Here is a 56,982-nt window from a genome sequence, read left to right on the forward strand (position 1 = left end):
CGGCGAAGCCGGCAACCGGGAAGCTGCGGTCGAGGTCCCACAGCGTGAGGCCGTGTTCGAGCACGTCCAGGTCCGGATGCTTGCGCATCGCGAACTCCAGCGGGTCGGTGTCCGCCATGAGGTGTCCACGCACGCGGTACGCGTGGATGAGCTCGTGTACGCGGGCGGTCTTGTTGATCTGACCCTCGGAGCTGACCGCGACGTCGCGCACCCAGCGCACGGGCTCGTAGGGGATCCGCAGCGACGTGAAGATCTCGTCGTAGAAGCCGTGCTCGCCGAGCAGCAGCTCGTGCACGATCTTGAGGAACTCGCCGGACTGCGCGCCCTGGATGATCCGGTGGTCGTAGGTGCTGGTCAGCGTGGTGATCTTGCTGACGGCCAGGTCGGCGAGGGTCTCCTCGGACATGCCCGAGTACGGCGCCGGGTACTCCATCGCGCCCACGCCGATGATCGCGCCCTGCCCGGTCATCAGCCGCGGCATCGAGTGCACGGTGCCGATGCCACCCGGGTTGGTCAGCGAGATCGTGGTGCCGGAGTAGTCGTCCATGGTCAGCTCGTTGCGGCGGGCGCGCCGGACCACGTCCTCGTACGCCTGCCAGAACTGCCGGAAGTCCATCTCCTCGGTGCCCTTGATGCTCGGCACCACGAGCGTGCGGGAGCCGTCGGACTTCGCGAGGTCGATCGCGATGCCGAGGTTGACGTGCTCCGGCTGGACCATCGTCGGCTTGCCGTCGACCTCGGCGTACGAGTTGTTCATCTCCGGGTGCACCCGGAGCGCCTTGATCAGGGCGTAGCCGATCAGGTGCGTGAAGCTGACCTTGCCGCCTCGGCCCCGGGCGAGGTGGTTGTTGATCACGATGCGGTTGTCGACGAGCAGCTTCGCCGGCACGGCGCGGACGCTGGTCGCGGTCGGGACCGCCAGCGAGGCGTCCATGTTTTGCACGATGCGGGCCGCGACGCCACGCAGCGGGACGGTCTTCGCCCCGGAGGGCGCCTTCGCCGGCTCAGCCTTAGCCTTGGGCGCCGCCTTGGTCTCGGGCTTGGCTGGGGCGGCCGGCTTGGCCTTCGCATCCTGCGCGGGCGCGGGCGCGGCCTTGGTGGGGGTCGTGGGGTTGGCAGAGCTTTCCTGGGGGGAAGCCGCCGCTGGGCTCGCCGGCTGCTCGACGGCGGGCTTGTAGTCGGCGAAGAAGTCGTGCCACGCCGGGTCGACGCTAGCTGGATCGGCGAGATACTTCTGGTACATCTCCTCGACGATCCACTCGTTCGGACCGAAGCCTGCTAGCGGATTCTCCTGCGAGGTCTGTTGGGTCGACACGGCCGGTAATCGCCTCTTTCGCGCGCGGTACATGCCACACGAGGTGGGAGTCGGAAGTCGGCTTCCAGGCTACGCCGTATCGAAACGGCGTTCGTTGTCGCGGTCCTCCCGTGTCGAGTTTCACACCAACAACCCGCTCCCCACCAGCGCCGCACGCCCCGCGGGCCGCGCCCACCTCTCCCCACCGATCAAGGGCAAACGCACGTGGCTGAATCTCCGATTCACGTGCATTCGCCCTTGATCGACGCGAAAGCCCTTGATCTGTGAAAGCGGTTAGGAGATGTCGCGGGTGCGCATCAGCAAGGTGCCGACCGTGCCGGCCACGATGGCGTACCCGATCAGGACCAGGGCGCCTGCCCACTGCGGCGGGTTGCCCGGCAGGTCCGTGCCCGACACCATCAGCTGCGAGGCCAGCGACGGCACTAGCAGCTGCAGGTTGTTGAACCAGTCGCCGAACCGGTCTGCCAGTACCGTGAAGAAGATCGCGGCGCCGACGTATCCGGCGAAGTACAGCACCAACGCGGTGATCGTGGCGCCGATCTGGCTGCGGATCAGCACACCGAAGCCGACGCCGAAGATCGCCCACAGCAGGTACGCCAGGGCGTTCAGCGAGATCGCACGCCAGACCGCCCCGTCGCCCAGGTGGGCGGCCTCGTCGTTGGCCCCCATGATGAGCGCGCCGATCGGCAGGTTGGCGGCGGTGGTGACGACCCACAGCACCAGCCCGAACACGCCCGCGGCGAACAGCTTGGCCAGCACGACCCGGGTGCGGTGCGGGGTGGTCAGGAACGTGGTGGTGACCGTCTGGTGGAAGTACTCGTTCGTCACCACGATCGCGCCGAGCAGCATGACGATCGCGACGCCGAAGAACTGCCCGTTCGTGTAGAGGTTGGCGGCCACGTTCGCGGGGTCGCTTGCCGCGATGATCTGCTCGGCGTCTTCGGCCGACATGCCCTCGGTCGATCCGGGGTCGAGCAGGAAGGCCGTCTGGAGCCCGTTGATCAGCAGCGTCAGGCCCCACAGTGGGAGTGTGATCAGTAGGAAGACCCACCACGTGTTCGTGGTGCGGATCTTGAGGAGTTCCGCGCGGATGAGGTTCATCGGATGGCCGCCTTCCCCGCGGTCAGCTCCAGGAACACGCGCTCCAGGTCGGGGCGCTCCGTGGTCAGCTCGTGCAGCTCGACGCCGGCCTTCAGCGCGGCGCGTCCGACCGCCGGCGCGTCGACGCCGGTGACTAGCAGTACGCCGTCGCCGTTGGGCGTGACGGTCGCGTTGTCGGCGGACTTGAGAGCCTCCGCCAGCTCGGTGGCCTGCGGGGTGCGCACGCGCACCTGCGCGGTGTGCGCCATCGAGTCCATGACCTGGGCGACCGTGCCCTGCCGGACCAGCTTGCCGGCCGCGATGATCACCAGGTCGTCGGCCAGAATCTGCATTTCGGACAGCAGGTGGCTGGAGACCAGCACCGTGCGGCCCTGCGAGGCGAGCGACTTGAGCAGGTCGCGCATCCACCGGATGCCCTCGGGGTCGAGGCCGTTGGCCGGCTCGTCGAGGATCAGCACCTGTGGGTCGCCGAGCATCGCCGCGGCGATGCCGAGCCGCTGGCGCATGCCGAGCGAGTACCCCTTGAACTTGCGCTTCGCGGCAGGGGTCAGCCCGACCAGCGCCAGCGCCTCGTCGGCCCGCTGCCGGGGGAACCCGGCCGCCGCGCAGACGACCCGCAGGTGGTTGACGCCGGTGCGCCCCTTGTGCGCGCTGGAGGCCTCCAGCACCGCGCCGACGTGCCGGAGCGGCTCGACCAGGTCGGCGTACCGCTGGCCGCCGATCGTGGCCTGGCCGGCGGTGGGCTTGACCAGGTTGAGCATCATCCGGAGCGTGGTGGTCTTGCCGGCGCCGTTCGGCCCGAGAAAGCCGGTGACCTTGCCGGGTTCCACGTTGAACGACAAGTTGTCGACGGCCCTGACGTTTTTATAGAGCTTCGTCAGTCCGGAGACGACGATCTGCCCGTCAGCCATTGTTCTCCTCCCGTGAACGCGCCCGCGTCATCGTGCGCGCCGTCACACAGGGTGGCTGGCGGGCGCGACTACGTCAAACCGTCACCGCAATCCATGTGGCACGGGCCCGTGCCAGCTCAGCGCCGTCGGGCCCGTACAGCGCCGTGTGCACAAGGGCCTTGCGACCCTCGGCTGCCGCGAGCGCTCCGACCACCACGCACTGTTCATCGGGTACTGGCAGTGTCCGCACCTGTGCAGCGATGCGCCCGAGCACGTATGGCCTTCCCGGGCCGATGATCGCCCAGCCGCCGGGGCAGTCGAGGGCGGCCCACACGGTCGGCACGGTCACCTCGGGCGGCACCGTCCACGGCGCGGCGGTGCGGTCGCCGGGCAGCTGGCCAGGGAAGATGTGCAGCCCGTCGGGGTGCTCCGGCCCGCACACGTAGCAGCTGGGAAACGGGTGGTCGGTGAAGCCCTGGTACGTCGCCGCCGCGGTGACCGCCTCGGCGGGACTGACCGGTGGCACGGCGACGGTGATGGGGTCGGCCGGTGCCAGCGTGGCCACCACGGTGCCGTCCGGCGTCCGCACCTCGTCGTCAGCCGTGGTCAGCGGCGTGTCCAGGGGCGGCGGCCGCCGGAGGGTCACCTCCACCGGCAGGCCAGCGGCGAACACACCAGCGGAGTAGCCGCCGTTGCCCGATCCGGGTGGCCCGTTGAAGCGACCCAGGATGATCACCGGTCCGCCTTCCGGATCACGTGCTTGGGGCTCACGCCCTCCTTGCGCACCAGGGAAGTACCCGAGTAACCGGCCACGCCCTACGGTCTCACAAGCGCCACACGGCCGACATGCCGGCGCCACTCGCCGATCACCGCCGATGCTTACACAGATAGGCATGGCTGTACTGCTCACCGCCGACGCCCCCTCGGGCGTCACCGGCACCAGCGGATACTCGCTGCTGATCGCCGACGATGCCGCACAGGTGGCCGCCGCACAGCGGCTGCGTCACGCGGTCTTCGCCGGCGAACTGGGCGCCGATCTGCCCTCTGCGGTGGATGGGCGTGACGTCGACGAGTTCGACGAGCACTGTGACCACCTGATCGTGCGCGAGGAGCCGAGCGGCGCGGTGGTCGGCACGTACCGGATGCTGCCGCCGAAGAACGCGATCGCGGCCGGCCGGCGGTACGCGGACACCGAGTTCGACATGTCCGCGCTCAGCCCGCTGCGCGACCACCTGGTCGAGACCGGCCGGTCCTGCGTGCATCCCGAGCACCGTTCGGGTGCCGTCATCAACCTGATGTGGGCCGGCATCGCCCGGTACCTGCACCTGAAGAATCTGCGGTGGCTGGGCGGGTGCGCGTCGGTGCCGCTGGACGTGACACCAGGGGTGTGGCAACTGGCCCGCGCCAAGCACCTGTCGCCGCCGGCCCTGCGGGTGCGCCCGCGCCGGCCGTGGCTGGCCGCGCCGGGGGCGGCGGAGGCTGTCGCCGCGCACACCGGCCGCCCCGCGGTCCCACCGTTGCTGCGCGGGTACCTGCGGCTGGGTGCCTGGATCTGCGGCGAGCCGGCGTACGACCCGGCCTTCGGCGTCGCGGACTTCTACGTGCTGCTGTCGATGGACAGGGTCGACCCGAGATATCGCCGGCATTTCCTGGGGGCGGCCCGGTGAGCGCGCTCTGGCAGCCGCGTTCGACGTGCGGGCCGGCCTGCCTGCCAGCCACTGCGCGGCGGGCGCGCGCCTCGCGGGTGCGGCAGGCGGCCCGGCTGGTGGCCCTGCTCGGCGCGCTACTGCTGGGCGTGACGCTTCTCCCCGTACTCCCACTGCTGAACGGGCATGGGCGGCGAGTTGCCGCGCGGACCTGGGCGCGCGCGGTGCTCGGGGCTCTTGGGGTGCGGCTGGTCGCTCGCGGCCGGTCGCCCGCCGGGCGGGCGCTGCTGGTCGCGAACCACATCTCGTGGCTGGACATCGTCGCGTTGATGGCGGCGGCGCCGGTGCGGATGGTGGCCAAGCACGACGTGCGGCGGTGGCCGGTGATCGGCGCGCTCGCCGCCGCCGGCGGCACGATCTTCATCGACCGCACCCGGCCCCGGAGCCTGCCGGCCACGGTGGCGCAGGTCGCCGCGGCGCTGCGGGCGGGCGGCGTGGTCGCGGCGTTCCCGGAGGGGACGACGTGGTGCGGCGCCTCGGCGGGGCGGTTCCGTCCGGCGATGTTCCAGGCGGCGCTGGACGCGGGCGCGACCGTGGTGCCGGTCTCGATCGGGTACGGGCGGGGCGCGACCACGGCGGCGTTCCTGGGCGACGACAGCCTGTGGACGTCGTTGCGGCGGGTGCTCGCGGTGCCGAGGCTCGAGGTGACGCTGACGGCGACGCCGGCGCTGCACCCGGAGGCGGTAGCGACGCGCCGGCAGCTCGCGCGGGTGGCGGAGACGGCGGTACGCGGCGGCGTGTCGCAGTTCGGACTGGCTGCCTGAGGACGCGACACAGCGCTGGCCTATCGCGATGTATCGCGTTATGCTTCCTTCATGTCTAGATGGACAGTGGAGGAGCCCCGCCGGTTCAGCTTCGACGAGCCGGTCACCAGCCTTGTCGTGCACCTGATCGCTGGCCGTCTCAACGTGGTCGGCACCGACGGCCCCGCGCGGGTCGAGATAGCCGCGCATGGCGGCAAGCCGCTCATCATCGAGCACGAAAACGGGCAACTCGCCGTCCGCCACGAGATCAAGAAGTGGTCGTGGATAGGGTGGCCCGAATTCTCGCGGTGGTTCGGCCTCGGCAAGAAGTACCGCGCCGACGTGTCGATCGCGGTCCCGACCGGCACCCGCGCCCGGCTGCGCGTCGTCAGCGGCACGGCGATCGCGTCCGGGCTCCGGGAAGACACCGACGTCGACGTCACCTCCGGCCGGATCACGCTGATGGGCCTCGGTGGCCGCACCGTCGCCAAGCTCGTCTCCGGGCCGGTCGAGGCGCTCGGCATCGTCGGCGACCTCACGATGGAGACCGTGTCCGGCGAGCTGGTGCTGGCCGACAGCCCCGCCCAGCGGGTGCACGCCCGCGCGGTTTCCGGCTCGATCACCTGCGACCTCGACAACCCTCGGGACAGCGAGATCCGCCTCGGCACCGTCTCGGGTGGAGTCACCCTGCGGATCCGGGAGGACAGCGACCTCAGCGTCCAGCTGCACACCGACTCCGGGCGGATCACCAGCGCGTTCCCGGAGCTGCGGTCCGGCGACGGGCCGAGCTGGTCGAGGGACGTGCACGGCGTGCTCGGCAGCGGTGCTGGCAAGCTGTGGGCGAACACCTCGTCGGGCAGCATCTCCCTGCTTGCTCGCCCGGCCCCGGACCCTGAGGACGTCGAATGACCGCCGTGTTCAGCCATGGACGGCTGCGGCTGTACCTGCTCAAGCTGCTCGACGACGGCCCCAAGCACGGATATGAGCTGATCAGGCTGCTGGAGGAGCGCTTCCTGGGCCTGTACGCGCCCAGCGCCGGCACGATCTATCCGCGGCTCGCCCGGATGGAGGCCGAGGGCCTGGTCACGCACACCGCGGCGGGGGGCCGCAAGGTGTACGAGATCACCGAGGCAGGGCGCATGGAGCTGCGTGATCGCGCTGGCGAGGTGGCGACGCTGGAGTCCGACATCCGCGCGTCCGTCGAAGACCTGGCGACACTGGCCAACGAGATCCAGCACGAGGTGCGCGGCTCGGTCCGCGACCTCAAGCGGGAGCTTCAGGAGGCGACCAAAGAGACCCGCCTGAGCGGTGGGGTGCCGCCGCGTCCGGCACCGGCGTACGCTACGCCCGGCACCGCCGAGGAGCTCGACCGGCGCATCGAGGCTTTCGCCATCGAGGTGCGGGGTCTGGTGCGGGGTGCCCGGCTCACCGAGACGCAGGCCCTGGCGGCCGTACGCGCCCTCGATACGGCGCTGTCGGCGCTGCGGAGGGTGTTCCGGTAGGCCTGAGATCTCTCTCAGGTTGTTCTCAGCCAGTCCTCAGGCGGATGCCAGTCGCAAGGGCCAGTATGGTTCCATGGCCGCACCACAGACCGAGGCGAGACTGCTCGTCGTCGAGGACGATCCCAACATCCTCGAGCTGCTGTCGGCCAGCCTGCGCTTCGCGGGGTTCGACGTCTCGACCGCCACCAGCGGCAGCGCCGCCGTCACCGCGGCCAAGGACCGCCGGCCCGATCTCGTGGTGCTCGACGTGATGCTGCCAGACCTCGACGGCTTCGAGGTCATCCGGCTGATGCGAGAGTCGGGCACGCGCACGCCGGTGGTGTTCCTGACCGCCCGCGACGCGACCGACGACAAGATCCGCGGGCTCACGCTCGGCGGCGACGACTACGTGACCAAGCCGTTCAGCCTCGAAGAACTCACCGCCCGCATCCGTGCAGTACTGCGCCGCACCACCAGCGGCGACCGGTCGCCGTCCCGGCTCACCTTCGCCGACCTGGAGCTCGACGAGGAGACGCACGAGGTCTACCGGGCCGGAGAGCGGGTGCAGCTGTCGCCGACCGAGTTCAAGCTGCTGCGATACCTGATGCTGAACGCCAACCGAGTGCTGTCCAAGGCGCAGATCCTCGACCACGTCTGGAACTACGACTTCCGTGGCGACGACAACATCGTCGAGTCGTACATCTCGTACCTCCGGCGCAAGGTCGACACCCAACAGCCCCGGCTGATCCACACGCTGCGCGGCGTGGGGTATGTCCTGCGCAAGCCGGCGACCTGACCGGCGCAGGCGAGTGAAGAGGCTCCTGCGCCGCACGCCGCTGCGCGTCAAGCTGGTCACCGCGGTTCTCGCGCTCGTCACCGCGGCGCTCACGGTGATCGGCGTGACCAGCGCGTTCGCGCTCCAGTACTACCTGACGGCCCGGATCGACGGCCAGCTCGACGACACCTCCACCCTGCTGCGCGACGTCGACCCGGAAGTGCTCGCCGAAAACCTCGAGATGCTGGTGCTGCCCAGCGAAAACGTCGTCGCGTTCTCGGCGCCGGGCAAGTGGGATGTCATCAAATACATCCACCTCGACAAGAACCTGATGCCGAAGCTGCCCGACAGCAAGGACGACGCGCTCGCCAAGGCCAACAAGCACTACACGACGGCGTCGATGAACGGGAAGCTGGAGTGGCGGGTGCTTGTCACGGCCCGCCCCGACGGCCGCGCGCTCGTTGTCGCGCAGTCGATGTCCGACGTGGACTCCGCGGTCAAGCGGCTCATCTGGATCGACGCTCTGGTCGGCACCGCCGTGCTGTTGCTGCTCGCCACGCTCGGCGCGGCGATCGTCCAGAGCAGCCTGCGGCCGCTCATCGAGATCGAGCGCACCGCGGGCGCGATCGCCGGGGGTGACCTCAGTCGCCGATTGCCCGACCCCGAACCCGGTGTCGATATACCGGAGACCGAGCTGGGGCGGCTCTCCCGAGCGCTCAACGCCATGCTCGCGCAGATCGAGACCGCGTTCACCGCGCGGGCCGCCTCCGAATCCGCCGCGCGCGCCGCCGAGGCGGCCGCACGCGACGCGGCCTTCGCGGCGCAGGCGTCCGAGGCGCGCGCCCGGCGGTCGGAGGAGCGGATGCGGCAGTTCGTCGCGGACGCCTCGCACGAACTGCGGACGCCGCTCACCACGATCAGAGGCTTCGCCGAGCTGTACCGCCAGGGCGCGGCCAACTCGCCCGAGGAGACGGCCCGGCTGCTGCGCCGCATCGAAGACGAGGCGTCCCGGATGGGCCTGCTCGTCGAAGACCTGCTGCTGCTCGCCCGGCTCGACCGGGAGCGGCCGGTCGAGCTGGCGCCGGTCGAGCTGCGCGTGCTGGCCGCGGAGACGGTACAGGCGGCCCGTGCGGTGGCGCCGGAGCGCAAGATCGAGCTGGAGACCGCACCCGGCGCGGGCCGGCTGGTGGTGCTCGGCGACGACGGCAGGCTCCGGCAGGTGCTCGGCAACCTGGTGACGAACGCGCTCACGCACACACCGCCCGATACCTCGGTGACGTTGCGGCTGAACATCGAGCCGGGCGAGCGAGCCGTGATCGAGGTCGCCGACAGCGGTCCGGGGCTCTCGCCCGAGCAGGCCGACCGGGTCTTCGAGCGCTTCTACCGCGCCGACGCGGCCCGCACCCGCCGCGCGGACGGCGTCACCGGCACGGGCCTCGGCCTGGCCATCGTGGCGGCGCTGGTGGCCGCGCACAACGGCACCGTCGAGGTGGACAGCGCGCCCGGGAAGGGCTCCACGTTCCGGGTACGGCTGCCATTGGTGTCCACCGATGACGATTGATTCACAGGCAATGTTCAGCCGAGCCTCAGGACCGTTGCAGAGCGGGAGGGAAAGGTAAGAGGCATGAGCGAGAACGAGACCAACCCGCCGCGGCAGCCGGTCAATCCCGACGCCGAGCCGTCGCATCCGACCACCGAGCTGCCCCCGGCACAGCGGGAGCAGTCCGACTCGTCGGCCACCGAGGCCATCCCCACTCACACTCCTACCGCGCAGTCGGCACCCGCCTCGCTGTGGGCGGCGCCGGTGTCTGACGCGCCCGCCCCCGCCGCGCCCGAGCCCGGCGGCGTGCCGTCCGCGCCGGCGCCGGGCAACCAGTACGCGCCCAGCCCGTGGCACCCCGCCGCCCACCACCAGCCGGGCTGGCCGGGCAACGCCGGCTACACCCACCCGACCTCCGGCGCCGCCGGCCAGGCCTCCGGGCCGGCGGCGGCCGGGCACGGGCCGGTCCCGCCCGGCTACGGGCCTGCGCCCGCCCACGGTCCGCAGGGTCCACTGCCGCCTGGCCAGCCGCCCATCTGGGCCCAGCAGCCCGGCGCGCACGCCCAGCCGGCAGGCCCCGGCAAGGCCGGCAAGGCGGTGCTGCTCGGCGTCGTCGGGCTGGTACTGATGGCCGGCTCCGGCATCGCGGGTGGCGCGGTGGCGCTCGCGGTCAACGACGGCGGCACGACCACCAAGACGTACACCGCCGCTCCGGTGATCAACTCGGCCGACCTGCCGAAGATCGCTTCCCAGGTGGAAAACAGCGTCGTGTCGATCACCACCAACAACGGCGAGGGCTCCGGCGTGATCCTGAGCGCCGACGGGTACGTCCTGACCAACAACCACGTGGTCGCGAGCGCCAGTGGTGACACGGTCACCGTGGTCTTCGCCAACGGCAAGAACGCCACCGCGAAGATCATCGGCACCGACCCGCGTACCGATCTCGCGGTCGTGAAGGCCGAGGGCGTGTCTGACCTGGCCGCCGCTAAGTTCGGTGACAGCGACGCGATGCAGGTCGGCGACACGGTACTGGCGATCGGCAGCCCGCTTGGCCTGCAGGGCTCGGTGACCGCCGGCATCATCAGCGCCACCGACCGCACGATCCAGACCGGCGGCCAGCAGGAGCAGCAGCCGAACCCGTTCCAGCCGCAGCAGCAGACCACGGTCAGCTCGATCTCCGGCCTGCTCCAGACCGACGCACCGATCAACCCCGGCAACTCTGGCGGCGCGCTCGTCAACACGAACGGCGAGGTGATCGGCATCAATACCGCGATCGCCACGGCCGGCCAGAGCACGGGCAACATCGGTGTGGGCTTCGCGATCCCGAGCAACCGGGCCAAGGACGTCGCGGACGCGCTGAAGAACGGCAAGAAGGTCAGCCACCCGTCGCTCGGCGTGAGCGTGGGCACCGCCGAGAACGGCGGCGCGCTGGTCAACTTGGTCAACCCGAACACCCCCGCCGCTCAGGCCGGGTTGCAGCAGGGCGACGTGATCACCAAGTTCGGCGACAAGTCGATCAGCGACTCCGACGATCTGGTAGCCGCCGTGCAGGCCGGCAAGGTCGGTGACCGGGTGACCATCACGTACACCCGAAACGGCGAAGTGAAGACGGCAACCGTGACGCTTGCCGAAGCGTCCTAACAACGAGGACCCGCACCACGGGCGGGACGGATTCCGCAAAACGGAAGTTCCGCCTCCTCCCCAAAGCGGCGGGCGACGTAGACCTAGGGGGTTGGTCACGTCGCCCGCCGCTCTCGTCGTGATTGAACCGTTACCGCCCCCGCATCCGTGACCAACATGAAGGCGCTGCGGGGCGCACATTTAGCACATCGACGATGCAACGCGACCGGATCGGGGGTCGCGCTGGTCGATATATGAGCCCTACTCTGCATCCCGCAGCCAGGGGAGGGGCAGGTAAGCGGTGACGGTCGTCGAGACCCGCGTAAGTCTGTGGGAAGCGCTGGCCGGCCGGGCGCCGGGCCAGCCGGCAGGTCCGGTCGATCCGGGTTTGTGGGCCGCTGTTGTCGAGCGGCTCAACCCGGCACGGGCCCGGCCGGTGCTGCGCCCTGGCGTCGAATCGGTCGAGTTGGTCAACGTGCGCGACGTGCCGTACGTCATGCTCCGATCGCCCGATAGCAGGGGCGGCGCCTGCTACCTGAGGCTCTCCCCGGAAGAGTGGCGGCTCGCCAGCCTCATGGACGGCACCCGCACCGTCGCACGCCTGGTCGCCGAGTTCGCCCGCATCAGCGGCCGGCTCGCGCCCGACCAGGTGACCCGCGTCGTCGCCGACCTCGCCGGCAACCGGATGCTCGCCGAGCTGCCGGTCGACGCCTTCCGCCCACTCGAAGCGGTGACCCGCCACCCCTGGCCGATCCGCCTCGGGCGCGGCCTGCTGGCCGTTGCGCGCGGCCGGCGGATGATCCTCGCCGACATCGACCCCTTGATCGGTTTCCTCTACCGGGCCGGCGGCCGGCTGCTCTTCACCCGCCCCGCGGCGGTGCTGCTCGGCATCGTCGCCGTCCTCGGCCTCGCCCTCTTCGGCTGGACCTGGTGGCGCGGCAGCCAGGCGGTCTTCCTCACCGGCGGCTCGTACGCGGCCGGCGCCGCCGTGCTCCTCGCACTCAACGTGCTCGCCCTCGCCTGCCACGAACTGGGCCACGCGCTCGCCACGAAACACGCGGGCCGCCGCGTGCCGGCGGCCGGCTTCCTCGTGTACTTCGGCATCCCGTCGATCTTCGTCGACACCACGGACGTGTGGATGGCCGGCCGCCGCGCCCGGATGATCACCACCGCGTCCGGCCCGGCCGCCGGGCTCATCCTGGCCGGCCTCGCCCAGATCGTCGGCCTGCTCGTGCCCGAGGCCGCGCCGTGGGCGTTCAAGCTCGCCTTCGCCTGGTACCTCAACGCACTGTTCAACCTGAACCCGTTCCTCGCGCTCGACGGCTACTACCTGCTCATGGACTGGCTGGAGATCGCCAACCTGCGTGCGCGCGGCCTCGCGTACGTGGTCGCCCGGCTGCGCCGCCGCCCGCCCGCCTGGGCGCAACTCGACCGGGAAGGCCGGCTCGTCGCCCTGTACGGGATGCTCGCCGTTCTCTGGCTCGTCATCGCCGTCAACCTCGGCTGGCGGATCTGGACCGACCGGGTCGCCGGCCTGGTCACCGGCCTGTGGCGCACCGGCTGGCCGGCCCGCCTGCTGCTCGCCGCCGTCGTGGCCGGGCTGGCCGCCCCGCTGGTGTACCTCGTCTTCGGCTGGCTGGGCCGCGGCTGGCGCCGCCTGCGGAGGCGGCTCGAAGAGCAGCGTCGCGGCGCCGACCTGCCCCGCCGGCTGGACGCGCTGCGCGGCTCCATCCTCGGCAAGCTCCCCGCCGAGCGCCTGACCGAGCTCGCCACCCACGCCGCCTGGGTGCACCCGCGCACCGGCCAACACCTCGTCTTCGCGGGCTCCGCGCAAAACTCCGTCTACGTCGTGGTCGACGGCGCGATGGAGGGCCGCCGTCCCGGCGACCCAGCTGGCACGGTGCGCGAGCGCCTCGGCCCCGGCGGCGTCATCGGCCTGGCGGCAGCTGTTTCGGGTACGCCGGCAGCGCTCACCTGGCACACCGCCGGCACGACCCTGCTGTCGGTACCCTCGGCGCTGATCGCCTCGGCGGTCGGCCGGCTGCCCGGCCCGGCGCCCGCCGACCGCGCCGAGGTCGAGTCGCTCTTCGCCGACACGCCCGCCCTCGACGGACTGCCCGCCGAAGACAAGATCGGCCTGATCGCGCAGGCCCGTCCCACCGCCCTCGAACCGGACGCGCCCGTCGTCCTGCCCGCAGCGCACGCCGCCCTGATCGTCGGCACCGGCACGGTCACCCTGCCCGACGGCACCGAATTGCGCCGCGGCACCATGATCGGCCCGATGGGGTACCCGGTCGACGAGCCGGTCGCGCACGCCCGCACCCACGTGCGACTGTGGACCATCCCCGCGGTGTCCGGCCTGCCGTTGCTGCTCGGCGCCTCCCCGGCCCGCGCCGCCGCCGAGCCCGCCGCTTCCGCCGGCCCCCGCCGCGCCCCCACCGTCGGCGTACACCCGGGCGCCGACTACCCGCCGCTGGCCAGCCCGCCCGGACCGCCGCCGGAGGTCGACGACGAGGTCGACAAGCGGTTCGAGCGCCACCTCTGGTGGCTGGTGCTGCTGCTGGCCCTGCTCGCCATCACCACCGGCGTGGCCAACCTCATCCCCGGCCCCGCCTGGGCCGAGATGCCCGGCGACAAGGCGCTGCTCACCGCCGACCGGGGCCGCGTCGTGGCCACGCTCGACGGGCGCACCGTCGAGTTGACCCCCGGCGATCGGCTGTACGTCGCCGAGGGCAGCAACATCCAGGTGCGCACCAAGTCGACCGGCCGGTTGACGTTCCGCGGCGGTGGGGCCCTCATCCTGTGCGCGCAGAGCCGCCTCGCGGTGGGTACGTTGTGGAGCAACGGCACCCGGACCGCCGCGCCCAACGGGGTTCTCACCCTCGACAGTGGACGCGTCCTCGCCGACACGGCGTCGACCAGCGGCGCGTTCCGCGACCTGGCGCTGAGCGTGCGCACCGGCAACAGCACAGTCACCAACCGCGGTGCGGCGTGGTTCGCCACGAACGGTGGCGCGGCCGAGGTGTCCAACGGCGAGGTGCGGGTCGACGGCGCCCGTCAGCGCGAAACGAACACCCCGCTGACCTGCGGCGACGGCGTCGTCGTGTCGCCGCCCGCCGGCACCCCGTCCGACAGCCCGTCGCCGTCGGAGCAGCCCAGCGCCACCCCGACGCCCACACCGACGCCGACTCCGACCGCGTCACCGACCGAGGCGCCCGACGACCCGGCCGTCCCGGAGGACCCCGCCGACCCCACCACCGCCGCTCCCACCACCGCCGCTCCCACCACCCCCGGCCGAACCACGCCGGCCCCCAACCCGACACCCACGACGCGCACGCCGCCCCCGACGACACCGGCACCGACCTCCGCGTCGCCGACGCCGTCGCCGGACGACACGACGCCTCCGGACATCACCATCACGGACACCGGCTGTGGCGACGGCATCGTTTCCGTCTTCGGCGAGGTGAGCGACGACGTCACAGCGGCGGATGCAGTCACGCTGTCGCCGGCGTGGAGCGCTGGTGAGGCATCCAACGTGCCGTTTGGTGTGACGAGAAGGGCCGGGGCTTTCCAGGGCACCTTTCAGGACCCCGGCACCGCTGTCGTATTGATTACCGTGACCGCGACCGACGGAGCGAGGAACTCGGCCTCCGACCAGGTCAGGGTCGTTTGTGGTGAGGTTATTGGCTAAGGGAGATTCGGGTGCTGTGTTGGTTTTGTCCTAAGGCGGCGCGCGGGGGGTGCCGCTTCTGCGGGCGGGGCGTCTGCGAAGACCACGCGCGCTTCGGGCCGTACCTTCTTGAGGTGCACCGGTCCGAGACGCGCAACCGGGCCGAGGGCCTGGTGGTCGAAGACGCCCTCCAGTGCGGCACGTGCCGTCCCCGCCCACAGCCGGTACCCATGCCGGAGCTGGACTGACAGGTCTGCCACCCAGAGGGGGCGATCATGAGTGACTTCGACGACGTGCTGGAGCGGCTCGTTACCGATCCGGCTTTCGCGGCGGCGCTCGCCGCCGATCCGGCGGCCGTGCTGGCCGGGTACCAGCTGGAGCCGGACGAGATCGACCTGCTGTGCAGCCAGGTGAGCGCTGATACGGGCGGGCAGACGGCGGTGGAGGTCCGCGCCAACCAGTCGAGCCTGTTCGGCATGCTCTCGCCGATCGTCGGGGCGGTGGGCGGCCTGCCGGGCATCGGCGACTCGTTCGCCGACGCGACCTCGCGGCCGGCCCCCGAGCCGACCGCACCCCTGCCGCAGCCCGGCGGCCTTGCCCCACCGGGGGAGGGCATCGGCGTGCCCGGTTACCGGGAGGGCTTCGGCGCTCCGTCTGGCCAGGGCGGCTTCGGTGCGGCGTACTACCAAGGCTTCGGCCCCGCCACCGGCCCTGCTGGCGCCGCCGGAGCCGCGACGGGCGGAGGCGAGGCCGGCTTCGGCGCCGCACCCACCCACGGCGGGGGCGCAGGTGGGCCCGAGCCGGTTGCGGGCTTCGGCTCGGCTGGGCCCGGCCACGACGTCGGTGGGACCGCGATCGGCGCTGGCTTCGGCCCGCCCGTGCCTGGCCACGGCGCAAGTGGGTCCGCACCAGGCGGCGGGCTCGCGGGGCTCGGGGAGGCGATCGGTGAGCGCGTGCAAGGCGGCGGCGACAGTCGCTGGCTGGCGCCGCCCGAGGGGTACCGCACCGATGTGGACATGGACGGCGACGGCACTGACGACGAGTACATCCTGCGCGGCCGGCGGGACCGCGGGGTCGACATTCTCGTGGACTCCAACCGCGACGGTCGGGTCGACATCATCGGCCACGACGACGACGCGGACGGCCTGGTGGAATCGGCGGACTACGACAAGAACCGCGACGGCACGTTCGAGAAGCACATGTACGACGACAACGACGACGGCTGGCTAGACCGCACCGTCATCGACCGCCGACCATCCGCTTAGACGTCCTGGTCTGGAGCGCAAATTGCAGAATGCGTGACGGTGTGTTACCGCCGAGCGCGTGCGGTGTGCCGTCCGGCGCGTGAGGGGTGGTGTCAGGGCCATCAGGGATCGACGATGTCCCCAGGAGGTGGTCCCCGTGGTCGCCATCGCCACCGACCGGCTGACGAAGGTCTTTCCCGATGGCACGGTCGCGGTCGACGAGGTCAGCATCGAGGTGGCCTCGGGCGAGTTTCTCGTGCTGCTCGGCCCGACGGGGTGCGGCAAGTCGACGATGCTTCGGCTGGTCGCGGGGCTGGAGCAGGAGACCAGCGGCCACGTGCTCATCGACGGCCGGGTGGTCGATGACCTCACCGCCCGGGAGCGCCGGGTCGCGATGGTCTTCCAGGACTACGCCCTCTATCCACATCTGACGGTGGCGCAGAACATCGCCTTTCCGCTGCGTGTGGCGCACGGCTTCACGGGCGACGTGAACGCCCGGGTCGCCGAGGTGGCCGATCACCTGGGCATCAGGACGCTCGTGCACCGCCTGCCCGGGCACCTGTCGGGTGGTGAGCGGCAGCGGGTGGCGATGGCGCGTGCGATCGTCCGCAAGCCGCAGGTGTTCCTCCTCGACGAGCCGCTGTCCAACCTCGACGCCGGCCTGCGCGCCGAGCTGCGTACGGATGTGGCCGCGCTGGCTCGCCGGCTGGGTGTGACCACGCTCTATGTGACGCACGACCAGACCGAGGCGCTGACGATGGCCGACCGGGTGGCGGTACTGCGCCGGGGCGTACTGCAGCAGATCGGTCCGCCCGCCGAGGTGTACAGCGATCCGGCGACCCTTTTCGTCGCGGCCTTCCTGGGTACGCCCCGCACCAACCTGTTGCAGGGCGCGATCTACGTGGACGGTGACCGCACGGTGATCGACGTCGGCTCGCAGGTGCTGGAGGTGCCGCCGTCCGACGCGCTCGCCGAGCACCACAACGATCGGGTCACCGTGGCGGTGCGAGCCGACGCCCTGCGCCCCGTGCCGGACGGCGCCGCGGTCGGGCCGGTGCTGCGCGGCTCGGTGCGCATTGTGGAAAACCTCGGCCACGAGGCCCTCGTGCACCTCGACACCGGCATCGTGCCCACCTCGCCGGCCGAGTCGCGGCTGGAACTGCCGGACACCGGCCAGCACCTCGCCGACGTGGTCGCGGAGGACCCGCCGGCGGGCCACCCGTTCCGGCACACGCTGGCCCGGATGATCCCGCATGGCAGGCCGGCGGCCCAGCCCGCGACCGCGCGCACCCAGTACGGCTTCTACCCGGTCTACGACCCGGAGCTGGACGAGCCGCCACCGCTCGGCGACGTGGTGGTCCGCGTACCGGCGCCGGTGCTGCCGCGCCGGGGTGAGCCCATGACGGTCGAGGTCGACCTCGCCAAGCTGCTCCTCTTCGACCGCGCCGGCGACCGCATCAGGCCGTAGAGCCTGTGCCGAATTGGGTGGCCCTAGACGGCGGTCGATAGGCGTTCCAGGGCGGCGTCGAGTAGGTCGGCGTACTCGTCGTCGATCGAACCCTCCAGCGCGCGTTGGGCGACCTTTCGGCGCAGGTCGTTCACCGGGCCGGCGAGGTCCGTCGGTCCGCTGGCCAGGCGGGCCTCGATGTTCTTCACGAGATTGCGCAGATCCTGGCCGGCGTCCCGGCGGATCGCGCCCTCGTTGAGGCCGTCGGTGATGAGTTGGTCGACGGTGCGCACGGCTTCGCGCACTGTCGGCCGCGCCGCCGCCGTCGGCGACGACGGCGCCTGCCGCGATGGCGGCGCCGCGGGCGCGGGCGCCGTTGCGGCCGCGGTGGTGGGGCTGGGTGCGGACGGCATGGTCGCCCCCGTGCCCGTGCCCATCGGCGGCTCCGTCGCGGTCATCGTTCGCGGCGCTGACTCCGGCCGTCCGAGGTTCAGCCCGAAGAGTACGGCGGCAGCCAGTGCGACCGCTGACGCGGCTACCGCGACGACGATCCGAGTGCGGCGGGACCGGGGCCCTGGAGCCGGGGCGGGGGACGGCTCCGGGGCGGCCGGTGGTGTCGGCGGCGGCACTTGGACGGTCGGTAACGTGACGGTGGGCGACAGCATCGTCGCGGCTTGTGGGTCGGAGGGGAGGAGCTGGTCGCGCAGCACCTCACCGACCTGCCGGGCGGCGGGCCGGTCGCGCGGGTTGCGGGAGAGGCAGCGAAAGCAGACGTCGGCGACTGGTGGCGGCAGGCCGGGCACCGCCAGCCTGGGGATCTGCTCGTCTTCGAGCGCGACCGTCAGCTCTTCCCAGGTGTCGGCCGGATACGGCGGGTGGCCGGTCAGGGTCTCGAAGAGCAGCACGCCAAGCGAGTACGTGTCGGTGGCGGGCTGGGCGGGGGTGCCGTCGAGCCGTTCGGGCGCCACGTACGCCGGCGTGCCGAACGTGTCGCCCTCCTCGTCTTCGTCGGGGGCGCCGACATGTGTGGCGATGCCGAAGTCGAGCACCTTGGCACCGGTGGCGGTCATCATTATGTTGGCGGGCGTGACGTCGCGGTGCACGATGCCGAGCCGGTGCGCGGCGGCGAGCGCCTCGGCGACCTGTGCGCAGATCTCGACCGCCTCCGGCCACGGCAGGGGCCCTTCGGAGAGCCGAGAGTCCAGCTCGTCGCCGGAGAGCAGCTCCATCACCACGAACGCCGTGACGGTGCCGTCCGGGGCCACCTGCTCCCCGTAGTCGTGCACCGCCGTCACGTGCGGGTGCACGAGCTGGGCGGCCGAGCGCGCCTCCTCCCGCACCATGTCGCGGAACTTGGCGTCCGCGGCGAGTGACGGCGCGAGCACCTTGACGGCGACCACCCGGTCGAGCACCTCGTCGCGAGCGCGCCAGATGACCGACATCCCACCCGCGCCGATGTTGTCGATGAGGCGGTACCTGCGGGCGAGCAGGCCGCCCGACTTGAGCGTTGGCATTTTGTGGTCGCACCTGCCTGGGAGTGGAAGGTCGTATCAGGCTCCGCGAATCGGGTCGTCCTGTCAACGTGGTGTTACGTAACCGAACTTTCTGTGGATTAACTGGCGTCACCGGTGATCAGAGGCTGTGTCACGATGAACGGCATGGTCGGCGGTCCGGTGGCGTTCGTGCTCGGTGGTGGCGGCGTGCTCGGCGCCGTCCAGGTCGGCATGCTGCGTGCGCTGTTCCGGGCCGGCATCCGTCCGGATCTGGTCATCGGCACCTCCATCGGCGCGGTCAACGGAGCCCTGGTGGCCGCCGAGCCGACCGAGTCGGTCACTGACCGTCTGGTCAGGCTGTGGGCGTCGCCGGAGGCGAGCGCCGTGTACGGCGACTCGGTGGCCCGGCAGTTGCGCCGCTTCGCCGCGCGCACCCACCTGCACTCGCCACAGCCGCTGCGCAAGCTGCTGGAACGCGAACTAGGCGAGGGCACCCAGTTCGAGGAGCTGAAGGTGCCGTTCCGGTGCTGCGCGGCGAGCATCGAGCGGGCCGCGGAGCACTGGTTCGACCGCGGTCCTCTGATCGACGCCGTGCTCGCCTCGGCGGCGGTGCCCGGGCTGCTCCCACCGAGCGAGATCGCGGGCGAGCACTACGTCGATGGCGGCATCGTCAACTCGATCCCGGTGGGCGAGGCGGTCAACGCCGGCGCCCGGCAGGTTTTCGTACTCCAGGTGGGGCGCATCGAACGGCCGCTGAGCCCGCCGCGGCGGCCGTGGGAGGTCGCGCAGGTGGCGTTCGAGATCGCTCGCCGGCACCGGTTCGCGCGCGAGATGGCGGCGTTGCCCGACGAGGTCGACGTGCATGTGCTGCCGACCGGTGGCGGCGAGGCGCGCGACGACACGCCCTGGGCGTACCGGGACATGGCGGCGGTGGGCCGGCGTATCAGTCGCGCCTACACGGCGTCCCGGCGATACCTGGCATCCGTGGTGGACAGGCCCTGATGCGCCTGCCGCCGCGCTGGGTACGCCGGCTCGTGTTCGGGCCAGGTGTGGTGGCGCTCGGTCTCGTCGTCGTCGCGACGCTCCCGGTGTGGCTGCTGCTAGCCGCCGCGGCGTCACCGCTCGTGCCGGGCCGGCTGAGGGTGCTCCGCCTACTGTGGATGGTCGTCGTGTACCTGGTGTGGGATGGGGTCGCGCTGGTCACCCTCTTCGCGCTGTGGGTGGCGTCCGGCTTCGGGTGGAAGACGCGCTCACCGCGGTTCCAGCGCATCCACTACGTGCTCACCGGATGGTTCCTCACCACACTCTTCTGGCAGGGGCAGTGGGCGCTGCGGGTGCGCATCGACGTGGTCGGCACCGACCCCGACACCGCCGCGCCGGGGCGCCCTGAGGTGGTGCTGTGCCGGCACGCCGGGCCGGGCGACTCGTTCATCCTCATCCACTCGCTGGTGAACTGGTACGACCGCGAGCCGCGCATCGTGCTGAAGGACACGCTGCAGTGGGATCCGGCGATCGACGTGATGCTCAACCGCCTGCCCAGCCGGTTCATCGCGCCGGGGCGGGCGCCGGGAGAGTCCACCCCGGAGCAGATCGGCCACCTCGCGACCGGACTCGACGACAACGACGCGCTCGTCATCTTCCCCGAGGGCGGCAACTTCACGCCGCACCGGCGGCTGCGGGCCATCGAGCGGCTGCGGGCCCGGGGCCACGAGAGCATGGCCGTTCGCGCGGAAGCGATGCGCAACGTGCTGGCGCCGCAGCCCGGCGGCATGCTGGCCGCCCTCGACGCCGCGCCGGACTCCGGAGTCATCTTCGTCGCGCACACCGGCCTCGACCGGCTCCTGACGGTCGGCGACATCTGGCGAGAGCTGCCGATGGACAAACGATTGATAATGAGGTTCTGGTCGGTCCCTCCGGAAGAGGTGCCAACAGACCGAGTGGAGCGAATTGAATGGCTGTACGACTGGTGGACAAAGATCGATCGGTGGATAGAGGCTAACCGCACCGTAACGACCGAGGCGTAGGGTGGCCGTCCGTGGATCAGATCTGTCTGGTGACGACGGTTGTGGATGCGCGATCCGTTGCCGATTTGCTGGCGGCGTCCGCAGTTGCCGGACGGCTGGCCGCCTGCGCACAGGTCGGCGGTCCGCTCGACAGCACGTACTGGTGGGAGGGGCGGGTCGAGACCGCGCAGGAGTGGTCGGTGCAGTTCAAGACGAGCGCCGACCGCGTCGAGGCGCTGGTCGATCACGTGCGCGCCGCCCACCCGTACGACGTACCCGAGATCATCGTGACGTCGGTCGGCAGCGGCAACCCGGCCTACCAGATCTGGGTATATGAGCAGACCCGGGGCTGAGTACCCCGACTCTGCCCACGGGTCGACAGCGGGCGCGACGATGCTCCTGTGATGTACCCCTGCCCTGCATGCGGCGCTCCCGCCACCCTGGCGTCCGGCTGCCCGCGCTGCGGTCGCGGTCCCGACCCGGACGCGGCCGAGGTGATCCGCTTGAACGCGGAGATCGCCGATCTCGCTACGCGCCTGCGAACCGCCGAGACGCGCAGGGGTGAGCTGGCCGCCCGGGTGCGAGCGCGCACCCCGTGGCCGGTGCCGGTTGCCGCTCCCGCGCCGCCGATTCCCCTTCCCGTGCCCGTTCCCGCGCCCGTGCCGGTGCCAGCTGCCGGGCCGCGTCCGGAGGCGTCCACCCTGACGGTGCAGAGCGTGCTGTTCGTCCTCGGCGGGCTGCTGCTCGGCGCGGCGGCGGTCGTGTTCACCGCGGTCGCGTGGGCGGCGTACGGCGTGGGAGGGCGGGCCGCCATCCTGGCCGTGGTCACCGCGCTGGCGCTGAGCGCGCCGCTGCTCGCGCTGCGCCGCCAGCTCACGGCCACCGCCGAGACCTTCGCGGCCGTCGGGCTGCTGCTGGTGCTGCTGGACGGGTACGCCGCCTGGTACGTCAACCTCTTCGGTCTCGCCGGTTGGTCCAGTGCCCGGTACGCCGCGCTGGTCTGCGGGGTGACCGCCGCCGTCGCGGCCGGGTACGCCCTGGCCACCGGGCTGTCCGGTCCGCGCTTCGCCGCTCTGGCCGTGGCCCAGCCGATCCTGCCCCTGCTGGCGTACCCAGCCGACCCGGACGTGTTCGGCTGGGCCCTCGTGTACATCGCGGTCGCGCTGCTCGATCTGGTGTTGGTGTGGCGGGCGTCCGGTGCCCTGCGCGTGGCCGGTTGGGTGGCCTACGGGGGCGCGCTGGGTCTGGGGTTCCTGGCGGCACTCGGCTCGGTGCTGGTGGGGTCCGGTCCCGCGCCGGCCGCCGCCGGGGTACCGCTGGTAGTGGTCGCCTCGGCGCTGCTCGTCGGCGCCGTGGTGGCCCGCTCGCGGCTCCTGGGAGCGGTGGCCGGCGCCGGGGTCGTGATCACCCTGGGCGCGGCGTCCCTACGCCTGATCGCCGAGCTTGGTCCGGGCCTGACGCTGGTCCTGATGGCCGCGGTCGCGCTGGCCCTGGCAGCCACTCCCACCCTGATCGCCGCACGCGATGATCACGGCGTAGCGGGGGTGCGGGTTGGGGCGGCGGTCGTCGCCGGCACGGTTGGTTCGGTGGCCGTCGTGATGGCGGGCGCGATCGCCGCCGTCGCCGCCGCTCGGGCGCTACCGCCGTGGGACGCCGATCTCGGTGAGTACGCGCTGCCGTTCGACTGGCAGGTGCCGGTCGCGGTGGTGATGGTCGCCGGGGCAGCGGCGCTGCTGGTGCCGCGCGCCTACCGGCCGGACGCGGTGGTGTTCGGTGGCGCCTTCGCGGTACTGGCGCTGCCCCTGCCGTGGTGGCTCACGCCTGTGGTCGGCCTTGCCGGGGGCGCGGGTCTGGCACTTGTGGCGGCCCGGCTGCGGCGCGCCGCCTGGGCCGCGGTGGCTGGTGTCCTCGCGCTTCACGCCGCCGTGGCGAGCCTCGCCCGCCCGCTCACCGGCGCCGTCGTGCTGGCTGGCGCGGCCGCGGCGGGCCTCGCGGTGGCCGCTGCCGGGCGGCGCTCGGCGATCGGCGGGTTCGGGCTGCTCGGGGGCGTGCTGGCGGCTCCCGCGGCGGTGGGTGCGGCTCTTCTGGCCGCCGATGTGGAGCCGTGGTGGGTGGGGCGCGGCACGCTGGCCGCCACGGCCGCCCTCCTGCCGGGGCTGGTCGCTGTGCGCCGGTGGTGGCCGGAGCACGCGCGGTACGCCGAGGGTGGCCTGCTCGCCTTGGCGCTGGCCATCGGCACCCTGCCGGAGGCCTGGGGCACCGGCGACCCGCCCGGTGTGTACGCCGCCGCCGCCCTGGTGCTGGGCGCGTTCGTGGTGCGTGACCGTCCGAAGTGGGTGGTGGTGCTGGCGCCACCTGCGACCCGGGCCCTGGTGGCCGTCGCGCCCGCGCTGTGGGCGGTGCTCGCCGAGCCGTACCGGTGGCTGGGAGACATCTGGTCGGGGGCACCCGATGACGGATGGTCGATCTCCGGCCCGGCAGCCGCGACGCTGATCGTCGCAACCGTCGCGGTTGGACTGATCCGGCCGATGTGGACGCTGCCGCTCGCCGCTCTGGCGGTACCCGTGACGCTTGCCGCGGCCGACGCGCCCTGGCCGCTCGTTCCCGCCGCGAGCCTCGTGCTTGGTCTCGCGGGGATGCTGAGCCGGTACCGTGTCGCCTTCCTCCCGCTCGCCGCCGCCGGCCTGGCCGGCACGCTGCCCACCAAGGCCGCGACGCTGAGCGGGCTGGGGCTGGTGGTCGTGGTGTCCGTGGCCGTCGCCGCCTCTGCCCGCACCGCCGCCGCCCGCGTGACCGGCGCCCTGGCGGCCGTGGCGGCGGGCGTCGCGTTCGCGTTCGCGGCGGCTCGGGCGGCCGACTTGCCGCTGCACACCGCGGCCTTCGCGGTGCTGGCGGTGGGGGTCGTGGCGCTCGCGGCCGGTGGTGCCGTGGCCTCCCGCCGGCCAAGCGAGGCGCAGGCCCTGGACGCGGCCGCGCTGTCCGTGGCGGTGCTCGCGGTGCTGCTGGCGCTCGGTGACCTCCGGTACGCCGCCGCGGTCGCCGCGATCTGGGGCGTGGCCGCTGGCGGGCGGGCGTTGTGGCATACATCACGGCGGGTGGCGCTCGCCGTCGTCGCCGCGACCGGCGAGCTTCTCGGCTGGTGGTTCTCGCTCGCGGCCGGTGACGTCACGGTCACGGAGGCGTACACGTTGCCGGCCGCGGCTCTGGCCCTGGCCGGCGGCTGGCTCGCCCTGCGGGCCCGGCCCGAGCGGTCGAGCTGGCTCGCCTACGGTCCAGGACTGGCGGCCGCACTGCTGCCCAGCCTGGCATCGGTGCTGGTCGAAGACGGTCAGGCGGTGCGAAGGCTGCTGGTGGGAGCCGGTGCGCTGGTGGCCGTCCTGGCCGGCTCGGTGTGGCGGCGGCAGGCTCCGGTGGTGCTCGGCGGGGTGACGCTCGTGGTGGTCGTGGCGGCCGAGCTGGTTCGGGTGTGGGACCTGCTGCCCCGGTGGATCTTCCTGGCGGTGGGCGGGTTCGTGCTGATCGGCCTGGCGATGACGTACGAGCGACGGCGGCGTGATCTGGTGCGCCTCCGAACGACCGTGGGCCGGATGACGTGACCCTTAGGTAGCGGTAGCCCTACCGCACCTACGGGGGTTGTCAGGGTTTCTCAGCCCCCCTACCCTCCGGAGACTTGATATTACGCCTCGCCGCGGTGGGCGAGTGCGCCGACGACTAGGGAGACGCATGACGGTCAACGCGGTGGCGGAGCCTGCCCAAAAACGGGGCAGCGACTATGCGCGGCTATCGAAGATGGTGAGTGCGGCCGGCCTGCTCGACCGACGGCCCGGGTGGTACGCGGCGAAGATCGCGGCGACAGCGGCTCTGTTCATCGGGGGATGGGTGGCCTTCGCACTGGTGGGCGACTCATGGTGGCAGGTGCTGGTCGCCGTGTTCATCGCCGTGGCCACGACCCAGGTGTCGTTCCTCGGCCACGACGCCGGACACCGGCAGATGTTCCGCACCCGGCGCCCGAGCGACGTGGCCGGCCTCATCACCGGCAACCTGGCGGTGGGGCTGAGCTACGGCTGGTGGATAGACAAGCACACCCGCCACCACGCCAACCCCAACCATGAGGACGAGGACCCGGACGTGGGCGCCGGCGCTCTGGTGTGGACACACGAGCAGGCGTTGGCACGGGGGCGGTTCGGGCGCTGGTTCGCGCGCTGGCAGGCCTACATGTTCTTCCCACTGCTGTCCCTGGAGGGGCTGAACCTGCACTACGCCAGCGTTCGCGCGCTCTTCGACACGCCGATGCGGTACCGCCGCGCCGAGGCCGTGCTGCTGGTGGTGCACACGATCGCGTACCTGAGCGCGGTCTTCCTCGTGCTGCCTGTAGGCAAGGCGCTGGTGTTCATCGCGATACACCAAGGGTTGTGGGGTGTCTACATGGGATGCTCGTTCGCCCCGAACCACAAGGGGATGCCGATGCTCACCGCCAAGGACGACCTGGACTACCTCCGCAAGCAGGTGCTGACATCGCGCAACGTGCGGGGCGGCCGGGTGGTCGACTTCATGCTGGGCGGGCTCAACTACCAGATCGAGCACCACCTCTTCCCGAGCATGGCGCGGTCGAACCTGCGCCGGGCCCAGCCGATCGTCCGGGCCTACTGCGTCGAGCACGGCATCACCTACGAGGAGACCGGGGTCGTCGCCTCGTACAGCCAGGCCCTGCGCTCCCTGCACGAGGCGGGCAACCCGCCTAGTTGATCACGGGGCCTTGTATCGACGGGTGTTTGTCTGGTAGGAATCTTCCAGCATTGGCCGATGTCCTTAAGGAAACCTTCAAACACCCCCCCCCGTGGAGGTCCTCCGTGACCGGCAACCCCGTCAGCCGCCGGGACGTCATGCGCGGCGCCGTTGCAATCGGCGCCGGCATGGCTACCGGCGGTAGCTCGCTGGCACTCACGTCACCCGCCTTGGCCGCAGAATCGTCCACTCTCGCCGTCGCCGCGCCCACCATCGCAAGCTGCGCGACCTGGGGCGCGGCGGCCGCACGCGGCACGATCAGCAGCGTCACGACCTCGCCGAACAAGATCCTCGTCCACCACACCGCGTCTCCGAACGTCACCGACTATTCGCAGGCCGCCGCGTACGCACACGCTCGGGACATCCAGCAGTGGCACTTCGGCTTCGGCTGGGCCGACAGTGGGCAGCACTTCACGATCAGCCGCGGCGGGTACGCCATGGAAGGGCGGCACGGCAGCCTCGGCAAGCTCCGGGCCGGCAGCGGCGCCATCGTGGGAGCGCACTGCCCCGGGCAGAACTCCGCCGCCATCGGCATCGAGAACCAGGGCACGTACACGAGTGCCACGCCGCCCGCCGCGCTCTACAACAAGCTGGTCGACATGTGCGCGTACATCTGCGACCAGTACGGCATCGCGCCCACCCAGATCTACGGGCACCGCGACTTCCTCGCGACCGCCTGCCCGGGCGACGTGCTGTACGCGCGCCTGCCGCAGCTGCGCAAAGACGTGGCCGCCGCGCTCAATGGCACCACTCCAACGTGGAGCACGATCGTCGACAACACCTCCGGCGGGTTCGCGGCCGGTGCCAACTGGTCGGTCTCGTCGTACTCGGCCGAGCGGTACGGCGCCGACTACCGGTACGCCAACCCGCAAGAGGTCAGCGACCTCGCCACCTACTCGGCGACCATCCCGTCCGCCGGCAACTACAAGATCGAGGCCTGGTACCCCGGCATCGCCGGCTACAACACCTCCACCCCGTTCATCGTGTACGCCTCGGGCGGCAACCAGACCGTGCGCGTCGACCAGAGCACGGGCGGCGGGGCGTGGCGGTCGCTCGGCACGTTCGCCCTCACGGCCGGCACCAAAACCGTCGTAGCGGTGAGCCGGTGGACCAGCACGACCGGATACGTCGTCGCGGACGCGGTGCGCATCAGCCGGGTGTGATCGCGCTCGTGGGGGCAATATGTACCCATGAGTGGTTGGTGGCATCGAGTGCGGCACGCCGCGCGTCCACACTCCCACGACGCTGCTGACCAGGTCGACTCGGCGCTCGAAACCAGCAAGGAGGGCATGCGGGCGGTCTGGATCTCTCTTGCGATCCTGGGCTTGACCGCTGCCCTCCAAGCGCTGGTCGTCGTGTGGTCGGGATCGGTCGCGCTGCTCGGCGACACCCTGCACAACGTGGCCGACGCGCTGACCGCCGTGCCGCTCGCCATCGCGTTCGTGATCGGTCGCCGCCCCGCCACCCGGCGGTACACGTACGGCTTCGGCCGTGCCGAAGACATCGCCGGCATCGTGATCGTCGGGTTCATCGCGGCGTCCGCGGCGGTGGCCGGGTACGAGGCGATCCGCCGGCTGCTCAACCCGGCCGACGTCGACCACCTGGGCGCGGTGGCGGTCGCCGGGATCGTCGGGTTCGCCGGCAACGAGCTGGTGGCGCAGTACCGAATCCGGGTGGGCCGGCGCATCGGGTCAGCCGCACTCGTGGCCGACGGGCTGCACGCCCGCACCGACGGTTTCACCTCCCTCGGCGTACTGGCCAGCGCCGGCGGCCTAGCCCTCGGCTGGCGGTGGGCCGACCCGGTGGTCGGGCTCGCCATCACCGCCGCGATCCTCGTCGTTCTCGCCGGTGCGGCCCGGCAGGTGTACCGCCGGCTCATGGACGCCGTCGACCCGGAGCTGGTCGACAAGGTCGAAGAGGCCCTCCGGGCCACCGACGGCGTGCTCGACGTGGGCACCGTGAAGGTGCGGTGGATCGGCCACCGGCTGCGCGCCGAGTGCGAGATCGTGGTGGACGCCGACCTCTCGCTCGTAGCGGCACACGCGGTGGCCGTCGACGCCGAACATCGCCTGCTGCACGACGTACCAAAGCTTGGATCCGCAATGGTGCACGCGGACCCGCAGCCCCACGCCGGCCATGACCATCACGAGGCCGTGGCCCACCACCACGAGAGGAGCTCACATGGCGCTGGCCGACCTGCCCGAGTGGAGCGGCGACGACACCACCATCACCCGCACGGTTGAGCTGCAAAGCTTCATGGACGCGATCGCGGTCGTCGACCGGGTCGCCGTGACCGCCGAGGAGATGGACCACCATCCGGACATCGACATCCGGTGGCGGAAGCTGACGTTCCGGTGCAGCACCCACTCGGCGGGCAAGGTCACCGAGCGTGACTTCGAACTGGCGAGGCGCATCGACGAGATCGTGGCAAACCAGGCGTAACGCGGGCCTGTCCCAGTTGCTGGCGACGATCAGGCAGTATGGCGGCGTGAGGTTCGAAGTCAGCAAGGTGCTCGACGCCATCGAGCGGCGGCTCAGTACCGATCCCGCGCTCGCCCGAGGCGTGGTCGACCTCGCCGAGGTGGTGCGGTACGCGGACCTCGACGGCGGCCGGCCGGCAAACCTGCTGCGCCTGGGGCTCGTGGTCGACGCGTTCGCCGCACAGCTCGGCGAGGAGAACGCCGCCGTCTACACGGTCGTGCACCGCGGCCTGCTCTCCGACGCCGACCTGACGTCCAACGAGCGCATGGTCGTGCGGCGCTGGGCCGACGACGGCCTGGTCGAGGTCGTACCGGCGGTCGGCGACCGGGTACTGGAGGTGGCCGACCTGCTCGGCCTGCCCGTGCTGAGCCGGCTGCGATTCGAGGGCGTACGCGAGCGCTACGGGTGGCTGGCCGGCCAGGCCGGACGGCTCATGGCACCCGTTCCCGGCAAGAACGGCGCCGTGCTCGTGGCCCAGATGGGCGGCGGCTCGGTGCCCGTGACCGGCGCGCCCGCGCCCTCCGGCACCCAGATGCTGGGCCGGCTGTGGCGCTGCGCCGAGCCAGGCTGCGCACTATTCGGCGGCGGTGGCGGCACCTTCGCCGACCTCGCGCCGGTCCGCCGCGCCGGCGGCCAGCCCCCGCCCACCCTGCACACCGGCCGGCCCACCTGCCCCCGGCACGAGGTCCCGCTGTCCGACGCCGGCGCCCGTCCCCTGGCCGAGTCCCTGGCGGTACGGGTCGGTGGCGTGGTGCGGCAGCGGTTCGTGGTCGCCGAGGGTGAGCCCGTGACGGTCGGGCGGGCGCCCGAGCAGGGCGGCATCATGCTCGGCCAGTGGCTCACCGACGAGGCGCGGCGGTGGATCAGCCGCAGTCACGTGCGGTTCGAAATGCGCGGCACCGAGGTGGTCGCCCAGGACGTGAGCACCAACGGCACCGGCGTCCGCCCTGGCGGGTCGATGGACGAAGCCGAGCGCATGATCCTGAAGGGTCAGAGCAGGTCGCTGGGTCCGGGCGACCTGATCGAGCTGTACCCGGGCGTCCACGTCGGCCTGGCCCGCCACGTCACCTCGACCGGCCCGGTCGCCTCCCCATCGGTTATGGCCGAAGCCCCGACGATGTCCATCCGAGTGGTAGACCGCTAACACCTCCGCCGCCCGCCGTCACGACTGCGAGATCGCGCGGGTCGCGCCGCCTCCCCCGGGCCCGTCCGCGCGGGGCGCGCTGTCCGCGCGGGGCGCGCTGTCCGCGCGGGGCGCGCCCTCTTCCGTCGATCAAGGGCAAACGCACGTGGTTCGATCTCTTTTCCACGTGCGTTTGACCTTGATCGACGGAGATCTCCTTGATCGGCGTCCGTGCGCAGCACGGGCGCCGAACCAACCCCGCGCCGCGGCCTCTCGTCGATTGGAGCCGGCCGAGGCCCGGACCGCAGGCCCGCCGGTCGCCGCGATCAAGGACATCCGCAACGATCAAGGGCAAACGCACGCGGTTTAGAGATCCAACCACGTGCATTTGCCCTTGATCGACGGTGAGAGGCGGGCGCGGGGCGCGCCCGCTGGGCGGCCCGGGTGGGCGGCCCGGGTGGGCGGCCCGGGTGGGCGGCGGGTGGGCGGCGGGTGGGCTTAGAGGATCGCGGCCAGGCGTTCTACGGCCCAGTCGAGTTCTGCGGGCTCGATGACCAGTGGGGGCGCCAGGCGGATTGTCGAGCCGTGGGTGTCCTTGGCCAGGACGCCGTGCTCGGCCAGGCGCTCGCACGCCTCGCGGCCGCTCATCAGCGACGGGTCGATGTCGATGCCGGCCCACAGGCCGCGCCCGCGTACGGCGATCAGCCCGTGCCCGATCAGCGCGCTCAGGTCGGTGTGCAGGCGTGCGCCCAGCTCGGCGGAGCGGCGCTGGTACTCGCCGGTGCTCAGCTGCCTGACCACCTCTGCCCCCACGGCGCACGCGAGCGGGTTTCCGCCGAAGGTGGAGCCGTGCGAACCCGGGCTCAGCACCCCGAGGATGTCCGCGTCGGCGGCCACCGCGGAGACCGGCACGATGCCGCCGCCGAGGGCCTTGCCCAGCACGTACATGTCCGGTACGACGCCCTCGTGGTCGCAGGCGAACGTGCGGCCGGTGCGGCCGAGGCCGGACTGGATCTCGTCGGCGATGAAGAGCGTGCCGCGTGTCGTGCACAGGTCGCGGACGCCCTGCAGGTACCCGGGGGGCGGGACGATCACGCCCTGCTCGCCCTGGATGGGCTCGATGAGTACCGCCACGGTCGTTTCGTCCACAGCGGAAGCCATCGCCTCTAGATCGCCGTACGGGACGATCTTGAAGCCGGGCGTGTAGGGGCCGTAGTCGTCGCGGGCCGACGGGTCGGTGGAGAAGCTGACGATGGTGGTGGTGCGGCCGTGGAAGTTGCCGTCGGCGACCACGATCGTGGCGGTGTTCGCGGGCACGCCCTTGACCTGGTAGCCCCACTTGCGGGCCACCTTGATCGCGGTCTCGACGGCCTCGGCGCCGGTGTTCATGGGCAGTACGAGGTCCTTGCCGCACAGCTCGGCGAGGCCCTGGCAGAACACCGCGAACTGGTCGTGGATGAACGCTCGGCTGGTGAGCGTGAGCCGGTCGAGCTGGGCGTGTGCGGCGGCGATCAGCGCGGGGTGGCGGTGCCCGAAGTTGAGCGCGGAGTACCCGGCGAGGCAGTCGAGGTACCGCTTGCCGTCGATGTCGGTGACCCAGGCGCCCTCGGCCTGCGAGATGACGACGGGAAGCGGGTGGTAGTTGTGCGCTGTCCACCGCTCGGCGTCGGCCACCGCTGCCGGGGTGCGAACGAGGTCGTCGACGATCACTTCCGGACCTCCAGCGTGCAGCACTTGGGACCGCCTCCAGCCTTGCGCAACTCGGACATATCAGTGCCAATTGTCTCGTATCCACGCTCGCGAAGCGCAGCCGCCAGGCCGGTGGCCTGCGAGGGAAGTACGACGTGGCGGCCGTCGCTGACCGCGTTGAGGCCGAGCACCTCGGCGTCGGCGGGAGCGGCGAGGACCGCGTCCGGGAAGAGCCGGCGGAGCACGGCCTGGCTGCCCGGCGAGAACGCCTCGGGCAGGTACGCCACCGTGCGCTCGTCGAGCACGCAGAGCGCGGTGTCGAGGTGGTAGAAGCGCGGGTCGACGAGCTGGAGCGTGATCACGGGGCGGCCGAAGATCTCCTGCGCCCGGTCGTGTGCGGCGGTGACGGTGCGGAAGCCGGTGCCGGCCAGCAGGAGGTCGCCGGCGAGCAGCATGTCGCCTTCGCCCTCGTTGACGTACTTCGCCTCGTGCGTCTCGAAGCCGGCGCGTTCGAACCAGTCCCGGTACGCCGGGGCCTCGTCAGCGCGCTGCGGGTCGCGGAACTCGACCGCCAGCACGTTGCCGTCGATCACGGTGGCGCCGTTGGCGGCGAACACCATGTCGGGCAGGCCGGGGAGCGCCTCGATCTCGTCGACGGTGTGGCCGAGGTCGAGGTAGATGTGGCGCAGCGCTTCCCACTGCCGGACGGCCAGGTCGGCGTCGACCGGGGCCGTGGGGTCCATCCACGGGTTGATCGCGTATTCGACCGCGAAGTACGTCGGCCGGCACATGAGGTAGTGCCGGTGGGTGGCGTCCATCGTCATGCCAGCAACGCTATGCGTCCCCGGCCGTCGAGAACCACCGTTAAATCTTGCGTTGACGCGCTAATCGTTGCGTATCTTGGCCGTGGGAGGGGCGAATCATTGCGGACCCGCCCCTCACCCTTAGAACCGGTCCACGGTCTGGTTGTCGAGCCACGTGCGCAGGTCGCCGACCTTGTCGCTGGCCGTGGTGAGCCACGACAGCGAGTCGGTGAGCACCAGGATGCCGACAACGACGGCACCGATGCCGAGCAGCAGCCCGATCATCGCTTCCGACTTGCCGGCGACGTGCCGGCGGCTGGTGGCCGAGAAGCCACCGACGGCGAACAGCACCGCCAGGGCGCCGAGCGCGATGCCGTACCCGGCCAGCACGCCCGTGAGCACGAAGAGCGCGCTCGCGACGCCGATGATGAGGCTGAGCGTGGCCAGCATGCTGGCCCGCGGCCGTGGGCCGCGCACCTCGGGCTCGGTGACAGGCTCGGGCGCCAGGCCCGGCTCCCGGCGGTGCCGGGAGATCTGCTCGGTCTCGGCACGGTCGGCCTCGCGTTCGGCCGCAGCACGATCGGCGGCCGCCCGGTCACGGGCCGCCCGCTCATCCTCCTGCGTCCGTACGTTCATCGCGGTCGTATCGGCGGTCCGGCGCTCGTCGACGCGCTCTTGATCGGTTGTGGTCGAGTCCGTCGTGGTCGAGTGGCGGGAGAACGATGGCATCCGCACCACGGGACACCTCCTAACATGGGGGACAACCTGGAGTACCCCGATGTCCGAGTAGTCATGCATTAGCATCCTCCGGTGCCCGAGGGACACACGATCCACCGCCTCGCCGCCCACCACCGCTCGTTGCTGGCCGGGCAGCGGGTGTCCGTTTCGAGCCCGCAGGGCAGGTTCGCCGCCGGTGCCGCGCTGACCGGCGCGGAACTGCTCGACACCGAGGCGTACGGCAAGCACCTGCTGCACCACTACGCCGACGACCGGACGCTGCACGTGCACCTCGGGCTGTACGGCGTGTTCAGCGACGGCGGGCAGCCGGCCCCGCCGCCGGTCGGGCAGGTGCGGCTGAGACTCGCCACCGACCGGCACTGGATCGACCTGCGCGGGCCGACCGCGTGCGAGCTGATGAGCCCGCCGGAAGTGGCCGCCCTGCGGGCGCGGCTCGGCGCCGACCCGCTGCGTGACGACGCCGATCCGGACGCCGCGTACGCGCGGATCAGCCGGAGCGGCATGGCACTGGCGGCCCTTCTGCTGGATCAGTCCATTGTGGGCGGTGCCGGCCTGGTGTACATGTCGGAGGTGTTGTTCCGTGCGGGTATCCCGCCGACGCGGCCCGGGCGCGAGCTGAGCACCGAGGCTTGGCAGGCGCTCTGGGTCGATCTGCGTGAGCTGATGAAGGAAGGCGTTGCCCGGGGCCGGATCGACACCGTCCACAGCCGACACATGCCGGAGGCGATGGGGCGGGCGCCGCGGGTCGACCGGCACGGCGGCGAGGTGTACGTGTACCGCCGCGCCGGCCAACCATGCCTAGTGTGCGGCACGGAGATCCAGCGCTCGGGCCTGGCCGGCCGCAACTCCTACTGGTGCCCCACCTGCCAGCGCTAGCTGGCACGCGCGCGGGTCTGATCGGCCAGGTAGTCCAGGACAGCCGACATCTCGCCGGTTCTCGCGTACACCGCGCGCTGCCGGGACGCTCCGGTGCCGCGGGCCCTTAACCGTCCCATGAGGATGGTGGCGAGTTCCAAATCGCCGTGCTCCGTCAGCGCCGGCCGCACAGTGTCGAAGAGCCGGCGCATCACGTGCCACGCCGGACGGCTGCGCTGGTCGGCGGGGTCGACGGCGAGCCCGGCTAGCCCGTCGTGCGCGGCCCGCCAGTGCGCCGCGGCGAGCAGGTGGTGGGGCACCTGCGGGGCGGCGACGCCACGGTCGATGTCGCCGAGCACCGTGGCGACGAGCCCGCGCACCAGGGCGGCGATCAGCACCGTGTCGTCGAGGCTCGGGCACACGTCGCCGATCCGGATCTCGACGGTGGGGTAGCTCGCGGACAGCCGCGCGTACCAGTACAGCATCCCCTGGTCGAGCATCGCACCGGTGCCGATGAGGGATTCGACCAGCTGCTCGTAGTGCGCGTGCGACTCCAGGTACGGCGTCGGGCCGACGGAGGGCCAGCGCGCCCACATCACCGAGCGCCAGCTCGCGTATCCGGAGTCCAACCCGTCGGCGAACGGCGAGTTGGTCGTGGCCGCGTGCAGCAGCGGGAGCCACGGCCGCAGGTGATTCAACACCCGTACACCGGTCTCCGGGTCGGGGATGCCAATGTGGACGTGCAGCCCGTTGAGTCCCGGGCCGGGCGAGAGCGCGCCGAACCGCTCGACCATCTGGTGAAACCGCGGCTGGTCGACGACCGGCGGCTCCGGTCCGGCGACGGGGGAGCAGCCGATGGCGACGACCCGAGCACCGGCTCGCGAAGCCGCCTCCGCCACGCCGCCACGCAGCAGGCTCAGCGCGTGCCGCAGCGCGCCGAGGTCGAGACCGGGCGGGCTGTTTATCTCGATCTGGCTGGTGAGGTATTCGTGCGTCACCTGCCCCCGCAGGTCACCCGGCACTTCGGCGAGCACCGCGTCGACCGCGCCCACCGCCTGTGCCTTCTCGGCATCCAGGAGCAGGAACTCCTCTTCGACCCCAACAGTGAGCGTCACTGCCATCGATTACCCGGAAATCACCATCGGCGAACCATACTTTTGGCCCATTATGTGAGCTAGATCCCGTCAAGGGGGAGGTACGCCGTGACCGCCACCATGGGCCGACCAACGACCGCTGCACCAACTCGGGAGGCGCGCGTGCTCAGCGCCGCGCGACCAACCTGGCGGCGGCACATTCCCACGCTCCTGGCGGCGGCCCTGTGGGCGGTCGCGGTCGCCTGCGCGGTCTGGGCCGTCGTGGCTGCCTTCCCCGATGTGGTACGCCCACCGCGCGCCATGCCCACCCCTGCCAACCTCGCGTTCGCCGCGTTCGCGGGCGTGCTCGCCCTGGCGGTGGCACGCCGGCGCCGGATCGCCTTCTGGGTGCTCACCGGCTACCTCCTGATCGCCCTTGTGGCAGCCATCGGCAGCGGCGATCAGGTCGTGCGGGCGGTCGGTGCCCCCATCGTCGCGGTGGCCATGGTCCTGACGCTGCTCGGGTACGGGGAGTTCACCACGCGGGGACGCTGGGCCGGCCTCCCCTGGGCAGCGGGGCTCTTCGTCGTGCTGATCGCCGGGGGGATCTGGGGTGGGCGCTGGCTGGTGACCGAGTACCCGGGCACCGTCGGCCAGTACCGGCTCGGGTACGCGGCCGAGGGGGTGCTCGGCGCCCTCATCGTCGACCCGGACCGCGACGGGCGGGCGCCCGGCTGGGTGGACCTGCTGCTCGGCCTCGCGGGAGCGGTGGCGCTGCTCGCCGCGGTGGCGGTGGTCCTGCTGCGGTCGCGGCGCCGCCCGAAGCCCCGGGACGCCGGGCCTGAGCAGGGCGTCCGTGACCTGCTGGCGCGGTACGGCGACCGCGACCCCCTCGGGTACTTCGCGACCCGGCGCGACCTGGCCGTGGCGTTCTCGCCCACCGGCAAGGCGGCTGTGCCGTACCGGGTCGTGCGTGGTGTCAGCCTCGCCGCCGGCGATCCGATCGGTGACCCGGAGGCGTGGGGACCCGCGATCGCCGCCTGGCTGGCGCGGGCTGAGAAGCACGGCTGGAAGCCCGCGGTGCACGCCGCGAGCGAGGAGGCCGCGGCCGCGTACGCCCGTGCCGGGCTGAGCGGGATGCACCGGGGCGACGACGCGGTGCTCCTGAGCGGAGAGTTCACTGTGGAGGGGCGGGACATGCGGCCGGTACGCCAGGCGGCCGGCCGCGCCGAGGCCGCCGGATACACCACACAGGTGCGCCGGTGCGCCGACGCGTCCCCGGAAGAGTTGGCGACCGTCCGCACGCTCGCCAACTCCTGGCCGGCGGCGTTCGGCCCGGCACTGGGGCGCCTCGGTGACCCGGCCGACAGCCGCTGCGTGCTCGTGGAGGCGTTCGACGGCGATGGGGCCCGCAAGGCGCTGCTGGCGCTCGCCCCCTGGGGCGACCGCGGGCTGGTGCTCGACCTGGTCCGCGGCGCACCCGACGCGGTGGACGGCGTGGTGGAGTTCCTCGTGGTGGCGCTCATGCGGGACGCGGCCCGGCTGGGCGTCGACCGGGTCTGTCTCGGCGTGGCCGACTCTCCGGAGCGCTACCGCTTCCACACCCGGTACCAGCCGTTGTGGCGGCCTCGGTACCTCTGTGTGGCGGATCGCCGCGATGTGCCCCGCGTGGAGCGCGCGGCGGCGATGGCTGGCCGCACCACGAGGCTGCCCGCGCCGGTGTCCGCGCCAGCGGTCGCGATGGCCGAAGCCGTGCCGACCCCGACCGTGCCCGAGCAGGCGCAGGTGCGGCTCGCCAAGCGGGAGCGGCTGCTCGCGGCCGGCATCGACCCGTACCCGGTGGGCTTTCACCGCACCGACAACAGCGTGGCGCTGGCGATCCGTTACGAGGGGCTGCCGCCGGACAGCGGCACGGGTGACCGGGTGGCCGTCGCGGGCCGCGTGGTGCTGCTGCGCGACCACGGTGGCGTGTGTTTCGCGACCATCCGCGACTGGACCGGTGACCTCCAGGTGCTCGTCGACAGTGGCCTCCAGGAGTGGAGGTCCACAGTAGACCTCGGTGATCACGTGGGCGTACGCGGCGAGGTGGTCACGAGCAAACGCGGTGAGCTGTCGGTGCGCGTCGAGTCGTGGGAGCTGACTGCCAAGTGCCTGCGCCCACTGCCGGACAAGCGACGCGGCCTCGCCGACCCCGAGGCACGGGTGCGCCTGCGGTACCTCGATCTGATCAGCAGCGCGCAGACGCGTGACCTGCTGCGCGCGCGCAGCGCGGCCACCCACAGCCTGCGCGAGACGTTGATCGACCGGGGCTACCTGGAGGTGGAGACGCCGGTCCTGCAACGCGTGCACGGTGGCGCGTACGCCCGCCCGTTCGCTACGCACCTGCACGCCTACGACGCCCGCCTGTACCTGCGGGTGGCCCACGAGCTTCACCTCAAGCGACTGGCGGTCGGCGGTGTGGAGCGGGTCTTCGAGCTGGGCAGGGTGTTTCGCAACGAGGGCGTCGACCATACGCACAGCCCGGAGTTCACGCTGCTTGAGGCGTACCAGGCGTACGCGGACTACCGGACCATGCGGGAGCTGGCGCGGGCACTCGTGCAGCGCGCGGCGCTGGCGGTGTACGGGTCGACGGTGGCGCACCAGCCGGGTCCGCGCGGCGTGGCGGTGGAGCACGACCTGTCCGGCGAATGGCCGGTGCTGACCGTCCACGAGGCATTGTCGACGGCGCTGGGGGAGTGGGTCACGGCGGACACTGGGCTCTCCACGCTGCGCCGGATGTCCGACGCGGCGGGTGTGCCGTACGACCCGCGGTGGGAGCGTGGCGCGCTGCTCCAGGAGATGTACGAGCGGCTGGTGCTGCCGCGTACCACGACGCCGGTGTTCTACACGGACTTTCCCGTGGAGTCGGCGCCGCTGGCCCGGGCGCACCGGAAGGACCCGAGGCTGGCCGAGCGGTGGGATCTGGTGGCGTTCGGCGTGGAGCTTGGCACGGCGTACTCGGAACTGGTCGACCCGGTCGAGCAGCGGCGGCGGATGACCGAGCAGTCCTTGTTGGCGGCCGGCGGCGACCCGGAGGCGATGGAGCTCGACGAGGACTTTCTGCAGGCGCTGGAGTACGCCATGCCACCCACCGGCGGGCTCGGTCTCGGCGTGGATCGCCTGGTCATGCTGCTGACCGGGCGTGCGATCCGGGACACTCTGCCTTTCCCCTTGGTCCGTTAAAGGCAAATTGAGCCCTTCCCGCTGGTGCGTTAACGGCCTGTTGACAATTCGTTTCCATCGAAGTACAAACCTCTCAGAGAGCGCTCTCACAGTCGTGATCCTCGATGCCACCCCAGCGTGAGCAATCGCTCTCCCGTCCGCCCCGAGAGAGGTCTGTCGATGAACCCCGAAGCGGCCACCCGCCGTCCCGCTAGACGCCTGCTCGGCGTCGCCGTCGTCGTCACCGCCGTCACCGCCCTGCTCGCGGTCACCCTCAACGCCCGCGCCGCGCTTCCACCCACCCCGTCCGGGTGGTCGCTGGTGTGGAGCGACGACTTCACCGGTGCGGCCAACACCCTGCCGTCGTCGTCGAACTGGATCATCGACACCGGCACGTCCTACCCCGGTGGCCCCGCCAACTGGGGCACGGGCGAGATCCAGACGTACACGAACAACACCGCCAACGTGAGCCACGACGGCTCCGGCAACCTGCGGATCACGCCCATTCGCAACGCGTCCGGCGGGTGGACCTCGGCGCGCATCGAGACCGTGCGCACCAACTTCAAGCCGCCGTCCGGCGGCGTACTGCGCATCGAGGGCCGCATCCAGATGCCGAACGTGACCGGTGCGGCTGCCGCCGGGTACTGGCCGGCGTTCTGGGCGCTTGGCGCGCCGTACCGGGGCAACTACCAGAACTGGCCCAGCATCGGCGAGTTCGACGTCATGGAGAATGTGAACGGGATCAACTCCGTCTGGGGAGTGCTCCACTGCGGAGTCAATCCCGGCGGGCCGTGCAACGAGACCAATGGGCTCGGCGCCTCCCGCGCCTGCCCGGGGAGTTCCTGCCAGTCCGCCTTCCACACGTACCGCTTCGAGTGGGACGCCAGCGCCAGCCCGCAGCAACTGCGGTGGTACGTGGACGGCCAGCACTTCCACACCGTCACCCAGTCGCAGGTGGGTGAGCCGCACTGGTCCAACATGACCAGTCACGCCGGGTACTTCCTGCTGCTCAACGTGGCGATGGGTGGCGCGTTCCCAAACGGCGTCGCGGGCAGCGCGACCCCGACCAGCAGCACCGTCTCCGGGGTGCCGATGCTCGTCGACTACGTGGCCGTGTACACCAGCGGTGGCGGCACGACGCCCACGACGCCGGCGACCACGACCCCGCCTCCCGGTGGTTCCCGGGATGCCTACGCGCTCATCGAGGCGGAGTCGTTCAACGCGCAGAACGGTGTGCAGACCGAGACGTGCAGCGAGGGCGGGCGCAACATCAGTCACGTCGCGAACGGTGACTGGATCCGCCTCGACAACGTCAACTTCGGTTCGACGCCGCCCCGCGACTTCGTGGCCCGGGTCGCGTCCGGCGCGGCGGGCGGGGTGAGCGGTCTGGTGGAGGTACGGCTGGACAGCCCGACGAGCGCCCCGATCGGCAGCTTCGCCCTCGCCAACACCGGCGGCTGGCAGAGCTGGCGCTCGGTGCCCGGCAACGTGTCGGCGGTGACCGGCACCCGCACGGTGTACCTGACGTTCACCAGCGGCCAGCCCGCGGACTTCGTCAACGTGAACTGGCTCCAGTTCCGTCGTTAAGAGTCTGCGGGGTTCTAGCGGGCGTGGGCCTGGCGGCGGCGCTTGACCACCCAGGTCAGCACCGCCGCCAGGAACGCCACCAGCAGGCCCAGGTCGAACCAGTGGCTGTACCGCTCGACGTCCTGCCACTGATCGCCCAGCGCGTACCCGAGCCCTACGAAGATCGAGTTCCAGACGCCGCTGCCCAGCACGGTGAGGCCGGCGAACTGGCCGAGCGGCATCCGGTTGGCGCCCGCCGGCACCGAGACGAGGCTCCGCACCACCGGCACCATCCTGCCGATCAGCACCGCCCACTTGCCGTACTTCTCGAACCACTTGTCGGCCCGGTCGAGCTCCTCGTTGTCGACGAGCGGGAGGCGGTCCAGCCAGCGGCGCAGCCGTTCCTCGCCGATCGCGGCGCCGGCGTAGTACAGGGCCAGCGCGCCGATCAGCGACCCGGCGGTGGCCGCGAGGACGACCAGCACGATGTTGACCCTGCCGGAACTCGCCAGATACCCGGACATGGCGAGCACGACCTCGCTGGGCACCGGCGGCACCACTGTCTCCAAGGCGACGAGCAGGCCGACGCCGGCCTCGCCCAGCGCGTCGACCACCCGCGCTACCCATCCGGTGATTCCGCCGAGTTCCGTGGGGTCCGCTTCGGTGATCACGGGGTCGGCTTACCCGCCAGGACGCAGGTCCACACTCCGCACCGAGCTGTCGCGGATCTGGAGCTTGGTGTTCAGCGTGATCGTGGAAGGCGCCCGGTTGGGGTTGGCGATCCGCTGGCTGAGCAGGTCAGCGGCGGTGCGCCCCAGCTCGTACGTCGGCTGCGCCACCGTGGTCAGGGATGGCCGCACCAGGTGCGCCCACGGCACGTCGTCGAAGCCGACCATGCCCATCTCACCCGGCACCTCGATGCCGCTGTCCACAAGGCACTCCATGGCGCCGACCGTGGTGAGGTTGTTGCCGGCGAAGACCGCGTCGGGACGCGGCCGCAGGGTCAGCAGCGCGGCCATCGCGCAGTAGCCGCCCTGCTCGCGGAAGTCCGCGAACCGGACCAGCTCCGGATCGAAGGCGCGCCCGTGCGACTCCAGCGCCCGCCGGTATCCCAAAAGCCGCTGGTCGGCCGTGAAGACGCTGTGCGGGCCGGTGATGCAGGCGATCCGCTGGTATCCGGACTCGATCAGATGCGTGGTGGCCAGCTCGGCGGCGTGCTCGTTGTCGACCAGTACCGTGTCTGCCCGCACGTCGTCCGCCTGCCGGTCGATGACGACCACCGGCACCCGGGCGTCGATGAGCCGGTTGACGTTCGCGGCGTCACCGGAAGGTGAAATGATCACACCCGCCATCTGCTCGGCGAGCGCGGCGTCGACGTACTGCCCCTCCTTGCCGGCGTCGTCGTCGGAGTTGCACAGCACCACCGAGTAGCCGGCGCCCTGCGCGACGTCCTCCACACCGCGTACCAGCGCGGTGAAGAACGGGTTGCCGATGTCGGCGATGATCACGGCCCACAGCGTCGTGCGGCTCCGGCGCAGATTGCGTGCCACGGCGTTCGGCCGGTAGTGCAGTTCGCGCATCGCGGCGCGGACGCGTTCGGCCAGCGCCGGGTCCACATTGGCGTGTCCGTTCACCACCCGCGAAACCGTTGCCGGCGACACTTCCGCACGCCGCGCGACGTCATAGATGGTCGCCATCGCCCCTCCCAAGCCCGGCAGCCGAGCCCCGATGATCGCAGAACCGCGCTATCAGCGGTTAGTTTGACCTTGGTCGGCATCGGAGAAGCAGATACGCATGGGAGAGCGCTGGTACACCGAAGCTGTCGTCTACTGCCTTGACGTCGACACATTCGCGGATTCGGACGGCGACGGCGTCGGTGATATCCGGGGCCTGATCGGACGCCTGGATTACCTCGCCCGGCTGGGCGTGACCTGCGTATGGCTGCACCCGATCCACCCCTCGCCGAGCCGTGACGACGGTTACGACGCGACCGACTTCTACGGCGTGCACCCGCGGCTGGGCAGCCTGGGCGACTTCACCGAGCTGCTGCACGAGGCCCGAAACCGCGGCATCCGGGTGATCATCGATTTGGTCGTCAACCACACATCCGACGAGCACCCGTGGTTCCAGTCGGCGCGTTCGTCGCCGGACTCCCCGTACCGGGACTGGTACGTGTGGTCCGAGACCGAGCCGCCGGACCGTCACCAGGGCATGGTGTTTCCGGGCGAGCAGAGCGAGACGTGGAGCTACGACCGCACCGCGAAGGCGTGGTATTACCACCGCTTCTACAAGTTCCAGCCAGATCTGAACTTCGCGAACCCTAAGGTGCGCGAAGAGGTCAAAAAGGTCGTGGCGTTCTGGCTCCAACTCGGGGTGTCGGGGTTCCGTATCGACGCGGCGCCATTCATCATCGAGCTGACCGAGCCGGGCAACCCGAACTCACCCAAGGATTTCGATTTCCTCACGGACCTGCGCTCGCACGTCCAGTGGCGCGGCGGCGACGCGGTGCTGCTCGCCGAAGCCAACGTCGAACCGGACAACCTGGTCGCCTACTTCTCCGACGCGGGCGGCTCGGCCAACCGGCTGCACACGCTCTTCGACTTCATGCTCAACGGCAAGCTGGTGCTCGCGCTCGCCCGGCAGGACCCGGAACCCATCATCGACGCGCTGCGCGATACACCGATGCTGCCAGCCGGCGCGCAGTGGGCCACGTTCATCCGCAACCACGACGAGATCGACCTCTCCCGGCTCACCGCCGAGCAGCGGGAGGAGGTGTACCAGCAGTTCGGCCCCGAGGAGAACATGCGCATATACGACCGGGGCATCCGGCGGCGACTCGCCCCCATGCTCGGTGGTGACCGTCGGCGGCTGGAACTGGCGTACGCGCTCCAGTTCAGCCTGCGCGGCACGCCGGTGCTGCGGTACGGCGACGAGATCGGGATGGGTGAGGACCTCTCGCAGGCCGGCCGGTACGCCATCCGCACCCCGATGCAGTGGTCGCCCGCGCCGAACGGCGGCTTCTCCAGCGCCCCCGCCGACCAGCTGGTGCGACCAGTGATCTCGGGCGGCGAGTTCGGGTACGAGAAGGTCAACGTGACCGCCCAGCGCCGCGATCCGGCGTCCCTGCTGGCGTGGTTCGAGCGCATGATCCACACGCTGCGCGAGGCGCCCGAGGTCGGCTCGGGAAGCTGCACGCACATCGACGTGCCCGCGCCGGCCGGCGTGCTGGCGCACCGGGCCGACGGGCCGACGGGCACGATGGTCTTCCTGCACAACCTCGGCACCGACGACGTCGAGGTCGACCTGGGCGCGCTCGCCAAGGAAGCCGACCTGCCGGTCGAGGTCCTTGCCGACCAGGACTACGGGGACGTGCGGTTCGACGCGCTGGCGCTCGGCGGGTACGGCTACCGGTGGATCAGGCTCCGGCGCACCACGTAGGCTCCGGCACATGACTGAGCAGCGGATCGCGATCGTCACCGGCGCGGCGCGCGGCATCGGCGCCGCCACGGCCCGCAGGCTGGCGGCCGACGGCATGGCGGTCGGCGTCGTCGACCTCGGCGAGGCGGCTGGGAAGGCGACGGTCGACAGCATCGTGGCGGCCGGCGGACGGGCGCTCGCCGTGGGCGCCGACGTGGCCGACAAGGCGCAGGTGGAGGCGGCCGTCGAGCGGGTGGCCGCCGAGCTGGGCCCGCCGACCGTGCTGGTCAACAACGCTGGCGTGTTGCGCGACAACCTGCTGTTCAAGATGAGCGAAGACGACTGGGACACCGTGCTCGGCGTGCACCTGCGCGGTGCGTTCCTCTTCAGCCGCACCGTGCAGAAGCACATGGTCGAGCAGCGCTGGGGCCGGATCGTGAACCTGTCGAGCACGTCCGCGCTGGGCAACCGCGGGCAGGCCAACTACGCGGCGGCCAAGGCGGGCATGCAGGGCTTCACGAAGACCCTGGCGATCGAGCTGGGGCCGTTCGGCGTGACGGCCAACGCGGTGGCGCCCGGGTTCATCGTCACCGACATGACTGCGGCCACGGCGGCGCGCGTCGGGGTCGGCTTCGACGACTTCCAGGAGCAGGCGGCGGCGCAGATCCCGGTGCGGAGGGTGGGGCGGGCCGAAGACGTCGCCCACACAGTTTCGTTCCTGGTCAGTGAAGGCGCGTCATTCGTGTCCGGCCAGGTCATCTACGTTGCGGGCGGCCCCCGCGCCTGAGTTGCGGGCGGTGCGGCGCAGCCAGTAGAGGCCGAGGATCGGCAGGACCAGCGGCACGAAGCCGTACCCCTTGCCGAACCCGGACCACACCGTGTCGTCCGGAAACGCCGACGAGGACGCCAGGCTCGCCGTACCCACCGCTAGCACGCCGGCCAGCTCGATCGAGCAGCATATGAGCGCGAGCCTGCGGCCACCGGGTCCGCCGCGCACCAGCGCGACGGTCGCTACCAGGTAGATCGCCGCCGCGAGCGCGGAGAGCAGGTACGCCGCCGGCGCCTCGCTGAACTTCGTGCCGATCTGCACGGCCGCGCGGGCACTGGCGGAGAGCGCGAAGATCCCATACACCACGATCAGGACACGGCCCGGCCCCGAGTTGACCCGCTCACGCACCGGTGGCCTCCCAGAGCTGCTGGAGCCGCACGACGAGCACCGGCATGACCAGGCAGGCCACCGTGAGGATCACCGAGCCCCACCGTGTGGGCTCCATCCGAGCGAGCCCGACGGCGACCGGTGGCAGCCCGAGGAAGGTGATCAGGTACCCGACGAAGGTGCCTGGCTCGCCGGGCCGCTCGCCGCCGATCATCGCCACGACGGCCACGACCGTGAGCACGAGAGCGGCCAGCTCGACCACGGCCACGCCGATCACGTGACTGAGGTCCGGCGGCCGGTTGCGGGCGGCGGCGATCGCGCACCACGCCGCGACGGCGAGCGCCGCGACGATGACCACGACTCCCAGGGTGTCGTTCACGGGCGCCACTCTACTAATGACCGTAGTAAGCACTTGCGTGGTCACCGGCCGATAGGGCGCATATAGTTGAAACGCTCGATGGACCCTGGGGAGTCGCCGAGTGGAACTGACCGCTGTATGGGCGCTGCTGCTGACCGCCGGGCTCGTCATCCTCGCTCTGGTGGCGTTCGCGGCGGTGGCCGAGCGGCCCCGCACACCGCGCCCCGACCCGCGCAAGCTGCGCGCCGCCGCGCAGGAGCTGGCGGTCCATGCCAACAAAGCGCACACCGAGGCCGGCCGCGCCGCCGGGGCAGCGGCCGACGCCCGCGAACGGCTCGCCGAGGCCGAGCGCGCCCGCGACGAGGCGTGGGCCGCGCAGGAGGCGGCCGACCAGACCTACCGGCGGGCCTGGCAAGAGGTACTGGCCGGCCGGGCGGCCCAGGACAGCCGGGTGGCCGACCCCGTCGAGGGCGCCGACGAGCAGCAGCGGGACGTGGCGCGGGCGGCTCTGACCGCGTACCGGAACGGTGACATCTCGGTCGAGCAGCTCCGCGAGGTGTGGCTGCGCGCCAGCGGCGACTGGGATCCCGAGCTGGAGGAGCGGGAGCGCGCGGCGTACCGGTACAAGCTGGAGGAGCGCGCGGCCCGGCGGGTGTACCACCGCGCCGACGTGGCCGTGCGGCACGCCGAGCAGGAGGTCCAGGTCGCCGAGGTGGCCCTTCAAGCCCTGCGGGACGAGGCGGCGGAGGCCGCTGTCGAGGCGCACGAGGCCCTCCTCGCCACCGAGCGGTACACGCAGCGCCGCAGGTTGCCACGACCCCGGCCGCGCACGGAGTAATACCTGGTCACACGTAGGCTGACCGGCATGGGATTGAGGTTTGGCCTGCTAGGCACGGGTTACTGGGCGGCCGAGACGCAGGCGGCGGGGCTCGCCTCGCACCCGGATGCCGATCTTGTCGCGGTCTGGGGGCGTGACCCGGCCAAGGCGGAGACGCTCGCGAAGCGATATGGCATCACGCCCTACGACGACGTGGACGCCTTGCTCGCGGACGTCGACGCGGTGGCCGTGGCGGTACCGCCGGACGTGCAGGCCGGCCTCGCGCTCCGGGCCGCCGAAGCCGGCCGTCACCTGCTGCTCGACAAGCCGGTCGCGCTGGACACCGCCATGGCCGACCAGATCGTCACGGCGGTCGACGAGCGCGGGCTCTCCTCGGTGGTCTTCTTCACCAACCGGTTCTACGGCAGCATCGCCGACTTCCTGACCGCGACCGCCGCCACCGGCGACTGGCACGGCGCCCGGATGACCCAGTTCGCGTCGATCTTCCAGCCGGGCAACCCGTACGGCCTGTCGCCGTGGCGCCGCGAGCGTGGCGGGCTGTGGGATATCGGCCCGCACGCCCTGTCGGTGCTGTGGCCGGTGCTCGGCCCGGTCGCCGAGGTCACCTGCGTCGACGCGCCGCGCTCCACCGTGCACCTGACGCTGCGGCACACCGGCGGCACGGTCAGCACGGTCTCGCTGACCCTCGACGCGCCGCCCCAGGCCGGCATCCGTGACTGCGTGTTCTACGGCGAGAACGGCCTTGCGACGCTCCCGGGCGCCGACGGCACGGCGGTGGACGCGTTCACCAAGGCGGTCGGCGAGCTCGTCCGCGACGTTGCCGCCGGCGCCACACGCCACCCGTGCGACGTGCGCTTCGGGCGGGACGTGGTGGCTGTCCTGGAAGCCGCCGAGACCGCGCGCCGCGAGGACCGCACGGTCAGCGTGGCGGCGTAGGCAGTACCGGCACCGAGCGGCCGTCGCGACCGGTCGCGTGTACGGTCGCGGGGCCATCGGGCTTGTCCAGGTACGGGCCGGAGGTCACCACCGTGCCGCCGCGCTTGGTGGCGCCGTCGACGGTGACCTCGATGCTCTTCACGTCGCGGCTGCCCACCGCCACGTGGAACCAGTCACCGGCCGGCGAGTGCCACCACCAGCCCACCACGACGTGCCGGGCGAGGCGGCTGCACAGCCGGGTACCGGTGGCCTCGGCGACCACCCCGGCCGGCTCCCCGCCGATCTGGGTGACCGCCCAGATCCGGTTGCCGTCGCCGGGCAGGGCGGCACGCACGCACGCCAACTGGGCGCTGCTGTCGCGTAGCCGTCCCGACCAGACCTGCCACGCGGTGACCGACTCGGCGGCGGTGCCCCGCAGGCCGCCGACGGCGCAGCCCAGACGCCGCCAGAGGTCCGCTCCGGCGTCCAGCTCCGCGGGGCGGGTCATGTCGTTCGCCGGGCGGGCCGGCACGTACATGAGGTGCGCCAGCGCGGCGGTGCCGAGGTCGGCCAGCGTGAACGGTCCGCCGCGAGACACCTCGACCGAACGCAGCCGCAGCAGCGGCCCCCGCCAGCACCCCGCTTCGAGCGGTGGTGGCCCGGGCTCCGTGACGCCGTCCGTGATCGCCAACCGCTGCCACTCCTCGGCGCCCAGGTCGCCCACCTCGGCACCGGTCACCCAGGGCCCGAGTAGGTACCGCCCGGGGGTGAGCCGGATCGCGCTGGCCGCGTACCCGTCCGGGCGGGGCGCCGGCTCGATCCGTAGCGCCCGCTCGGTGCCCCTCTCGGTGTACGTGGCGATCCGGGTGGCGTCGGCCAGCACGGCGACCGTGGTGTCGTCCACGTCGCCGGCGTACAGCACCTGCGGCGGCTCGTTGGGCGGTTCGCCGCTCACCTGGGTCGACTCCAGGTGCCCGTCGTACCAGGCCGTCAGCGCGCTGCGCAGCAGCGCGTCGTCACCCGCTCGAGCGCCCCTGGTGGGCCAGGTGCGGAGCGTCAGCTCGGTCGCCTTGGACCAGGCGTTCGCCGCCACGCGCCGCACCTGAAGCTGCTCCTCCGGATCGCTCCGCGCGGTCGGTACGCCGAACACCAGCGCGCCGGCGAGCGCCGCCGCGAGCACGGTCGCCAGCGCCGTCGCACCCAGCCTGGTGCCGCGCCAGAGCCGGATCATCAGCGGGTCGGGGGCGCGCAGCTGGACGAGCGTGGGGTCGGCGGGTGGCTCGGAGAGCAGGTGGCGCTGGTGGTCGGGGCTAAGGCCGTAGGCCTCGTGGATGCGCTGGCGCAGGGCGGACGCGGCGGCGAGCCGGCGCACTGCGTCGCTCCAGCCGGCCTGCTGGAGCAGCAGCACGGCATCGCGGGCCTGGAGGTTCTCCAGCATCGTGAGCGCGTACCCGGCCCGCACGCTGGGCTCGGCCGTGGCGAGCGCCTCGTCCAGTTCCCGGTGGGCCCGGCTGCCGGGCAGCGGGGTGTGCCACGCCCAGGTGACCACCACAGGCAGTGCCCGGCGGTGCGGTTTGGCGGCGCGGCGCAGCACGCGGACCACCAGTTCGGGGTACGTCAAAGGGGTACGCGCGCGCCACGGCAGTGCCCGGTGCACCAGCCGGTGCGCCCGGACGAGCCGTGACTGCCTGCCGGGCGGTGCGGGCGCGATCAGGTATGCGAGCCGCACCAGGCGCTCGTACTGCCGCACGAAGACGGTCTCGGCCCGGGCGGGCGGCGCAGAGGGCTCCACGGGGGAGTCAACGTGGTGGCCTTGCGCGCGGTCACGGCCATCGGTATATCGTTTTTGATATGGAGGACGACCTGCCGCTGCTCCCGGGCTTCCGGGAGATGGCGATACGGCGCCGCGAGCTGCTCGCCCGGCTCGCGGAGCAGCGGCGCGCGGCCGGGCTCTCGCAGGCCGAGGTGGCCGTGCGGATGGGCACGTCCCAGCCGGCCGTCGCCCGGCTGGAGGCCGGCGAGGTCGACGTCCGGATGTCTACTGTGGAGCGCTACGCGGCCGCCGTCGGGGTGCGCCTGGAGATGCGCCTCCAACCACCTGGGAGGTAAGCGTGAGATTGCGACTCGATCCGCCGGGACCCGCGGGCCCGCCATGGCGGCCCGGCGCGCCGCCGCCCATGCCAGACGAGCCGGCCGTCGAGGGCATGCCGCCGTGGTTGCAGGAGCGCATGTTCGAGCAGCGCATGGTGATAGTCACCGGCCCGCTGACGGGGCCCGCCGCCACCCAGGCCGCCGCCGCGCTGCTCACGCTCGACGCGCTGGGCACCGAGCCGGTACGCCTGCACCTGGCGACGCCCGACGGGGACCTGGCCGCCGCGTTCGGGCTGATCGACGTGCTGGACTCGATGCGCGCCCCGGTGCACGCCCTCGTCACCTCGCTCACCGGTGGCGCCGCGATCGGCGTGCTCGCCGCGGCCAAGCGCCGGCTGGCGTACTCGCACGCCCAGATCCGCCTCACCGAGCCGCGTGCCGGCGCGGTCAGCGGCACCGCCGACGAGGTGGCCGCGGCCGCTGGCCAGTACCTGCGCGAGCTGGAGGAGCTGGCGCTGCGTGTGGTGGACGCGACGGGCCAGCCGCGCAGCCGGATCGAGGACGACATGGCGGCCGGCCGCACGTTCACGGCCGAGGAGGCTCGTGAGTACGGCCTGCTCGACGAGATCGTGGGCCGCTGACCTCACCTCCCAGGATGAGGGTGTACGACCTGCGGCGTACGGCAGAGGCGGGTAAGACCAGTCTCGTGGTGGTCGGCCGGATCGGACGCCGCTCATAGCGTCGAGGCATGATCGAGGCACGGGCGCTGACGAAGCGCTACGGCGACAAGGTCGCCGTCGATGAGCTGTCCTTCACGGTACGGCCGGGGCAGGTGACCGGGTTTCTCGGGCCGAACGGTGCCGGCAAGTCCACGACGATGCGGATGATCGTCGGGCTGGACCGCCCCACCGCCGGCACGGTGACCGTGGGCGGCCGGCCGTACCGGGAACACACCGCGCCGCTGCGCCAGGTTGGCGCCCTACTGGAGGCCAAGGCCGTCCACAAGGGGCGCACCGCGCACAGCCACCTGCTGGCGCTCGCGCAGACCCACGGCATCGCCGTCCGGCGGGTCGACGAGGTACTCGGCATCGCCGGGCTCTCCGACGTCGCCGGCAAGCGGGTCGGTGGCTTCTCGCTCGGCATGGGCCAGCGGCTGGGCATCGCGGTGGCGCTGCTCGGCGACCCGGCGACGGTGATGCTCGACGAGCCGGTCAACGGGCTCGACCCCGACGGGGTGGTGTGGGTGCGCAACCTGCTCAAGGGCCTCGCCGCCGAGGGTCGCACCGTGCTCGTCTCCAGCCACCTGATGAGCGAGATGGCGCTGACCGCCGACCATCTCGTGATCATCGGACGCGGGCGGCTGTTGGCCGACACCACGGTCGACGAACTGATCGCACGGGTGGCCGTCGGTACCGTGCTGGTGCGCTCGCTCCGCACCGCCGACCTGCGCGACCTGCTCGTCGCCAACGGCGCCACGGTCACACCCACCGACTCGGGTGCCGTGCAGGTCGTTGGGCTGACCGCCGAAAAGATCGGCGACCTCGCGCTCGACGGCGGCCTGCCCCTGTACGAGCTGACCCCACGCCGCGCCTCGCTGGAAGAGGCGTACATGGAGCTGACCCGGGAGGCGGTGGAGTACCGATGATCACTTTTCGGCACGTGCTCCGGTCGGAGTGGACCAAGCTGATCTCGCTCCGGTCGACCTGGGCAACGCTCGGCGCCGTCGCGGCGCTCGCCGTCGGGCTGGCCGGCGCGATCGGGTACGGCGTGAGCCGGTCCGACCCGCCCGCCAACGTGGGCGAGGCGGTCGGCGCCGCGTTCCTCCCGCTCGACTTCTTCGTACTGGTCGTCGGCGCGCTCGGCGTCCTGCAGATGACCGGGGAGTACGGCTCGGGTCTGATCCGGGCCACCCTCACGGCGGTGCCGCGCCGGCTGCCCGTACTGGCCGCCAAGGCGCTCGCCTTCGCGGCGCTCACGTTTCCGGTCATGGTCGCGGTGTGCCTGGCGGCCTTCCTGGTGTGCCAGGCGTTCCTCGGCGAGGGCGGCGCGTCGCTTGGCGATGCGGGGGTGACCGGCGCGATCCTCGGCGCCGCCGCCTGCCCGGTGCTCATGGGCCTGCTGGGCCTCGGCATAGGCGCGCTGGTGCGGAATACCGCCGGTGCGGTCACCACCTTGGCGGCCGTGCTGCTGGTGGTACCCGCGCTGCTGACGCCCGTGCTGCCGGGCGGTTGGGACGAGCGCGTCATGAAGTTCGTGCCCACCATCGCCGGCCAGGCCATGTACGGCGTCGGTGGCAACGGCACGCCCTTCGACACCCTGGCGCCAGCCGCCTCCGCGGCGGTACTCGTCGGATGGGTGCTGGTGACGTTAGCGGGCGGAGCGGCCCTGCTGGCGCGCCGGGACGCGTAGTTTGCTGTGATGGGCTGCTGGTGATGGGCAAGCTGCGGGCGGCGTTGCGCCGGCATCCCCGGTGGGTGGATGTCGGCCTCGCCGCGCTGCTCGCGCTCTTCAACGTTGCGGCACTGGAGCCCGGTGACGGCCTGGTGGCCGTGCTGTGCTTCCTCGCCGTGCACGCATCGCTGGTGTGGCGGCGCCGCTGGCCGGTACCGGTCTTCTGGGCGACCTTCGGCCTGGCTGTACTCGCCGGTGTGGTGATCGAGGTGCGCGTAGAGGGCTTCTACCCGGAGTCGGTCATCGCGTTGGCGGTCTACACGGTCGCGCGGTACGGGCCGCGCCGGCAGCTCGTGCCGATCGTGGCGGTGATCGGCATACCGGCGGTTGTCGCGCTCTTCTGGGACGGTCCGAACTGGACGGTGGCCGGCTTCATCGGCTCGGCCCTCGCCGCGACGGTGCTCCTCGGCCTCGTGGTGCGCACCCGCGAGGCGTACCTGGCGGAGCTGGAGGAGCGGGCCCGGCGCCTGGAGCGCGAGCGCGATCAGCGGGCCCGCCTGGCGGTCGCCGCCGAGCGCGCCCGGATCGCCCGCGACGTGCACGACATCGTGGCGCACAACCTCGCCGTGATGGTCGCGCTGGCCGATGGTGCCGCGTTCACGGCCGCGGCGGCGCCCGAGCGGGCCGCTGACGCCATGCGGCAGGTGTCCACCACCGGCCGGCAGGCGTTGGGTGAGATGCGGCGGCTGCTCGGCCTGCTGCGCGATGCCGACGATGGCCGCGCGCCGCAGCCCGGGCTGGACGACATCGACGAGCTGGTCACGCAGGTCCGCGCGGCGGGCGTGCAGGTGGCGCTCACCCGCGAGGGCGCACCGGGCGACTGGGGTCCGGGTGCCGGGCTGGCCGTGTACCGGATCGTGCAGGAGGCGCTGACCAACGTGCTCAAGCACGCCGGGCCACAGGCCATGGCGGAGGTGCGGCTGCGCTACGAAGACGGCGGCGTGGAGGTCGAGGTGAGCGACGACGGCTCCCCAGCCGGCGCGGCCGAGCAGGGAGAGGGGCACGGCGTCACCGGCATGGCGGAGCGGGCCGCGGCGTACGACGGCGAGGTCGAGGCCGGGCCGCGCGCCGACGGGCCGGGCTGGCGGGTACGCGCACGCCTGCGCCTCGACACGCGGGAGCCCGCATGAGCATTGAGGTAACTGGCGCATGACCGTCCGGTTGCTGCTGGTCGACGACCAGTCGTTGCTGCGCCTCGGGTTTCGTATGGTGCTGGAGACGCAGCCCGACCTGGAGGTGGTCGGCGAGGCGGGCGACGGCGCGCAGGGTGTCTCGATGACCCGCGCGCTCGCCCCGGACGTGGTGTTGATGGACGTGCGCATGCCGGTGCTGGACGGCATCGAGGCGACCCGGCAGATCGTGGCGTCCGGCTCCGCCGCCCGGGTACTCGTGCTCACCACCTTCAACCTCGACGAGTACGTCTATGCCGCGCTCCGCGCCGGAGCCAGCGGGTTTCTGCTCAAGGACGTGCCGCCGACCGACCTGATCAGCGGCATTCGCGCGGTCGCGGCGGGCGACGCGGTGGTCGCGCCGAGCGTTACCCGGCGCCTCATCGACGCGTTCGCCGACCACCTGCCCGACCCGTCGAGCGGCCGGTCGGCGGTCGGTGAGCGGCTGCACCGGCTCACCGACCGCGAGCGGGAGGTGCTCGTCGAGCTGGCACGCGGCAGGTCCAACGCGGAGATCGCCGAGCTGCTCACGGTCGCCGAGGCGACGGTCAAGACGCACGTCGGCCGGGTACTGGCCAAACTGGACCTGCGTGACCGGGTGCAAGCGGTGATCTTCGCGTACGAGGCGGGCCTGATCAGGCCGGGTCAGCAGTAGCGGTACACATAGTCCGCCCGGTTGCGGTTGGGCGCCACGTCGGGGACGGTCCGCTTGCTCGTGCTGAGCGTGAACAGCGACGTGTCGGTCGCACCGGTCTCGGCGATGAAGACCACCGACCCGGTCGACATGTTGTAGTGCACCGACTCGGTGCGGTCACGCCAACTCCACCAGCCGAGGTCCTGCCAGCCGCACGAGCTGAGCCGGCCACGGGGGTAGTTGTAGTTGAGGCCGTCGTAGAAGCAGAACCAGCCGGCGGGGCAGTCGGGTGCCGCATACGCGCCGACCGGCGCCGCCACTTCGACGATCATGGCGCCGTACGCGATCTCGTTGTCGCCGATCTGCTGGCCACCGGGGTGTGCGGCCAGGAACTCGGCGACGAGCCGCTGGTTGGTGTCCGCATCAGACGGTGCCGCGGTGGCGGTGCCGCTGATGGACAGGACGAGGGCGAGGATGGCGACTGGGATGAGGGTGAGCCTTGTCATTGCGATCCCCATTGCGGTAAGTGGTCACTCCGACACTGTGAGCGACCATTGGCCCCAGGCTATGTAGCAAAGCGCCAGATTGCTAGATCGCGATGTGTTTTTGGGCGGGGCGTGCGAATGTCGGTCTCGCTCCCGGGCGCCCGGCGGGATATACACGTGGGTGACGACACAGCGTCCAAGGAGTCCCGTTGCGAACCGGCGCAGACGACGAGGCGTGGCTGGACGGCATCTGGCGTCGGCACCGGCCACGGGTGGTGGGCTTCCTGCGGCGTGCCAGCGAGCCGAACGAGGCCGAAGACCTCGCCGAGCAGACGTTCATCGAGGCATGGCGCCGCCGAGCCGAGGCCCCTGACCAGCCGCTTCCCTGGCTGCTGCGGATCGCCAACCAACTGCACCGGTCCCGTCACGGCACGCCGGTGCCGTGGACACCCTTGGCGCGCGTCGACCCCGAGTTGGCCGCCGCGTGCGCCGCCCTCACCGACGACGAACGCGCCTGCCTGCTGCTCTTCGTGCTCGACGATCTCACCGACGAAGAGGTCGCCCAGGTGGTCGGATGCGACCCCGACACGGCACGGCGCGACCGGGAGCGGGCACGCGACAAGCTACGGCACGCCGTGGGCGGCGTGATGACCGCATGAATGATGAGGATTTTCGGGGCGACGACCTGGTACGCCGTGCCGCGGTCGTGATGGACCCGACGTACGGCCGGCCGGTGCCGGCGCCGCGCCGCAACGCCGCCGAGCTGATCCAGATGGCACACCGGCAGCGCCGCGCCACCGTCGCGCGCCGGGTGACATGGGTGGTCATACCTGTACTGCTCGCCGTCGCCGCCGCCATCGGGCTGGCCACTGGCGCTCCGCCGGAGCCGCCGGCCGCGGCACCGAGCACCTCCGCCGCGCCGTCCCCCTCGCCGCTCGCGGTGGCCGACCAGGCCGAGGCGGTGCCGGCACGCGCGCCGCTGACCGTCTTGCAGGGCAAGGTCGGCGATGGGGCCGACCTGCGCGTCGCCGGCCGGTACACGTTCGTCCACACACGCACCTGGGCGTCCGACACCACGGGCCTGTCCACCGCCGTCAACCGGGACGAGAAGCTGTGGTGGACGCCCGACCGGGCCGGCCGCCACCTCGTCATCGACCTGACGGCGGCGCCGGCCCGGGAAGAGGTCACCGAGTACAAGCAGGGGCAGCTCGCGGTGCCGGTACCCGACCCGTCGGCCGAGCCGGCCATCCTCGCCAGCCAGCTCGCCGAGCATCAGCCCTTCGACGCCGGCCCGCACGCGGCCCTGCGTGCGGTCGTCGACCTGTACCGTTACCACGCCCTCGACGTGGCGCATCGGGCCGCCGCGCTGCGCGTCCTCGCCGACACCGACGGGCTCACCTACCTTGGCGAGACCGTCGACCGCGCCGGGCGGCCGGGCGTGGCGGTGGCCGCCGACAGCGAGGCCGGCGCGGTACGCGAGGTAGCCGTGTTCGACCCGGAGACCGGCACTCTGCTGAGCTACGAGCGCCTGGACCGGTCGGCCGACGAGACCAGGCTCACCGACTTCGTCGTGTTCCTCGCCGCCGGGCATACCGATCACGCGGCGTGACTCAGGGGCGATCTCATACTTTGGTCGTAGGCGCCCAGGCGACAATTACGCTCCTGGTAGGTCGCGGGCGCGTGGTCCGCTTCCTAGGCTCCTTGTCATGGGGGAACAGTTACACACCGAAGTCACGGTGGGCGCACGGGGGATCGATGTGCGTGTCACCGGCGAGATAGACATCGCGAACGTCGACGAGTTCCGCGCCCAGCTCTGGGCGCTGCCGGCCGCGCCGGTGCCGATCCGGCTTGATCTGCGCGATGTGGGCTTCCTGTCCGCCGCGGCGGTTCGCACGCTGGTGGCGGTGCACCTGCGGGTCCGGGCGCGCGGCGGTCAGCTCGTGCTCTGCGACCCCAACCCGGTGGTGCGCCGCACCCTGCGTGCCACGAGGGTCAACAGGGTCATCCCGATCGTCGGCGGTACGGCGGTGGGTGCGGGCGCGCCTTCGGAAGCGGTACGCCGCCCCTGGCCGACCACGCCACTTCACCGCCGCGTCCCCGCCCACCACTAGCACGCCACGCCACGGCGCCGCCGCGCGCCACGTGCCGTGGTCGGGCCACCGCACGCACCCCTTTCCGCCGATCAAGGGCAAACGCGTTTGGCCTTGATCGACGGGAGGGACATCGACGGGAAGGGCGGAGCGGGGCGCGCCTGCCTGTACAGACGAGGCGGGGGTGCATCCCCCCGGGAATGCACCCCCGCGTTCCTCCCCCCACCCCGCCGGGGAGGTGTGGCGCGACCGGCCCCCTGTTGGTCGCGCCCCCAGCAGGGTCTGGTTTAGAGGAGCCCCGGCGCGTCCGGGTGATACCCCGAGTTTTTTTCGCCACATCCGGTATCAGGGCGCGCCTGGCCGGTCTCCTCTCGGGTGTGCGCGCGCACTGCGCCCACCGGGCCGCTGCCTCGCACACCTACGATGGCGGGCAGTCTGTGACCTGGGGAGGAGGGTCATGACATCGACGGCCTCTGGCGACACCGGGGTCACGGTGCCTTCGTGGGAGCTGGCAGCCCGCGAGTTCGCCGCGTGGCGAGCCGGTGACCCGGACGCCCTCGACCGTCTCGTGCGCGTGCTGACCCCCGTGCTGTGGCACGTGGTCCGGGCGTATGGGCTGGATCGAGAGTCAGCCGAAGACGTCGTGCAAACGACGTGGCTCGCACTGGTGCGCAATGTGGAGTCGGTGCGCGACCCGCAGGCCGTGATGCGTTGGGCCACCACGACCGCGCGCCGCGAGGCGTGGCGGATGTCCCGGGCCGGCAAGCGCGAAGACGCCGCCGAGCCGGAGACGCTCGACACCGCGATGCCGCCCGTCGACGGGCCTGACGCGGCAGTGCTCGCGGCCGATACCGCCCGCATGTTGTGGCAGCACTTCGCGGCGTTGCCGGAGCGCTGCCGGCGGCTGCTCCGTGTGATCGCATTCGACGACCGGCCCGACTACGCGACGCTCTCCGCCGAGCTTGGCGTACCTGTGGGCAGCATCGGGCCGACCCGAGGGCGCTGCCTCGACAAGCTGCGCGGCCGGCTGGCCGCCGACCCTGATTGGAGTGGGCGGCGTGACTGATGACGTGACCCTGATGCGGGCGGTCCACGACATGTGGGAAGCTCTCGACCCCGTGCCGGTCGACCTGGCCGACCGGGTGCTTTTCACGCTCGCTCTGGAAGACGTGGAGTTCGAGTTGATGCGGCTACAGGAGAGCCTGGCGCCGGTCGGTGCGCGTGGGCCGGAGACGGCCGCGACGATGACGTTCGCCGCCGAGAGCCTCACCGTCATGGTGACCGTCTCGGACGCGGGCCCCAGGCAGCGCCGCATCGACGGCTGGATCGCGCCCGGTGCCGCCCTGCGCGTCGAGCTGCGCACCGCCCGCGGCGTACAGGAGACCGTGGCCGACGCCGACGGCCGGTTCGCGTTCGCCGCACTGCCGACGGGCCTCATGCAGATCATGATCCATCCGACCGCGGGGGCGGCTGTGCCCCTGCACCGCTCGGTTGCCACCCCTCCGGTTCAACTGTGATCCTTTGGAGTCATTCGTGGTCAACGAACCCCTTTCTGCCACAGAGCTCGCCCGGCACGGTGCGCGCGAGCTGAAACCGGACGCCGGCGCGCCGGCTGGATGGCCGCCCAACCCGACCGTCTACGTGGCCAACCGGCTGCTCGCACGGGAGTCGGCGTGCGACGGGTCGCGGGACGCGCTCGACGAGGTCGCCGACGATCTGGGCCTGCGCATCGAAGACCTACCCGCCTCGCGGCCCTGCGTGTCCCGCAAACTGGCTGGCCGGCAGATGACGATCGTGGCGGCGAGCGAGGGGCCGGCGAGCCCCGACGCCTGGGAGGTCCTGCGGGCGGCCCGGGAGCGGCACGGCGCGGAGCGACTGCGCGGCATCGGACTTGACCATCTGGTGTTCGCGACGACGGCCACGATGCAGCCGTTGCCGTACCACTCGTCGCATCCGTACCACTCATCTCACCCGTACCATTCCTCACATCCGTACCATTCATCCCACCCGTATGGCGGCGGTGACCAACCGGTCTC

At 71.8% G+C, this 56,982-nt stretch carries 53 protein-coding genes (2 of these 53 only partly in view); 38 read left to right on the forward strand and 15 right to left on the reverse strand.

All coding sequences use genetic code 11. From position 1 onward, the window contains the following. The 4 genes from V6V89_RS03815 to V6V89_RS03830 all read right to left on the reverse strand — a co-directional run. On the reverse strand, positions 1 to 1,315 hold the 5' end (the start) of the coding sequence (locus V6V89_RS03815; protein WP_334617507.1) for a multifunctional oxoglutarate decarboxylase/oxoglutarate dehydrogenase thiamine pyrophosphate-binding subunit/dihydrolipoyllysine-residue succinyltransferase subunit. It extends 2,360 nt beyond the left edge of the window; only the first 1,315 of its 3,675 coding nucleotides appear in the window; it begins with the start codon at positions 1,313 to 1,315; the stop codon falls past the left edge of the window. Between the two features lie 273 nt (positions 1,316 to 1,588). Continuing rightward, positions 1,589 to 2,416 carry an ABC transporter permease gene (locus V6V89_RS03820; protein WP_334617508.1) on the reverse strand — a complete coding sequence of 276 codons (828 nt, stop codon included), beginning with the start codon at positions 2,414 to 2,416 and terminating at the stop codon, positions 1,589 to 1,591. Further along, positions 2,413 to 3,327, reverse strand: a complete 915-nt coding sequence (locus V6V89_RS03825) for an ABC transporter ATP-binding protein (protein WP_334617509.1) — start codon at positions 3,325 to 3,327, stop codon at positions 2,413 to 2,415. The genes V6V89_RS03820 and V6V89_RS03825 overlap by 4 nt, the downstream gene beginning before the upstream one ends. A 73-nt stretch (positions 3,328 to 3,400) precedes the next feature. Further along, positions 3,401 to 4,042 carry a hypothetical protein gene (locus V6V89_RS03830; RefSeq protein WP_334617510.1) on the reverse strand — a complete coding sequence of 214 codons (642 nt, stop codon included), beginning with the start codon at positions 4,040 to 4,042 and terminating at the stop codon, positions 3,401 to 3,403. Between the two features lie 157 nt (positions 4,043 to 4,199). On the opposite strand from V6V89_RS03830, the gene V6V89_RS03835 reads away from it, so the two are divergent. The 10 genes from V6V89_RS03835 to V6V89_RS03880 all read left to right on the forward strand — a co-directional run bounded on the left by V6V89_RS03835 (position 4,200) and on the right by V6V89_RS03880 (position 17,553). Then, entirely contained in the window at positions 4,200 to 4,973 is a 774-nt protein-coding gene (locus V6V89_RS03835) for a GNAT family N-acetyltransferase (protein ID WP_334617511.1), read from the forward strand. Next, positions 4,970 to 5,776 carry a lysophospholipid acyltransferase family protein gene (locus V6V89_RS03840; protein WP_334617512.1) on the forward strand — a complete coding sequence of 269 codons (807 nt, stop codon included), beginning with the start codon at positions 4,970 to 4,972 and terminating at the stop codon, positions 5,774 to 5,776. Before V6V89_RS03835 ends, V6V89_RS03840 begins: the two co-directional genes overlap by 4 nt. 51 nt (positions 5,777 to 5,827) lie before the next feature. After that, positions 5,828 to 6,664: a DUF4097 family beta strand repeat-containing protein gene (locus tag V6V89_RS03845; protein ID WP_334617513.1), complete on the forward strand. Its 837-nt coding sequence runs from the start codon at positions 5,828 to 5,830 to the stop codon at positions 6,662 to 6,664. Then, positions 6,661 to 7,257: a PadR family transcriptional regulator gene (locus V6V89_RS03850; protein WP_334617514.1), complete on the forward strand. Its 597-nt coding sequence runs from the start codon at positions 6,661 to 6,663 to the stop codon at positions 7,255 to 7,257. The genes V6V89_RS03845 and V6V89_RS03850 overlap by 4 nt, the downstream gene beginning before the upstream one ends. 73 nt (positions 7,258 to 7,330) lie before the next feature. Further along, positions 7,331 to 8,032 carry a response regulator transcription factor gene (locus tag V6V89_RS03855; RefSeq protein WP_334617515.1) on the forward strand — a complete coding sequence of 234 codons (702 nt, stop codon included), beginning with the start codon at positions 7,331 to 7,333 and terminating at the stop codon, positions 8,030 to 8,032. Between the two features lie 13 nt (positions 8,033 to 8,045). Next, the gene (locus V6V89_RS03860) at positions 8,046 to 9,572 is read left to right on the forward strand and encodes an ATP-binding protein (protein ID WP_442935058.1); all 1,527 of its coding nucleotides are present in this window, start codon (positions 8,046 to 8,048) and stop codon (positions 9,570 to 9,572) included. Positions 9,573 to 9,635: 63 nt separating this feature from the next. Continuing rightward, positions 9,636 to 11,192, forward strand: a complete 1,557-nt coding sequence (locus V6V89_RS03865; RefSeq protein WP_334617517.1) for a trypsin-like peptidase domain-containing protein — start codon at positions 9,636 to 9,638, stop codon at positions 11,190 to 11,192. A gap of 280 nt (positions 11,193 to 11,472) precedes the next feature. Further along, positions 11,473 to 14,862 (forward strand): cyclic nucleotide-binding protein, encoded by a 3,390-nt coding sequence (locus tag V6V89_RS03870; RefSeq protein ID WP_334617518.1) that lies wholly within the window; start codon positions 11,473 to 11,475, stop codon positions 14,860 to 14,862. A 254-nt stretch (positions 14,863 to 15,116) separates the two neighbouring features. Further along, positions 15,117 to 16,106 (forward strand): hypothetical protein, encoded by a 990-nt coding sequence (locus V6V89_RS03875; RefSeq protein WP_334617519.1) that lies wholly within the window; start codon positions 15,117 to 15,119, stop codon positions 16,104 to 16,106. 136 nt (positions 16,107 to 16,242) lie between these two features. Next, entirely contained in the window at positions 16,243 to 17,553 is a 1,311-nt protein-coding gene (locus V6V89_RS03880) for an ABC transporter ATP-binding protein (RefSeq protein ID WP_334617520.1), read from the forward strand. A gap of 23 nt (positions 17,554 to 17,576) precedes the next feature. Here the strand turns inward: V6V89_RS03880 and V6V89_RS03885 are convergent, their stop codons facing one another. After that, a complete protein-coding gene (locus V6V89_RS03885; protein ID WP_334617521.1) occupies positions 17,577 to 19,046 on the reverse strand; it encodes a serine/threonine-protein kinase in 1,470 nt (489 codons plus the stop codon). A 144-nt stretch (positions 19,047 to 19,190) separates the two neighbouring features. Between V6V89_RS03885 and V6V89_RS03890 the strand changes: the two genes are divergently transcribed. From V6V89_RS03890 to V6V89_RS03930, 9 genes are all read left to right on the forward strand, one after another. Next, positions 19,191 to 20,027, forward strand: a complete 837-nt coding sequence (locus V6V89_RS03890) for a patatin-like phospholipase family protein (RefSeq protein WP_334617607.1) — start codon at positions 19,191 to 19,193, stop codon at positions 20,025 to 20,027. Continuing rightward, a complete protein-coding gene (locus V6V89_RS03895; protein ID WP_334617522.1) occupies positions 20,027 to 21,049 on the forward strand; it encodes a 1-acyl-sn-glycerol-3-phosphate acyltransferase in 1,023 nt (340 codons plus the stop codon). Before V6V89_RS03890 ends, V6V89_RS03895 begins: the two co-directional genes overlap by 1 nt. Before the next feature lie 11 nt (positions 21,050 to 21,060). Further along, complete coding sequence (gene cutA / locus V6V89_RS03900; RefSeq protein WP_265252876.1) at positions 21,061 to 21,381, forward strand: divalent-cation tolerance protein CutA; 321 nt, start codon at positions 21,061 to 21,063, stop codon at positions 21,379 to 21,381. Between the two features lie 141 nt (positions 21,382 to 21,522). After that, the gene (locus V6V89_RS03905) at positions 21,523 to 24,624 is read left to right on the forward strand and encodes an SCO7613 C-terminal domain-containing membrane protein (protein ID WP_334617608.1); all 3,102 of its coding nucleotides are present in this window, start codon (positions 21,523 to 21,525) and stop codon (positions 24,622 to 24,624) included. A gap of 127 nt (positions 24,625 to 24,751) precedes the next feature. Continuing rightward, entirely contained in the window at positions 24,752 to 25,774 is a 1,023-nt protein-coding gene (locus V6V89_RS03910; RefSeq protein WP_334617523.1) for a fatty acid desaturase family protein, read from the forward strand. A gap of 104 nt (positions 25,775 to 25,878) precedes the next feature. Then, positions 25,879 to 26,976 carry a golvesin C-terminal-like domain-containing protein gene (locus V6V89_RS03915; protein ID WP_334617524.1) on the forward strand — a complete coding sequence of 366 codons (1,098 nt, stop codon included), beginning with the start codon at positions 25,879 to 25,881 and terminating at the stop codon, positions 26,974 to 26,976. Between the two features lie 27 nt (positions 26,977 to 27,003). Then, entirely contained in the window at positions 27,004 to 28,056 is a 1,053-nt protein-coding gene (locus V6V89_RS03920) for a cation diffusion facilitator family transporter (protein ID WP_334617525.1), read from the forward strand. Continuing rightward, on the forward strand, positions 27,995 to 28,255 hold the full coding sequence (locus V6V89_RS03925) for a 4a-hydroxytetrahydrobiopterin dehydratase (RefSeq protein ID WP_334617526.1): 261 nt from the start codon (positions 27,995 to 27,997) through the stop codon (positions 28,253 to 28,255). The genes V6V89_RS03920 and V6V89_RS03925 overlap by 62 nt, the downstream gene beginning before the upstream one ends. Positions 28,256 to 28,301: 46 nt before the next feature. Next, positions 28,302 to 29,438: an FHA domain-containing protein gene (locus V6V89_RS03930; RefSeq protein WP_334617527.1), complete on the forward strand. Its 1,137-nt coding sequence runs from the start codon at positions 28,302 to 28,304 to the stop codon at positions 29,436 to 29,438. 477 nt (positions 29,439 to 29,915) lie between these two features. Here V6V89_RS03930 and rocD read toward each other — a convergent pair whose 3' ends face one another. From rocD to V6V89_RS03945, 3 genes are all read right to left on the reverse strand, one after another. Next, positions 29,916 to 31,124 (reverse strand): ornithine--oxo-acid transaminase, encoded by a 1,209-nt coding sequence (gene rocD, locus V6V89_RS03935; protein WP_334617609.1) that lies wholly within the window; start codon positions 31,122 to 31,124, stop codon positions 29,916 to 29,918. Further along, complete coding sequence (gene ddaH / locus V6V89_RS03940; protein WP_334617610.1) at positions 31,124 to 31,924, reverse strand: dimethylargininase; 801 nt, start codon at positions 31,922 to 31,924, stop codon at positions 31,124 to 31,126. Before ddaH ends, rocD begins: the two co-directional genes overlap by 1 nt. Positions 31,925 to 32,050: 126 nt before the next feature. Continuing rightward, the gene (locus tag V6V89_RS03945) at positions 32,051 to 32,647 is read right to left on the reverse strand and encodes a DUF308 domain-containing protein (protein WP_334617528.1); all 597 of its coding nucleotides are present in this window, start codon (positions 32,645 to 32,647) and stop codon (positions 32,051 to 32,053) included. 72 nt (positions 32,648 to 32,719) lie between these two features. Here V6V89_RS03945 and V6V89_RS03950 point away from each other — a divergent pair, with 72 nt between their 5' ends. Beyond that, a complete protein-coding gene (locus tag V6V89_RS03950; protein ID WP_334617529.1) occupies positions 32,720 to 33,523 on the forward strand; it encodes an Fpg/Nei family DNA glycosylase in 804 nt (267 codons plus the stop codon). On the opposite strand, the gene V6V89_RS03955 is transcribed toward V6V89_RS03950, so the two are convergent. Continuing rightward, on the reverse strand, positions 33,520 to 34,617 hold the full coding sequence (locus V6V89_RS03955) for a carboxylate-amine ligase (protein WP_334617530.1): 1,098 nt from the start codon (positions 34,615 to 34,617) through the stop codon (positions 33,520 to 33,522). The two genes, V6V89_RS03950 and V6V89_RS03955, sit on opposite strands and share 4 nt — an antisense overlap. 141 nt (positions 34,618 to 34,758) lie before the next feature. Here V6V89_RS03955 and lysX point away from each other — a divergent pair, with 141 nt between their 5' ends. Further along, positions 34,759 to 37,797, forward strand: a complete 3,039-nt coding sequence (lysX, locus tag V6V89_RS03960; protein ID WP_334617531.1) for a bifunctional lysylphosphatidylglycerol synthetase/lysine--tRNA ligase LysX — start codon at positions 34,759 to 34,761, stop codon at positions 37,795 to 37,797. A 153-nt stretch (positions 37,798 to 37,950) separates the two neighbouring features. Further along, positions 37,951 to 39,363 (forward strand): carbohydrate-binding protein, encoded by a 1,413-nt coding sequence (locus V6V89_RS03965; protein ID WP_442935061.1) that lies wholly within the window; start codon positions 37,951 to 37,953, stop codon positions 39,361 to 39,363. 14 nt (positions 39,364 to 39,377) lie between these two features. Here V6V89_RS03965 and V6V89_RS03970 read toward each other — a convergent pair whose 3' ends face one another. Continuing rightward, a complete protein-coding gene (locus V6V89_RS03970) occupies positions 39,378 to 40,013 on the reverse strand; it encodes a DedA family protein (protein ID WP_334617533.1) in 636 nt (211 codons plus the stop codon). A gap of 9 nt (positions 40,014 to 40,022) precedes the next feature. Then, positions 40,023 to 41,039, reverse strand: a complete 1,017-nt coding sequence (locus V6V89_RS03975; RefSeq protein ID WP_334617534.1) for a LacI family DNA-binding transcriptional regulator — start codon at positions 41,037 to 41,039, stop codon at positions 40,023 to 40,025. A 97-nt stretch (positions 41,040 to 41,136) separates the two neighbouring features. On the opposite strand from V6V89_RS03975, the gene V6V89_RS03980 reads away from it, so the two are divergent. Both V6V89_RS03980 and fabG read left to right on the forward strand, forming a co-directional pair. After that, complete coding sequence (locus tag V6V89_RS03980; protein ID WP_334617535.1) at positions 41,137 to 42,780, forward strand: alpha-amylase family protein; 1,644 nt, start codon at positions 41,137 to 41,139, stop codon at positions 42,778 to 42,780. A 10-nt stretch (positions 42,781 to 42,790) separates the two neighbouring features. Continuing rightward, positions 42,791 to 43,546 carry a 3-oxoacyl-ACP reductase FabG gene (gene fabG, locus V6V89_RS03985; RefSeq protein WP_334617536.1) on the forward strand — a complete coding sequence of 252 codons (756 nt, stop codon included), beginning with the start codon at positions 42,791 to 42,793 and terminating at the stop codon, positions 43,544 to 43,546. Here the strand turns inward: fabG and V6V89_RS03990 are convergent. After that, positions 43,496 to 43,936, reverse strand: a complete 441-nt coding sequence (locus V6V89_RS03990; RefSeq protein WP_334617537.1) for a hypothetical protein — start codon at positions 43,934 to 43,936, stop codon at positions 43,496 to 43,498. The genes fabG and V6V89_RS03990 overlap by 51 nt on opposite strands. Beyond that, positions 43,929 to 44,294 carry a hypothetical protein gene (locus V6V89_RS03995; RefSeq protein WP_334617538.1) on the reverse strand — a complete coding sequence of 122 codons (366 nt, stop codon included), beginning with the start codon at positions 44,292 to 44,294 and terminating at the stop codon, positions 43,929 to 43,931. Before V6V89_RS03995 ends, V6V89_RS03990 begins: the two co-directional genes overlap by 8 nt. A 100-nt stretch (positions 44,295 to 44,394) precedes the next feature. Between V6V89_RS03995 and V6V89_RS04000 the strand changes: the two genes are divergently transcribed. Together V6V89_RS04000 and V6V89_RS04005 are read left to right on the forward strand one after the other, a co-directional pair. Next, entirely contained in the window at positions 44,395 to 45,111 is a 717-nt protein-coding gene (locus V6V89_RS04000; protein ID WP_334617539.1) for a hypothetical protein, read from the forward strand. A 27-nt stretch (positions 45,112 to 45,138) separates the two neighbouring features. Next, on the forward strand, positions 45,139 to 46,047 hold the full coding sequence (locus V6V89_RS04005; protein ID WP_334617540.1) for a Gfo/Idh/MocA family protein: 909 nt from the start codon (positions 45,139 to 45,141) through the stop codon (positions 46,045 to 46,047). Here the strand turns inward: V6V89_RS04005 and V6V89_RS04010 are convergent. Next, complete coding sequence (locus tag V6V89_RS04010; protein ID WP_334617541.1) at positions 46,031 to 47,818, reverse strand: hypothetical protein; 1,788 nt, start codon at positions 47,816 to 47,818, stop codon at positions 46,031 to 46,033. The two genes, V6V89_RS04005 and V6V89_RS04010, sit on opposite strands and share 17 nt — an antisense overlap. A 59-nt stretch (positions 47,819 to 47,877) precedes the next feature. On the opposite strand from V6V89_RS04010, the gene V6V89_RS04015 reads away from it, so the two are divergent. The 6 genes from V6V89_RS04015 (at position 47,878) to V6V89_RS04040 (ending at position 52,392) form a co-directional block, all read left to right on the forward strand. Continuing rightward, on the forward strand, positions 47,878 to 48,135 hold the full coding sequence (locus tag V6V89_RS04015; protein ID WP_334617542.1) for a helix-turn-helix domain-containing protein: 258 nt from the start codon (positions 47,878 to 47,880) through the stop codon (positions 48,133 to 48,135). Between the two features lie 2 nt (positions 48,136 to 48,137). Beyond that, the gene (locus V6V89_RS04020; protein ID WP_334617543.1) at positions 48,138 to 48,758 is read left to right on the forward strand and encodes an ATP-dependent Clp protease proteolytic subunit; all 621 of its coding nucleotides are present in this window, start codon (positions 48,138 to 48,140) and stop codon (positions 48,756 to 48,758) included. A gap of 107 nt (positions 48,759 to 48,865) precedes the next feature. Next, positions 48,866 to 49,762, forward strand: coding sequence for an ABC transporter ATP-binding protein (locus V6V89_RS04025; RefSeq protein WP_334617544.1), 897 nt, complete (start codon positions 48,866 to 48,868; stop codon positions 49,760 to 49,762). Beyond that, positions 49,759 to 50,526: an ABC transporter permease subunit gene (locus V6V89_RS04030; protein WP_334617545.1), complete on the forward strand. Its 768-nt coding sequence runs from the start codon at positions 49,759 to 49,761 to the stop codon at positions 50,524 to 50,526. Before V6V89_RS04025 ends, V6V89_RS04030 begins: the two co-directional genes overlap by 4 nt. A 23-nt stretch (positions 50,527 to 50,549) precedes the next feature. Further along, positions 50,550 to 51,698 carry a sensor histidine kinase gene (locus V6V89_RS04035; RefSeq protein WP_334617546.1) on the forward strand — a complete coding sequence of 383 codons (1,149 nt, stop codon included), beginning with the start codon at positions 50,550 to 50,552 and terminating at the stop codon, positions 51,696 to 51,698. 19 nt (positions 51,699 to 51,717) lie between these two features. Beyond that, on the forward strand, positions 51,718 to 52,392 hold the full coding sequence (locus tag V6V89_RS04040; protein WP_334617547.1) for a response regulator transcription factor: 675 nt from the start codon (positions 51,718 to 51,720) through the stop codon (positions 52,390 to 52,392). Here V6V89_RS04040 and V6V89_RS04045 read toward each other — a convergent pair. Beyond that, the gene (locus V6V89_RS04045) at positions 52,383 to 52,877 is read right to left on the reverse strand and encodes a peptidase inhibitor family I36 protein (RefSeq protein ID WP_334617548.1); all 495 of its coding nucleotides are present in this window, start codon (positions 52,875 to 52,877) and stop codon (positions 52,383 to 52,385) included. The genes V6V89_RS04040 and V6V89_RS04045 overlap by 10 nt on opposite strands. Before the next feature lie 188 nt (positions 52,878 to 53,065). Here V6V89_RS04045 and V6V89_RS04050 point away from each other — a divergent pair, with 188 nt between their 5' ends. The 6 genes from V6V89_RS04050 to V6V89_RS04075 form a co-directional block, all read left to right on the forward strand. After that, on the forward strand, positions 53,066 to 53,515 hold the full coding sequence (locus V6V89_RS04050) for an RNA polymerase sigma factor (RefSeq protein WP_334617549.1): 450 nt from the start codon (positions 53,066 to 53,068) through the stop codon (positions 53,513 to 53,515). Beyond that, positions 53,512 to 54,465, forward strand: coding sequence for a hypothetical protein (locus V6V89_RS04055; protein ID WP_334617550.1), 954 nt, complete (start codon positions 53,512 to 53,514; stop codon positions 54,463 to 54,465). The genes V6V89_RS04050 and V6V89_RS04055 overlap by 4 nt, the downstream gene beginning before the upstream one ends. Positions 54,466 to 54,562: 97 nt before the next feature. Continuing rightward, entirely contained in the window at positions 54,563 to 54,967 is a 405-nt protein-coding gene (locus tag V6V89_RS04060; protein ID WP_334617551.1) for an STAS domain-containing protein, read from the forward strand. 436 nt (positions 54,968 to 55,403) lie between these two features. Continuing rightward, a complete protein-coding gene (locus V6V89_RS04065) occupies positions 55,404 to 56,012 on the forward strand; it encodes an RNA polymerase sigma factor (protein ID WP_334617552.1) in 609 nt (202 codons plus the stop codon). Further along, on the forward strand, positions 56,005 to 56,463 hold the full coding sequence (locus V6V89_RS04070) for a hypothetical protein (protein WP_334617553.1): 459 nt from the start codon (positions 56,005 to 56,007) through the stop codon (positions 56,461 to 56,463). The genes V6V89_RS04065 and V6V89_RS04070 overlap by 8 nt, the downstream gene beginning before the upstream one ends. A gap of 16 nt (positions 56,464 to 56,479) precedes the next feature. Then, positions 56,480 to 56,982, forward strand: the start of a protein-coding gene (locus tag V6V89_RS04075) for a S8 family peptidase (protein WP_334617554.1). The gene runs 1,030 nt beyond the window's last position; only the first 503 of its 1,533 coding nucleotides appear in the window; it begins with the start codon at positions 56,480 to 56,482; its stop codon lies off the right edge, out of view.

Source organism: Micromonospora sp. CPCC 206061, from assembly GCF_036906915.1.
Lineage (GTDB): Bacteria > Actinomycetota > Actinomycetes > Mycobacteriales > Micromonosporaceae > Phytohabitans.

What these genes read in the sequence shown, in the direction of transcription:
- V6V89_RS04035 (WP_334617546.1), top strand. Translation starts at nt 50,550, where the DNA reads ATGGGCAAGCTGCGGGCGGCGTTGCGCCGGCATCCCCGGTGGGTGGAT.
- V6V89_RS03825 (WP_334617509.1), bottom strand. Translation starts at nt 3,327, where the DNA reads ATGGCTGACGGGCAGATCGTCGTCTCCGGACTGACGAAGCTCTATAAA.
- V6V89_RS04040 (WP_334617547.1), top strand. Translation starts at nt 51,718, where the DNA reads ATGACCGTCCGGTTGCTGCTGGTCGACGACCAGTCGTTGCTGCGCCTC.
- V6V89_RS03895 (WP_334617522.1), top strand. Translation starts at nt 20,027, where the DNA reads ATGCGCCTGCCGCCGCGCTGGGTACGCCGGCTCGTGTTCGGGCCAGGT.
- V6V89_RS03925 (WP_334617526.1), top strand. Translation starts at nt 27,995, where the DNA reads ATGGCGCTGGCCGACCTGCCCGAGTGGAGCGGCGACGACACCACCATC.
- V6V89_RS03845 (WP_334617513.1), top strand. Translation starts at nt 5,828, where the DNA reads ATGTCTAGATGGACAGTGGAGGAGCCCCGCCGGTTCAGCTTCGACGAG.
- V6V89_RS03820 (WP_334617508.1), bottom strand. Translation starts at nt 2,416, where the DNA reads ATGAACCTCATCCGCGCGGAACTCCTCAAGATCCGCACCACGAACACG.
- V6V89_RS03865 (WP_334617517.1), top strand. Translation starts at nt 9,636, where the DNA reads ATGAGCGAGAACGAGACCAACCCGCCGCGGCAGCCGGTCAATCCCGAC.
- V6V89_RS03975 (WP_334617534.1), bottom strand. Translation starts at nt 41,039, where the DNA reads ATGGCGACCATCTATGACGTCGCGCGGCGTGCGGAAGTGTCGCCGGCA.
- V6V89_RS04005 (WP_334617540.1), top strand. Translation starts at nt 45,139, where the DNA reads ATGGGATTGAGGTTTGGCCTGCTAGGCACGGGTTACTGGGCGGCCGAG.
- V6V89_RS03835 (WP_334617511.1), top strand. Translation starts at nt 4,200, where the DNA reads ATGGCTGTACTGCTCACCGCCGACGCCCCCTCGGGCGTCACCGGCACC.
- V6V89_RS03855 (WP_334617515.1), top strand. Translation starts at nt 7,331, where the DNA reads ATGGCCGCACCACAGACCGAGGCGAGACTGCTCGTCGTCGAGGACGAT.
- V6V89_RS03910 (WP_334617523.1), top strand. Translation starts at nt 24,752, where the DNA reads ATGACGGTCAACGCGGTGGCGGAGCCTGCCCAAAAACGGGGCAGCGAC.
- V6V89_RS03850 (WP_334617514.1), top strand. Translation starts at nt 6,661, where the DNA reads ATGACCGCCGTGTTCAGCCATGGACGGCTGCGGCTGTACCTGCTCAAG.
- V6V89_RS04025 (WP_334617544.1), top strand. Translation starts at nt 48,866, where the DNA reads ATGATCGAGGCACGGGCGCTGACGAAGCGCTACGGCGACAAGGTCGCC.
- fabG (WP_334617536.1), top strand. Translation starts at nt 42,791, where the DNA reads ATGACTGAGCAGCGGATCGCGATCGTCACCGGCGCGGCGCGCGGCATC.
- V6V89_RS04060 (WP_334617551.1), top strand. Translation starts at nt 54,563, where the DNA reads ATGGGGGAACAGTTACACACCGAAGTCACGGTGGGCGCACGGGGGATC.
- V6V89_RS03875 (WP_334617519.1), top strand. Translation starts at nt 15,117, where the DNA reads ATGAGTGACTTCGACGACGTGCTGGAGCGGCTCGTTACCGATCCGGCT.
- V6V89_RS03890 (WP_334617607.1), top strand. Translation starts at nt 19,191, where the DNA reads ATGGTCGGCGGTCCGGTGGCGTTCGTGCTCGGTGGTGGCGGCGTGCTC.
- V6V89_RS03920 (WP_334617525.1), top strand. Translation starts at nt 27,004, where the DNA reads ATGAGTGGTTGGTGGCATCGAGTGCGGCACGCCGCGCGTCCACACTCC.
- V6V89_RS04015 (WP_334617542.1), top strand. Translation starts at nt 47,878, where the DNA reads ATGGAGGACGACCTGCCGCTGCTCCCGGGCTTCCGGGAGATGGCGATA.
- V6V89_RS04045 (WP_334617548.1), bottom strand. Translation starts at nt 52,877, where the DNA reads ATGACAAGGCTCACCCTCATCCCAGTCGCCATCCTCGCCCTCGTCCTG.
- ddaH (WP_334617610.1), bottom strand. Translation starts at nt 31,924, where the DNA reads ATGGACGCCACCCACCGGCACTACCTCATGTGCCGGCCGACGTACTTC.
- V6V89_RS04065 (WP_334617552.1), top strand. Translation starts at nt 55,404, where the DNA reads ATGACATCGACGGCCTCTGGCGACACCGGGGTCACGGTGCCTTCGTGG.
- V6V89_RS04055 (WP_334617550.1), top strand. Translation starts at nt 53,512, where the DNA reads ATGAATGATGAGGATTTTCGGGGCGACGACCTGGTACGCCGTGCCGCG.
- V6V89_RS03885 (WP_334617521.1), bottom strand. Translation starts at nt 19,046, where the DNA reads ATGCCAACGCTCAAGTCGGGCGGCCTGCTCGCCCGCAGGTACCGCCTC.
- V6V89_RS04030 (WP_334617545.1), top strand. Translation starts at nt 49,759, where the DNA reads ATGATCACTTTTCGGCACGTGCTCCGGTCGGAGTGGACCAAGCTGATC.
- V6V89_RS03980 (WP_334617535.1), top strand. Translation starts at nt 41,137, where the DNA reads ATGGGAGAGCGCTGGTACACCGAAGCTGTCGTCTACTGCCTTGACGTC.